54 protein-coding genes and 1 pseudogene (2 of these 55 only partly in view) are annotated in these 56,061 nt (G+C 64.0%); 28 read left to right on the top strand and 27 right to left on the bottom strand.

What is annotated here, in order from left to right; all coding sequences use genetic code 11:
* Positions 1 to 644 carry the 3' portion of an HpcH/HpaI aldolase/citrate lyase family protein gene (locus DT068_RS04410; protein WP_119388567.1) on the top strand. 334 nt of this gene lie to the left of the window's left edge, so only the last 644 of its 978 coding nucleotides appear in the window; the start codon falls outside the window, past its left edge; its stop codon occupies positions 642 to 644.
* A gap of 44 nt (positions 645 to 688) precedes the next feature.
* On the opposite strand, the gene DT068_RS04415 is transcribed toward DT068_RS04410, so the two are convergent.
* The 6 genes from DT068_RS04415 to DT068_RS04440 all read right to left on the bottom strand — a co-directional run bounded on the left by DT068_RS04415 (position 689) and on the right by DT068_RS04440 (position 7,593).
* Entirely contained in the window at positions 689 to 1,582 is an 894-nt protein-coding gene (locus DT068_RS04415; protein WP_119388568.1) for an NAD(P)-dependent oxidoreductase, read from the bottom strand.
* 46 nt (positions 1,583 to 1,628) lie between these two features.
* Positions 1,629 to 2,582, bottom strand: coding sequence for an ABC transporter permease (locus DT068_RS04420; RefSeq protein ID WP_119388569.1), 954 nt, complete (start codon positions 2,580 to 2,582; stop codon positions 1,629 to 1,631).
* Entirely contained in the window at positions 2,579 to 3,520 is a 942-nt protein-coding gene (locus DT068_RS04425) for an ABC transporter permease (protein WP_368904427.1), read from the bottom strand. Before DT068_RS04425 ends, DT068_RS04420 begins: the two co-directional genes overlap by 4 nt.
* Positions 3,521 to 3,701: 181 nt before the next feature.
* Positions 3,702 to 5,165 carry a sugar ABC transporter ATP-binding protein gene (locus DT068_RS04430; protein ID WP_368904428.1) on the bottom strand — a complete coding sequence of 488 codons (1,464 nt, stop codon included), beginning with the start codon at positions 5,163 to 5,165 and terminating at the stop codon, positions 3,702 to 3,704.
* A 395-nt stretch (positions 5,166 to 5,560) separates the two neighbouring features.
* A complete protein-coding gene (locus tag DT068_RS04435) occupies positions 5,561 to 6,571 on the bottom strand; it encodes an ABC transporter substrate-binding protein (protein ID WP_119388571.1) in 1,011 nt (336 codons plus the stop codon).
* A gap of 227 nt (positions 6,572 to 6,798) precedes the next feature.
* A complete protein-coding gene (locus DT068_RS04440) occupies positions 6,799 to 7,593 on the bottom strand; it encodes a FadR/GntR family transcriptional regulator (protein WP_119388572.1) in 795 nt (264 codons plus the stop codon).
* A gap of 92 nt (positions 7,594 to 7,685) precedes the next feature.
* Between DT068_RS04440 and DT068_RS04445 the strand changes: the two genes are divergently transcribed.
* The gene (locus tag DT068_RS04445; RefSeq protein ID WP_162913997.1) at positions 7,686 to 8,606 is read left to right on the top strand and encodes a 2-dehydro-3-deoxygalactonokinase; all 921 of its coding nucleotides are present in this window, start codon (positions 7,686 to 7,688) and stop codon (positions 8,604 to 8,606) included.
* Here DT068_RS04445 and DT068_RS04450 read toward each other — a convergent pair.
* Positions 8,596 to 9,522 carry a sugar kinase gene (locus DT068_RS04450; protein ID WP_119388574.1) on the bottom strand — a complete coding sequence of 309 codons (927 nt, stop codon included), beginning with the start codon at positions 9,520 to 9,522 and terminating at the stop codon, positions 8,596 to 8,598. The genes DT068_RS04445 and DT068_RS04450 overlap by 11 nt on opposite strands.
* A 159-nt stretch (positions 9,523 to 9,681) precedes the next feature.
* Here DT068_RS04450 and DT068_RS04455 point away from each other — a divergent pair, with 159 nt between their 5' ends.
* From DT068_RS04455 to DT068_RS04495, 9 genes are all read left to right on the top strand, one after another.
* A complete protein-coding gene (locus DT068_RS04455; RefSeq protein WP_119388575.1) occupies positions 9,682 to 10,188 on the top strand; it encodes a hypothetical protein in 507 nt (168 codons plus the stop codon).
* A gap of 52 nt (positions 10,189 to 10,240) precedes the next feature.
* Positions 10,241 to 11,518 carry an imelysin family protein gene (locus tag DT068_RS04460; protein ID WP_119388576.1) on the top strand — a complete coding sequence of 426 codons (1,278 nt, stop codon included), beginning with the start codon at positions 10,241 to 10,243 and terminating at the stop codon, positions 11,516 to 11,518.
* Between the two features lie 7 nt (positions 11,519 to 11,525).
* Complete coding sequence (locus tag DT068_RS04465; protein WP_119388577.1) at positions 11,526 to 11,807, top strand: transposase; 282 nt, start codon at positions 11,526 to 11,528, stop codon at positions 11,805 to 11,807.
* Between the two features lie 265 nt (positions 11,808 to 12,072).
* Positions 12,073 to 12,558, top strand: a complete 486-nt coding sequence (gene bfr, locus DT068_RS04470; protein ID WP_119388578.1) for a bacterioferritin — start codon at positions 12,073 to 12,075, stop codon at positions 12,556 to 12,558.
* Between the two features lie 198 nt (positions 12,559 to 12,756).
* Entirely contained in the window at positions 12,757 to 14,211 is a 1,455-nt protein-coding gene (locus DT068_RS04475) for a multicopper oxidase family protein (protein WP_119388579.1), read from the top strand.
* A complete protein-coding gene (locus DT068_RS04480) occupies positions 14,208 to 15,416 on the top strand; it encodes a di-heme oxidoredictase family protein (RefSeq protein ID WP_119388580.1) in 1,209 nt (402 codons plus the stop codon). The genes DT068_RS04475 and DT068_RS04480 overlap by 4 nt, the downstream gene beginning before the upstream one ends.
* Positions 15,417 to 15,421: 5 nt before the next feature.
* On the top strand, positions 15,422 to 16,432 hold the full coding sequence (locus tag DT068_RS04485) for an imelysin family protein (RefSeq protein WP_162913998.1): 1,011 nt from the start codon (positions 15,422 to 15,424) through the stop codon (positions 16,430 to 16,432).
* Positions 16,433 to 17,551 carry a DUF1513 domain-containing protein gene (locus DT068_RS04490; protein WP_119388582.1) on the top strand — a complete coding sequence of 373 codons (1,119 nt, stop codon included), beginning with the start codon at positions 16,433 to 16,435 and terminating at the stop codon, positions 17,549 to 17,551.
* A gap of 102 nt (positions 17,552 to 17,653) precedes the next feature.
* Positions 17,654 to 18,592 carry a LysR family transcriptional regulator gene (locus DT068_RS04495; protein ID WP_119388812.1) on the top strand — a complete coding sequence of 313 codons (939 nt, stop codon included), beginning with the start codon at positions 17,654 to 17,656 and terminating at the stop codon, positions 18,590 to 18,592.
* On the opposite strand, the gene DT068_RS04500 is transcribed toward DT068_RS04495, so the two are convergent.
* The 12 genes from DT068_RS04500 to DT068_RS04555 form a co-directional block, all read right to left on the bottom strand.
* Positions 18,543 to 19,280: an SDR family oxidoreductase gene (locus DT068_RS04500; protein ID WP_119388811.1), complete on the bottom strand. Its 738-nt coding sequence runs from the start codon at positions 19,278 to 19,280 to the stop codon at positions 18,543 to 18,545. The two genes, DT068_RS04495 and DT068_RS04500, sit on opposite strands and share 50 nt — an antisense overlap.
* 358 nt (positions 19,281 to 19,638) lie before the next feature.
* Positions 19,639 to 19,818, bottom strand: a complete 180-nt coding sequence (locus DT068_RS04505; protein WP_119388583.1) for a hypothetical protein — start codon at positions 19,816 to 19,818, stop codon at positions 19,639 to 19,641.
* Positions 19,819 to 19,984: 166 nt separating this feature from the next.
* Complete coding sequence (locus DT068_RS04510) at positions 19,985 to 20,434, bottom strand: RrF2 family transcriptional regulator (RefSeq protein WP_119388584.1); 450 nt, start codon at positions 20,432 to 20,434, stop codon at positions 19,985 to 19,987.
* A 9-nt stretch (positions 20,435 to 20,443) separates the two neighbouring features.
* Positions 20,444 to 21,451: an ABC transporter ATP-binding protein gene (locus tag DT068_RS04515; protein ID WP_119388585.1), complete on the bottom strand. Its 1,008-nt coding sequence runs from the start codon at positions 21,449 to 21,451 to the stop codon at positions 20,444 to 20,446.
* On the bottom strand, positions 21,448 to 22,539 hold the full coding sequence (locus tag DT068_RS04520; RefSeq protein WP_119388813.1) for an ABC transporter ATP-binding protein: 1,092 nt from the start codon (positions 22,537 to 22,539) through the stop codon (positions 21,448 to 21,450). Before DT068_RS04520 ends, DT068_RS04515 begins: the two co-directional genes overlap by 4 nt.
* Before the next feature lie 45 nt (positions 22,540 to 22,584).
* Complete coding sequence (locus tag DT068_RS04525; RefSeq protein ID WP_119388586.1) at positions 22,585 to 23,523, bottom strand: acetamidase/formamidase family protein; 939 nt, start codon at positions 23,521 to 23,523, stop codon at positions 22,585 to 22,587.
* An 89-nt stretch (positions 23,524 to 23,612) separates the two neighbouring features.
* Positions 23,613 to 25,229, bottom strand: coding sequence for an ABC transporter substrate-binding protein (locus DT068_RS04530; protein ID WP_119388587.1), 1,617 nt, complete (start codon positions 25,227 to 25,229; stop codon positions 23,613 to 23,615).
* Between the two features lie 48 nt (positions 25,230 to 25,277).
* Entirely contained in the window at positions 25,278 to 26,198 is a 921-nt protein-coding gene (locus DT068_RS04535) for an ABC transporter permease (RefSeq protein WP_119388588.1), read from the bottom strand.
* On the bottom strand, positions 26,198 to 27,049 hold the full coding sequence (locus DT068_RS04540; protein ID WP_119388589.1) for an ABC transporter permease: 852 nt from the start codon (positions 27,047 to 27,049) through the stop codon (positions 26,198 to 26,200). The genes DT068_RS04535 and DT068_RS04540 overlap by 1 nt, the downstream gene beginning before the upstream one ends.
* A gap of 81 nt (positions 27,050 to 27,130) precedes the next feature.
* Positions 27,131 to 28,762: a glucose-6-phosphate isomerase gene (gene pgi / locus DT068_RS04545; RefSeq protein ID WP_119388590.1), complete on the bottom strand. Its 1,632-nt coding sequence runs from the start codon at positions 28,760 to 28,762 to the stop codon at positions 27,131 to 27,133.
* Between the two features lie 3 nt (positions 28,763 to 28,765).
* Entirely contained in the window at positions 28,766 to 29,704 is a 939-nt protein-coding gene (locus DT068_RS04550) for a carbohydrate kinase family protein (RefSeq protein ID WP_119388591.1), read from the bottom strand.
* Positions 29,701 to 30,918 (bottom strand): ROK family transcriptional regulator, encoded by a 1,218-nt coding sequence (locus tag DT068_RS04555; RefSeq protein ID WP_119388592.1) that lies wholly within the window; start codon positions 30,916 to 30,918, stop codon positions 29,701 to 29,703. The genes DT068_RS04550 and DT068_RS04555 overlap by 4 nt, the downstream gene beginning before the upstream one ends.
* 216 nt (positions 30,919 to 31,134) lie before the next feature.
* Between DT068_RS04555 and DT068_RS04560 the strand changes: the two genes are divergently transcribed.
* The 4 genes from DT068_RS04560 to DT068_RS04575 all read left to right on the top strand — a co-directional run bounded on the left by DT068_RS04560 (position 31,135) and on the right by DT068_RS04575 (position 35,152).
* Positions 31,135 to 32,139, top strand: a complete 1,005-nt coding sequence (locus tag DT068_RS04560; protein ID WP_438816413.1) for a sugar ABC transporter substrate-binding protein — start codon at positions 31,135 to 31,137, stop codon at positions 32,137 to 32,139.
* Positions 32,140 to 32,222: 83 nt separating this feature from the next.
* The gene (locus tag DT068_RS04565) at positions 32,223 to 33,248 is read left to right on the top strand and encodes an ABC transporter permease (RefSeq protein WP_119388594.1); all 1,026 of its coding nucleotides are present in this window, start codon (positions 32,223 to 32,225) and stop codon (positions 33,246 to 33,248) included.
* On the top strand, positions 33,224 to 34,021 hold the full coding sequence (locus tag DT068_RS04570; RefSeq protein WP_162913999.1) for an ATP-binding cassette domain-containing protein: 798 nt from the start codon (positions 33,224 to 33,226) through the stop codon (positions 34,019 to 34,021). Before DT068_RS04565 ends, DT068_RS04570 begins: the two co-directional genes overlap by 25 nt.
* 321 nt (positions 34,022 to 34,342) lie before the next feature.
* A complete protein-coding gene (locus DT068_RS04575) occupies positions 34,343 to 35,152 on the top strand; it encodes an aldo/keto reductase (protein ID WP_119388596.1) in 810 nt (269 codons plus the stop codon).
* A gap of 6 nt (positions 35,153 to 35,158) precedes the next feature.
* Here the strand turns inward: DT068_RS04575 and DT068_RS04580 are convergent, their stop codons facing one another.
* The 4 genes from DT068_RS04580 to DT068_RS04595 all read right to left on the bottom strand — a co-directional run bounded on the left by DT068_RS04580 (position 35,159) and on the right by DT068_RS04595 (position 38,425).
* Complete coding sequence (locus DT068_RS04580; RefSeq protein ID WP_119388597.1) at positions 35,159 to 35,554, bottom strand: (R)-mandelonitrile lyase; 396 nt, start codon at positions 35,552 to 35,554, stop codon at positions 35,159 to 35,161.
* 84 nt (positions 35,555 to 35,638) lie between these two features.
* Positions 35,639 to 36,484, bottom strand: a complete 846-nt coding sequence (locus DT068_RS04585; RefSeq protein WP_119388598.1) for a sugar phosphate isomerase/epimerase family protein — start codon at positions 36,482 to 36,484, stop codon at positions 35,639 to 35,641.
* Positions 36,477 to 37,646 (bottom strand): dihydrodipicolinate synthase family protein, encoded by a 1,170-nt coding sequence (locus DT068_RS04590; RefSeq protein ID WP_119388599.1) that lies wholly within the window; start codon positions 37,644 to 37,646, stop codon positions 36,477 to 36,479. The genes DT068_RS04585 and DT068_RS04590 overlap by 8 nt, the downstream gene beginning before the upstream one ends.
* Before the next feature lie 2 nt (positions 37,647 to 37,648).
* Complete coding sequence (locus DT068_RS04595; RefSeq protein WP_119388600.1) at positions 37,649 to 38,425, bottom strand: 3-ketoacyl-ACP reductase; 777 nt, start codon at positions 38,423 to 38,425, stop codon at positions 37,649 to 37,651.
* 105 nt (positions 38,426 to 38,530) lie between these two features.
* On the opposite strand from DT068_RS04595, the gene DT068_RS04600 reads away from it, so the two are divergent.
* Together DT068_RS04600 and DT068_RS04605 are read left to right on the top strand one after the other, a co-directional pair.
* The gene (locus DT068_RS04600; RefSeq protein ID WP_119388601.1) at positions 38,531 to 40,108 is read left to right on the top strand and encodes an acyl CoA:acetate/3-ketoacid CoA transferase; all 1,578 of its coding nucleotides are present in this window, start codon (positions 38,531 to 38,533) and stop codon (positions 40,106 to 40,108) included.
* Positions 40,101 to 40,889, top strand: a complete 789-nt coding sequence (locus DT068_RS04605; protein WP_119388602.1) for an enoyl-CoA hydratase/isomerase family protein — start codon at positions 40,101 to 40,103, stop codon at positions 40,887 to 40,889. The genes DT068_RS04600 and DT068_RS04605 overlap by 8 nt, the downstream gene beginning before the upstream one ends.
* A gap of 174 nt (positions 40,890 to 41,063) precedes the next feature.
* Here DT068_RS04605 and DT068_RS04610 read toward each other — a convergent pair whose 3' ends face one another.
* On the bottom strand, positions 41,064 to 41,777 hold the full coding sequence (locus DT068_RS04610; RefSeq protein WP_119388603.1) for a DNA helicase: 714 nt from the start codon (positions 41,775 to 41,777) through the stop codon (positions 41,064 to 41,066).
* Between the two features lie 155 nt (positions 41,778 to 41,932).
* The gene (locus DT068_RS04615) at positions 41,933 to 42,982 is read right to left on the bottom strand and encodes a LacI family DNA-binding transcriptional regulator (protein WP_119388604.1); all 1,050 of its coding nucleotides are present in this window, start codon (positions 42,980 to 42,982) and stop codon (positions 41,933 to 41,935) included.
* A 337-nt stretch (positions 42,983 to 43,319) separates the two neighbouring features.
* Between DT068_RS04615 and DT068_RS04620 the strand changes: the two genes are divergently transcribed.
* The 7 genes and pseudogenes from DT068_RS04620 (at position 43,320) to DT068_RS04650 (ending at position 50,571) form a co-directional block, all read left to right on the top strand.
* The gene (locus tag DT068_RS04620; RefSeq protein ID WP_162914000.1) at positions 43,320 to 44,561 is read left to right on the top strand and encodes an ABC transporter substrate-binding protein; all 1,242 of its coding nucleotides are present in this window, start codon (positions 43,320 to 43,322) and stop codon (positions 44,559 to 44,561) included.
* A 250-nt stretch (positions 44,562 to 44,811) separates the two neighbouring features.
* Positions 44,812 to 45,726, top strand: coding sequence for a carbohydrate ABC transporter permease (locus DT068_RS04625; RefSeq protein WP_119388605.1), 915 nt, complete (start codon positions 44,812 to 44,814; stop codon positions 45,724 to 45,726).
* Entirely contained in the window at positions 45,723 to 46,604 is an 882-nt protein-coding gene (locus DT068_RS04630) for a carbohydrate ABC transporter permease (RefSeq protein WP_119388606.1), read from the top strand. The genes DT068_RS04625 and DT068_RS04630 overlap by 4 nt, the downstream gene beginning before the upstream one ends.
* 3 nt (positions 46,605 to 46,607) lie before the next feature.
* Positions 46,608 to 47,723 carry an ABC transporter ATP-binding protein gene (locus DT068_RS04635; RefSeq protein ID WP_119388607.1) on the top strand — a complete coding sequence of 372 codons (1,116 nt, stop codon included), beginning with the start codon at positions 46,608 to 46,610 and terminating at the stop codon, positions 47,721 to 47,723.
* A gap of 3 nt (positions 47,724 to 47,726) precedes the next feature.
* Positions 47,727 to 49,334, top strand: coding sequence for a GMC family oxidoreductase (locus DT068_RS04640; RefSeq protein WP_119388608.1), 1,608 nt, complete (start codon positions 47,727 to 47,729; stop codon positions 49,332 to 49,334).
* A gap of 24 nt (positions 49,335 to 49,358) precedes the next feature.
* Positions 49,359 to 49,685: pseudogene (locus tag DT068_RS04645) on the top strand (phosphomannose isomerase type II C-terminal cupin domain); the annotation flags it as partial.
* Positions 49,660 to 50,571: an ROK family protein gene (locus DT068_RS04650; RefSeq protein ID WP_368904432.1), complete on the top strand. Its 912-nt coding sequence runs from the start codon at positions 49,660 to 49,662 to the stop codon at positions 50,569 to 50,571. The pseudogene DT068_RS04645 and the gene DT068_RS04650, both read left to right, overlap by 26 nt.
* A 168-nt stretch (positions 50,572 to 50,739) precedes the next feature.
* Here the strand turns inward: DT068_RS04650 and DT068_RS04655 are convergent, their stop codons facing one another.
* Positions 50,740 to 51,729, bottom strand: coding sequence for a Gfo/Idh/MocA family protein (locus DT068_RS04655; RefSeq protein WP_119388611.1), 990 nt, complete (start codon positions 51,727 to 51,729; stop codon positions 50,740 to 50,742).
* A 71-nt stretch (positions 51,730 to 51,800) separates the two neighbouring features.
* Complete coding sequence (betI, locus tag DT068_RS04660) at positions 51,801 to 52,385, bottom strand: transcriptional regulator BetI (protein ID WP_119388612.1); 585 nt, start codon at positions 52,383 to 52,385, stop codon at positions 51,801 to 51,803.
* A 199-nt stretch (positions 52,386 to 52,584) separates the two neighbouring features.
* On the opposite strand from betI, the gene choX reads away from it, so the two are divergent.
* The 4 genes from choX to DT068_RS04680 form a co-directional block, all read left to right on the top strand.
* Positions 52,585 to 53,469 (top strand): choline ABC transporter substrate-binding protein, encoded by an 885-nt coding sequence (gene choX, locus DT068_RS04665; RefSeq protein ID WP_119388815.1) that lies wholly within the window; start codon positions 52,585 to 52,587, stop codon positions 53,467 to 53,469.
* Between the two features lie 204 nt (positions 53,470 to 53,673).
* Entirely contained in the window at positions 53,674 to 54,528 is an 855-nt protein-coding gene (gene choW, locus DT068_RS04670; RefSeq protein WP_119388613.1) for a choline ABC transporter permease subunit, read from the top strand.
* Complete coding sequence (choV, locus tag DT068_RS04675) at positions 54,525 to 55,715, top strand: choline ABC transporter ATP-binding protein (protein ID WP_119388614.1); 1,191 nt, start codon at positions 54,525 to 54,527, stop codon at positions 55,713 to 55,715. Before choW ends, choV begins: the two co-directional genes overlap by 4 nt.
* Positions 55,716 to 55,802: 87 nt before the next feature.
* On the top strand, positions 55,803 to 56,061 hold the 5' portion of the coding sequence (locus DT068_RS04680; protein ID WP_368904433.1) for a helix-turn-helix transcriptional regulator. The gene runs 548 nt beyond the window's last position; the window shows 259 of its 807 coding nt (coding positions 1-259); the start codon lies at positions 55,803 to 55,805; its stop codon lies off the right edge, out of view.

Below are 56,061 nucleotides of genomic sequence, written 5' to 3' on the forward strand. Positions count from 1 at the left end.
CCGATGTCTATGCCATCGACATGATGGTGACCCAGATCGAGACGGCGAAGAAGCGCAGGAAGAGGATCGGCTTCGAGCTCATCATCGAGACGGCGCTCGGCATGCAGAATGTCGAGGCGATCGCGGGCGCCAGCCGGCGCAATGAATCATTGCATTTCGGCGTCGCCGACTATGCCGCCTCGACCCGCGCCCGCACCACCAATATCGGCGGCGCCAATCCGGACTATTCGGTCCTGACCGACAAGCTCGAGGACGGCTCGCGCGCCACCCATTGGGGCGATATGTGGCACTATGCGCTCGCCCGCATGGTGGTGGCGGCGCGCGCCAATGGCCTGCGCCCGGTCGACGGGCCGTTCGGTGATTTTTCCGATGCCGATGGCTACAAGGCGGCAGCGGGGCGCGCCGCGGTGCTGGGCTGCGAGGGCAAATGGGCCATCCATCCCTCGCAAGTGGGGCTCGCCAATGAGGCGATGGGCCCGAGTGCGAAGGACGTCGAGCGCGCCAAGCGCATTCTGGTCGCCATGGAGGAAGCAGCCAAAGCCGGCAAGGGCGCCGTTTCGCTCGACGGCCGCCTCATCGACTATGCCTCGATCCGCCAGGCCGAAGTGCTGGTCAAGAAAGCCGAGCAGATCGCAAGGGGATAACACGACACCCATCCGACTATGGGCGTCGTAGCGCCTGCGTTGAACTACAATTTGATCCCATTGAGCGAGCAGGCGAGATTGACCAGGCGCGGCACATATCTCTGGCCGTAGCCCTGGGCCGCGCCCAGCACCAGAGTCTGGTGCACCGCTTCCGCCACCGGCGAGGCGAGCGGCATCGTCTCGGTCATGTTGGTGTAATAGCGCACATCCTTGCGCGCATTGTCGATGGCGAATTTGGCGGCCGAGTCGTCATCGGCGAGCGGCACCTTGATGATGCGCTCGAACATCACCGACCTGGCGCCGCCCGCCATCACGATATCGTTCAGCGCCTTCATGTCGACGCCCGCCTTGAGGCCTGCCGCGATGCCTTCGGCGACCACTGCCGCCGTGCCGATGGCGATGAAATTGTTGATGAGCTTGAGCGTGTGGCCGGCGCCCACCGGTCCCGCATGGATGATCGTGTCGGCGAAGCAGTCGAGGATGGGGCGGATCTCCTTCAGGGTTTTCTCGTCGCCCCCCGTCATCAGCCCGAGCTTGCCTTCCTCCGCTTCCTTGGGGGTGCGCACCATGGGCACATCGACGAAACGGCCGCCTTTGGCATGGACGGCTTCGGCCACCTTCTTCGTCGAGGTAGGCTCCGCCGTCGAGCAGTCGGCGATGATGAGACCGGGCTTCATCCCGTCAAGGAGGCCGTCCTTGCGGTAGATGAGGTCCTCGACCTGGGGCGAGCCGGTGACGCACAGAAACACCACATCGCTCGCTTCCGCGACGGCGCGCGGCGTCTTGCCTTCCTTGGCACCTTTGGCGATCAGGTCATCGATCGGCGCCCGGTTGCGGTGGCCGAGCACGGTGAGCTCATAGCCCTTGGTGACGATATTCTTGCCGATGCCATGGCCCATGAGGCCCGCGCCGATCAATCCGACCTTCTTCATTGCCATGGTCGTCTACTCCTCTGTTACTGCGGTAGGGGAAAAATCCATGTTATCACGAGCGTTGCGCGCGGTCGCCACCGGCAATGGTGATGACAGCTATGATGATGACGCCCGTCATGATGAGGCGGATGCCGGCCGAGGCGCCGAAGACATTGAGCATGGTGTCGAGCAGGTAGATGAAGAGGGCGGCACCCCAGACCCCCGGCACATTGGCGCGCCCGCCCGCCACCGATGTGCCGCCGATGACGACGACGGCGATCGAGGCCAGGAGGAATCCTTCGCCCATATTGAGGGCCGCTCCCCCCGAGAAGCCCGACAGCACGATGCCGCACACACCGGCGAGCAGCGCGCTCAGCACATAGGTGGCGAAGCGCGTCAGATCGACATTGAGCCCGGCGAGCCGTGCGGCGCGCGGATTCTGCCCGATGGCGAGCACGGTGCGGCCATAGCGGGTGCGCTTGAGCACGATGGCGATGGCGAGTGACAGCAGGGCCACGAAGATCGCGGCGACCGGCACGCCCAGCACCTTGGCAGTGGCGAAATCATCGAGCATCGGTGGCGGCTTGATGCGGATGCCGCGGCCATAGGAGATCGCCGTCGACAGGATGAGGAAGCTCGAGGACAGCGTCGCGATGATGGGCGGGATGCGCAACAGCCGGATCAGCCCGTAATTGAACAGGCCGACGAGGAAGCTCACCCCCAATGCCGCCGCGATGCCGATCAGCAGGCGCGCATTGTCGGTGTCCATGATCTTCATCGCGACGACGCCCGAGAGCGTGATGGTCGCCGGGATCGACAGATCGACATTGCCGGGTCCGGTGGTGATCACCATCATCTGGCCGAGGCCGATCACGATGGTGAAGGTGGCGAAGGACAGGGCGGCGGTGAGAATGTCGCCCGCTCCCTGGCCGCGGGTGAAGATGATGGTGGCGAGCCACACCGCGATCATGGCGATGAAGGACCAGATCCAGGGCTGCTGCCTGAGCTTCGACCACATTCCCGTCATCGCCGCGCCTCGCCCGTATTGATGAGCGCGCGCAGCGCAAGGACGATGATCAGGATGGCGCCCTGCGCGCCGATCTGCCAGTCAGGCGAGATGCGCATGAAGATGAGGAAGGAGCCGGCGAGCGCCAGAGTGAGGGCGCCGATCACCGCGCCGAAGGGCGAGACGCGTCCGCCGACGAATTCACCGCCGCCCAGTATCACGCCGGCAATGGCATAGAGCGTGTAGCGGTCGGCGATATGGGCGTCGGCCGAGGTGGTGAGGCCGATGAGGGAGAGGCCCGAAAGGACGCCGAACAGACCGGCCAGCGCATACATCGCCATTTTGGTCCGAAGCTCCGACCAGCCGGCGCGCGCCATGGCGCGCGGATTGCCGCCGGTGCCGCGCATGATGACGCCATAGGAAGAGGTCATGAGCCCGACATGGACGAGGGCCGCGATGGCGAGTGCCGCGACGATCGGAAAGGGCACGACCGGGACCTGCAACGACATGATGGCCTTCAGCCAGTCGGGCGCCTTGCCGCCGGGCGAGGGCAGGATCAGGACGGCGATGCCGAGCCAGACGAAGGAAGCGCCGAGCGTCACCACGATCGAGGGCAGGTTGCGCAGATGAATGAGGGCCGCCATCGCCGCATAGGCGGCAATACATAGAGCGAGCGCCACGATGCCGAGCAGCGGCGTGTCATTGAGATAGGTGGCGCCGATGCAGCCGACCAGGCCGACAAACGGGCCGATCGACAGATCGAGGTCATTGACGGTGATGATGAACATCTGGGCGATGGTCGCCAGCGCGATCGGCACCGCATATTGCAGCATCAGGTTGAGGCCGAAATAGCTCATGGTGCGCGGCTGCGCATAGAAAGTCGCGACGAGCACGATGACGAGCGACAGCAAGGGAAGAAGTGCCCGCAGCGTCTTGCGGTTCAAAGCGAGCGCGGTCATCCGGCTCTCGCAATCGCGATAAGAAAGGAAGGGATGGTTGCGCGATTCCCCATAATTCGTCATCCCGGCGAAAGCCGGGACCCCCTAAATTCTCTCCACGCGATCAGCACCGCCCGCTTGCGCCTGTTCAAGGGGGCCCGGCTTTCGCCGGGATGACGGATGTGGGGGGAGTGCGCCCTCATCACGCACTCTCCGCGAAGGACGCGTGCAGTACCTTGTCCTCGGTGAGCTCATCGGGACCGAGCTCGGCGACGATGGCGCCATTGCGGAAGATATAGGCGCGATCGCAATGGCTGAGCTCGTCGATCTCGGTCGTGTACCAGACGAAGCTGCGCCCGGCCTCGGCTTCCTTGCGGATCATGTCATAGACTTCGAGCTTGGTTGAGACATCGACACCGCGCATCGGATCGTCCATCAGCACGATGTCGGCCTTCGAGCCGAGTGCCCTGGCGAACAGCGCCTTCTGCTGGTTGCCGCCGGAGAGGGTGAGGATATTGTCGTTCATGTCGGGCGTGCGGATCCCGATGCGCTCCTTCCAGTCGCGCGCCATCTCGGCCTCGCGGTCGGCGGCGATCAGCGGCCCGCGCCTGAGGGTCTTGAGCGAGCTCACCGTCGTGTTTTCGCCGATCGACCACAGATTGAAGATGCCGTCCGATTGACGGTCGCCGGCGATGAAGGCGGCCTCGCCCGCAACCTTCGTCGCGCCGCCGGGCTTCCGCGCCCCTTCGAAGATCTGGATCAGCATCCGGGTCTGGCCATGTCCGGCGAGCCCGGCAAGGCCGACGATCTCGCCCTTGTTGACGGTAAGGCTTGCGGTCCGGCCCGCGGTTTCGGGCGTTGCGGCGACGGCGATCTCGGTGGAGATCTTGGCGGCGCGGCTCCTGATCTGGCGGACACTCTTGGTCTCGGCCGCGGCCCCCATCGCCGCCACCAGCGAATTGCGGGTGAAGTCGCGGGCGGCCCGCTCGGCCACCACCTTGCCGTCCTTCATGACGGCGATGCGGTCGCAATGGTCGAGCACATCGCCGAGCAGATGCGAGATGAGGATGGTGCTGACGCCCTTCGCCACTTCGCGGCGCATGAAGGTGAGGAGCTGTTTCGCCGTCACCGCATCGAGCGAGGAGGTCGGCTCATCGAGGATGACGACGCGCAAGGGTTCGTCGGTGACCGTGAAGGCGCGGGCGATTTCCGCCATCTGCCGCTGGCCGATATTGAGATCGCCCGCTTCCGCATCGACATCGATGCCATGATTGGGGAAGATCTCATCGAGCTTGGCGGCGATGAGCTTGCGGGCCCGCGCCTTCCAGCCGAATCCTTTCAGCGCGCGATGGGTGATGCGCGCATTTTCCACCAGCGTGAGATTGGGGCAGAGCGACAATTCCTGGAACACGCAGCGTATGCCATGCGCCGAGGCGGTGGCGGCGCTGAAATGTGCGCTGACATCCTCACCGGCAATGGCCAGGCTTCCGCTGTCGGGCCTGAGCGTTCCGGCCAGCACATGCATGAGCGTCGACTTGCCGGCGCCATTATGGCCCACGAGGCCGAGGCATTCGCCTTCCGCCAGCATGAGATCGACGCCGCCCAGGGCCCGGACGGCGCCGAAACTCTTCGTGATCCGGGTGAGTTCGACGGCGACCTTAGGCACTTAATCGGTCTCCGGACTGAGCTCCAAGCCGGTTCCCCCTCCCCCTCATCAGCGCTAGGTTGAGGCAATCATGCTCCACATGCGCACAATCTCCCTCCGCCGCGCGAAGCGCGGGGAGGGTGGCCGCCCGTAGGGCGGACGGGTGGGGTCTCTCCGTCGACAAGTGTCCAACACCTGGCTTGAACCACTCGCAGATATTTTGCTTGATAGATCTTCCTCGCATAGACACCCCACCCGTCGCGCGTTCCGCGCCACCCTCCCCGCCTCTCGCCTTCGCGAAGCCGAGGCTTCGCTTCGGCGGAGCAAGGTCGGCGGCGGAGGGAGAATCGGCGCACGTCACTTAACCTAGCGCCTATGACCCTCTCCCCAGGAGGGGGAGAGGGGATGTTGCTCGATTACTTTCCGGCGACGACCTTCTCGGCGTCTTCCTTCGAATATTCGACATTGGCGACGCCGCCTTTTTCGGTCGTCTCCAGGCTCTTTTCGAGATCGCCCTGGTTGATCTGCAGGAACGGCACGACGAGATCCTTCGGCACTTCCTTGCCGTCGAGGATCATCTGCGCCACCCAGAAGGCGAGCGTCGAGACGCCGGGCGCGATCGAGACCGACATGGTCTCATAGCCATTGGCGTTCTTCTGCTCCTTCCACCAGGCAAGCTCGTCCTGGCGGTTGCCCATGATGATGAGCGGCGTCGGCCGGCCGGCGGCCTTGAAGGCCTGCGCGGCACCATAGCCGTCACCGCCCTGCGTCACGACGGCCTTCACTTCCGGCAGCGACGGCAGGATGCCGGCAACCGCCTTCTGCGCCACTTCCTGCGCCCAGTCGCCATGCACCGAGCCTACGATCTTGAACTGCGAATGCTTGCCGACACCTTCCTCGATGCCCTTGTGGATTTCGTCATCGACGAACACGCCGGCGAGGCCCCTGATCTCGAGCAGGTTGCCGCCGTCCTTCATCTTCTCGGCGAGATAGTCGACCTGCACCGCGCCCATCTTCTTGAAGTCGACGGCGATGCGCCAGGCGCAGGGCTCGGTCACGATGCCGTCGAAGGAGACGACGGTGATGCCGGCATCGCAGGCCTGCTTGACGACGCCATTGAGCGCATCGGGCGAGGCGGCGTTGATGACGATGGCATCATAGCCCTGCAGGATCAGGTTCTGGATCTGGGCCGCCTGCTCGGTCACCTGGTTCTCGGAGGTGGTGAAGGGATCGGCCGCGGCGACGACGCCGTCGGCCACCGCCTGCTTCGTCACCTTGTCCCAGCTTTTCAGCATCGATTGCCGCCAGCTATTGCCGGCATAGTTGTTGGAGAGCGCGATCTTCTTGTCTTTGGTGTCGGCCGTGGCCGGCATGGCCGCGATCGTCGCGGCGAGCGCCGTGGCAAGCAAAAGAGCGGTCTTCTTCATGTGGACTCCTCCCATAGAGCCTTCGCATTCGGATCCTCGCGATCCGAATGCGATAAAAGGCTCGATTGAATTTTATCTGGAGCGCTTTCTTATCGCCAAAGTCGAGCAACTTTGGCGGAAAGCGCTCTAGGTCTGGATTGGATGGTTGGGCGATCTTCTGGCCAGCCGGCCGGTCGCCTGAGCCGCTAACATGTTACCAAAGGCCCAGCGTCGCGCAACGCCTCCTTTCAGCCTTTGGCTGCAATTTTTGCCCCCTTGCGCTGGCGCGATCTGCTGTCGAGGGCGGCAGCCTTGAGTTTGCCGCCCTGGTCGATGGTCTTCTGCGTGCCGGTGAGCAGCCGGCGGACCGCCATCCGGGCGAGATCGGGTTTCCGCGCGCGGATGGCGGCGAAGATCGCTTCGTGCATCGGCAGCACCTTGAGCCGGTTGCGCAGATGGGCGACGGTCACCGAGAAGAGATTGGCGAGAAGCGATTCGATGACGCGGCCGAAGGGCGGGATGAATCCATTGCCGGAGGCGTTGAGTATGGCCAGATGGAAATTGACGTCGGCGGCGTTCCAGGCCGCCTCATCATCGACCCCTTCCGCCATCGCCTGATAGGCGGCTTCGATCTCGGCGAGGTGCTGCGGCGTGCGGCTGATCGCGGCAAGGGCCGCGGCTTCCGGCTCGATCATGAAGCGGATCTGCTGCACGTCATGGGCGAAGCTGTGGAAATCGACCGTCGCGCAATACCAGCCGATGACATCGCGATCGAGCAGATTCCAGGACGAGCGCGGCTCGACGCGCGAGCCGATCTTGGGGCGCGACTGGATGAGCCCCTTGGCCGACAGCATCTTCACGGCTTCGCGCACCGCGGTGCGGCTCACCTTGTAGATCTGGCCGCATTCGGCCTCGTTGGGCAGGAGCGCTCCCGGCTTGTAGTCGCCCCGGACGATGCGCTGGCCGAGGTCATGCGCCACTTTGTTATAGAGACTTTTGCGAAGCGCGCCTTTATCCGGCTGCTTCCGTTTCGTCCCCGCCATGGTCCCCGTCCTTTCCTGGAAAATCCCCTGCCAGCATAAAGCAGTTCAATCATCAGACAAATGACATTATGCTCAGGCCTGAGGCTTTCGACATGACCGAACCCATAGCGATGATTGCCGTCGATTGGGGCACGACGAACCGTCGCGCCTGGGCGCTCGGCCCTGGCGGAGAGATACGGGATGAACGCGGTGACGGCGAGGGCCTTCTTGCCGTGAAACAAGGTGCTTTTGCCGCGTCTTTCGCCCAATTCGCTGCTCCGTGGCTCACGGCGGGGCGCACATTGCCGGTGCTCATGTGCGGCATGGTGGGCAGCAAGCTGGGCTGGGCCGAGGCGCCCTATATTGCAGCCCCCGCCGATCTCGCCGCGCTGGCGCGCCATCTCCATGACGTGCCTTTCGACGGGCCGGCGCAGGTCAGGATCGTGCCCGGCGTGTCCTGCCTGCATGACGGCGTGCCCGATGTGATGCGCGGCGAAGAATGCCAGGTGCTCGCCGTCCTCGCCCAGCGCAACTTGCGCGAGGCCACCTTGCTGCTCCCCGGCACCCATTCGAAATGGGTGCGGGTAGAGGAGGGCCGGCTATCTTCTTTCCGCACCTACATGACGGGCGAGCTCTACAATGCGCTGACCTCGGCCGGCACGCTGGCGCAGCTCATGGAAAAGAGCGATGGCGACAGCCAGGCATTTGCGGCGGGCGTCGAGCGCGCGCGCAAGGACGGCTCCGGAGCGCTGTCGCATCTCCTGTTCGGCGTGCGCACGGAGGGCCTGTTCGACAAGCTGCCGCGCACCAGTCTTGCCTCTTATCTTTCAGGACTGCTGATCGGCGTCGAGATGAAGGATGCGCTGGCCTGGACGGCGGCAAGGCAGGTGATCGCCGTCGGATCTCCGCGGCTGCTCGACAATTACCGCGCCGCTGCCGGATTGTTCGGATTGGCCTTCGAAGCGCATGACAACAGCGCGCTTTTGCCGCCGGCCCTCCATATGATAGCCCGCGACGCGAGGCTCATGGCATAAGATCACTCATCGCCTCGCGCGCGATGACGGCGCCGGGATATTGGATGACGCGGCTTGCCAAAGCGTGGGCCTTCATGATGCTTTCATTCAACGAGCGCCCGGAAAGCCGCGCGGCGAGGTAGCCGGCGTTGAAACTGTCGCCCGCCCCGGTGGTGTCGCGCGGTTGCGCCACCCGCTCGAGCGCGATCGTGCCCTCGCGCGTATGGACGGGACCGCCGCCGGTCTTCACCACGATTTCGTCAGCGCCCATTGCGGCGAGCGCTGCGACCCATGCATCGCCCGTCATCGACCGAGCGAATATCTGATCGAGATCGTCGGATGAGGGCAGCACATGGCTCGCTGCGGCGATCGCCTGCTCGGTCCAGCGCGCCGCATCAGCGCGGTCCGTCCACAGGCGCGGGCGATAATTGGTGTCGAAGGCGGCCATGCGGCCCTTGTCCTTGAGGCTGCGCATGAGCGCGATGAGGCGCGCGCGGCCTTGCTCGCCCAGGACCGCCAGCGTGATCCCGCTGGTATAGATCGCATCGGTGCCGGCGAGCTTCATCGCAAGCTCGGGGCTTTCGAACAGCTGGCGCACCGGCGCTTCGCCGCGCCAATAGCTGAAGGAGCGCTCGCCGTGCTCGTCCGTGTCGATCATGTAGAGACCGGGCCGCCGGTCCTTGATCCGGGCAATCAGGCTGCAATCGATGCCCTCGGCTGCAAAGCCCTGGATCATCCACGCGCTCAAGGGGTCGTCGCCGAGCCTCGTCACATACTGGATGCGCGCCGTTTCGGGCTTGAGGAGGCGGGCGAGATAGACGGCGGTGTTGAGCGTGTCGCCGCCAAAGCGGCGGTCATAGGCGAGCGCGCCGGCCGGCGAGCGGGCCAGCTCGATCATCGGCTCACCGATCGAAGCGACGGTAAGGGGTCTGCGCATCGTGCGTTCTTAGAACACTTCTAATTTATTGAACAAGCTGGATTTTTTGCCGCAAGCGCGGAAAGGCGATTGACAGGGACGGTCCCGATCGAATAACTGACTAAATCACTCGGATTTTTTGGTTCATAGTGGTCTCAAATGAGCGCGCAAGCCTGTCCCATGAGCTGTCCGTTCAAGCTCCTCGACCGCAAGCCGGAACGGCTGGTGGTGACGGGGCTGCGCTGCTGCGTGGCGGGTTACAATTTCGGCGACATTGATTGCTGGGAAACCGCCTGGCGCAGCTATTCGATGGAGCTCGGCACGGACGATGCGCGCCGCCTGATGGGCGAGCTGCAATACTGGGTGCGCATGCTGCGGGCGGAAACGGCGCGTCCCCTCAATGTCTTCCCGCATGGCTGCGGCCATGTCTGCCGCGATGAATGCATGGCGCTGTCGCTCATCGCCGCGCTCCAGGACAATGATCTGTCGACCGCGATACTCGCCGCGCGCCATCTTGCCGGCGCGATCGAAGGCGAAGCGCCGATTTCGCTGGCCACATCGGGCCAGGGCTATGCCGATGCGCTGATGTCGGCCGGCCAGAGGCTTATGAGCGTTCCCGCATCCGTCGTTCTCTCCATCGCCGCGTTTGGCAGCGGGCCCTGTCCGGCTGAGGAGACACTCCATTGAGCCAACCATGCATCGAACATCCAATCGGGCACTCAGAAGGGGACTTATCATCATGAAACGGCATCTTTTGGCGCTCACCGCCGGAACGGCCCTGACGCTGGCCTCGGTCATTTCCATCGCGCGCGGCGAGGATGTGACGGCCGCCGCCGTCCTCAAGCATTACGGCGATGTGGCGGAGGCCATGTATAGCGACGCCCATGCCGCTTCGCTCGATCTCGGCCGAGCGATCGACGCCTTGATTGCCAATCCGTCCGATGAGACTCTCGCCGCCGCGCGCAAGGCCTGGAAGGAATCGCGCCCCTGGTACCAGCAGAGCGAGGGCTATCGCTTCGGCAATGCCGTCGTCGATGACTGGGAGGGCCGCGTGAATGCCTGGCCGCTCGACGAAGGCCTGATCGACTATACCGACAAGGCCTCCTATGGCGAGACCTCGCCGGAAAACCCGCTCTATACCGCCAATGTGATCGCCAACAAGTCGATCCGCATCGGCAACGACACGGTGGATGCGACGAAGATCGATGCCGAGCTCCTGAAGAAGCTGCAGGAAGCGGGCGGCAATGAAGCCAATGTGGCGATCGGCTATCACGCCATCGAATTCCTGCTCTGGGGCCAGGATCTGAACGGCACCGGGCCCGGCGCCGGCAACCGCCCGGCCACCGATTTCGACACCAGGAACTGCAGCAACGGCAATTGCGACCGCCGCGTCGCCTATCTCAAGGCGGCCAGCGATCTGCTGCAGGCCGATCTCGCCGAAATGGCGGGCAACTGGAAGGCCGAAGGTGCGGCGCGCAAGGAGCTTGCGGCCAAGGGCGAGGAGGGCGGTCTTGCCACCATCCTGACCGGCCTCGGCAGCCTGTCCTATGGCGAGCTTGCCGGCGAGCGCATGAAGCTCGGCGTCATCCTGCATGATCCCGAGGAGGAGCATGACTGCTTCTCCGACAACACGCACAACTCGCACTACTATGACGAGGCGGGCATGCTCTCGATCTATAGCGGCAAGCTGAAGCGCCGCGACGGATCGACGCTCGAAGGCCCGGGCATTGCGGCGCTGGCCGGGATCAAGGCGCCCGCCGAGGCCCAGAAGCTCGATGCGCTCTTCGCCGATGCCGAGAAGAAGTTGGGTGCGATCCGCGACCGGGCGGAAAGCGGCAAGGAAGCCTATGACCAGATGATCGCCCAGGGCAATGAAGAGGGCAATGCGCTGGTCCAGGCGGGCATCGACGCGCTCGTCGCCCAGACCAGGGGCATCGAGGCGGTCGTCACGGCCCTCAATCTCAAGATCACCGTCGAAGGCTCGGACAGCCTCGACAATCCCTCAGCCGTTCAGTGAGGCCCCCATGCTCAGATACAAGCGACATGTCCAATCCTTCACCGAGGCCGAGATCGCCGAGAAGCTCAAGGTGGCTGAGGCGATGCGGGGCGAAGGCAAGCGGGTCTATGAAATCGCCCGTGTTCTGGGCGTCACCGACACCACATATTATAATTGGCTGAAACGGGCGGAGAAGCCCACCCGCTCGGGTGATGCGGAATTGCGCCGCCTGCGCCGCGAGAATGCCCAGCTCAAGCGGGCGGTGAAATCGCTCGCCGGCCTTGCGGGCTCGCCATCGGGAGTTGCCTAGAGTTCCGTCATGATCGTCTGCCAGTGCAATGTCATCACCTCGCGCCACATCAAGGAGGCCGTCGGCCGCCTGATGGAGCTCGACGAGTTTCGCGTGGTGACGCCGGGCGAGGTTTTCCGCTGCTGCGGAGAGCGCCCGCAATGCGGCGGCTGCATGCCGCATCTGGTTAAGCATATGGAGGCGGCCGTCCTCGAAATCCGCGGGTCTTCTTGCCAAGGGGACCAATCTGCACCATTCTCCGCCTCTGAGGTTGAGGAGAAGGCGGATGAAGGGTCACAAGAAGGTCATCGAATATCTGAACAAGGGCTTGCGCAGCGAGCTGACCGCGGTGAGCCAGTATTGGGTGCATTTCCGGCTGCTGGAGGATTGGGGCTTCTCGAAGCTCGCCAAGAAGGAGCGCGAAGAATCGATCGAGGAGATGCATCACGCGGACAAGTTCATCGCCCGCATCGTGTTCCTCGAGGGTCATCCCAATCTTCAGACGCTCGATCCCCTGATGATCGGGCAGAACATCAAGGAAGTCCTGGAATGCGACCTGAAGGCCGAATACGGCGCCCGTGATCTCTATCGCGAAGCCTACAAGGCCTGCCAGGAGCTTGGGGATTTCGTTTCCATGGAGCTCTTCAAGGAGCTTCTGACGGATGAAGAAGGCCATATCGATTTCATCGAGAGCGAGCTCAGCCTGCTCGAGAAGATCGGGCTGGAGAATTACGGCCAGCTGCAAGCCGATTCGAGCGACAAGAAGGAATAGGCCGAACGTTACCCGCCAATCCTCCCTCCGCCGCCGAAGGCGGGGAGGGTGGCGCGCGGAACGCGCGACGGGTGGGGTGTTCCCGCGAGGGGTGTTTCGCAGACCAATCGTTAAACACTTCCGGGTGGAGAGACCCCACCCGTCCGCCCTGCGGGCGTCCACCCTCCCCGCGCTTCGCGCGGTGGAGGGAGGTGCTTCATGCTGACGCGCCGGGCCGCCCTCACCACCCTTGCCGGGGGCCTTGCCGCTCCCGCTTTGCTGTCGCTGTCGCGCGCCGATGCCATCAGGCCGCTGGCGCCAGCGCCGGCTTTCTCCGGCACGCCCGCCATCCATGAGCTGACGCTCGAAGCCAAGCCTCGCAGGGTAAAACTTCTGGGGCCGCAAGGCCCCGAGAGCACGCTATGGACTTATGCCGATGAGCCCTGCCCCACGATCCGCCTGCGCCGCGGCGATCGCCTGCGCGCCACGCTCAGGAACAGCCTGGCCGAGCACACCTCCATCCATTGGCACGGGGTGCGCGTGCCCAACGAAATGGACGGCGTGCAGTTCGTGACCCAGAAGCCGGTCGAGCCCGGTGAAAGCTTCCTCTATGACTTCACGGTTCCGGATACCGGCACTTTTTTCTTCCATCCGCATTGCAACGAATCGGGTCAGGTCGGCCATGGCCTCGTCGGCGTGCTGATCGTCGAGGGCGACGAGAGCCGGCCTTTCGATGACGAGCTGGTGCTGGTGGCCAGGGACTGGCGTCTCGACAGGGACGGATCCTTCCTGCCCTTCGGGACCGACAGCGGTGCGGCGCGCGCCGGCACGTTCGGCACAATTCGCACCGTCAATGGCGTGACGAATTTTGCGCGCAAGGTTCCGGCCTCCGCAGATTTGCGCCTGCGCCTCCTCAATCTCGATGCGACCCGCCACTTGGATGTCGGTGTCGAGGGCGCAGTAGCGTTGGTCATCGCCATCGACGGCAATCCGGTCGAGCCCTTTCGCCTCGATTCCTGGCGCATCGGCGCCGCATCGCGCCTCGACCTCGTGCTGCGCACGCCGAAAGCCGGCGGCAAGGTGTTGGTCCGCGATTATTTCCCCGCCGAGATCCATGACCTGGCCGTGCTGGAGGCCGAGGGGCAGGATCGCCGCGCCACTGATTTCGATCCCGCGCCGCTTTATGCGTCAAGCCTGCCCGAAGCGGATCTGGCCAGGGCCGAGACCCAGGCTTACGTCTTCGGCGCCGCCTCCGACGCGATCGCCAGCTTCATCGACACGCTCGATCCTGATGATCCGCTGTCGAAAGTCATTCTGGATGATTTGTGCACCGCCAGTCGTACATTCTGGGCGATCAACAAACGGTCCTGGCCCAATGACGGACACCGGAACCTGCCGCCGCCGCTGGCCCGGCTCAAGGCGGGGGAGAGCTATCGCTTCGTCCTGCAGAATGCGACGCCCCATCCGCACCCGATCCATCTGCATGGCCATACATTCAAGGTGCTGTCTTCATCCAAGCGCCAGATTCCCGTCCATCATGCCGACACAGTTCTGGTTCTCCCTAAGGAACGTATCGAGATCGCCTTTGTTGCAACGCCGGGGCGCTGGATGTTCCATTGTCACATACTGGAGCATCTGGAGACCGGCATGATGGGATATTTCGCCAATTCATGACGGCGCTGCGTCATCTTCTTCTGCTGGTGTCCTGCCTCGCAGCTCCCGCCACCGCCGTCGCGGACGAGCTCGATTCGGCCGTCGGCAAGGCGCTGTTCGACCGCAAATGGGTGCAGGCGCCGGCCTCGACCAATTCCGCCGACGGCCTCGGGCCTCTGTTCAACGCGCAGGCCTGCGCCTCCTGCCACAAGAACGGAAATGGCGCGCGCTTCTCCGACATCAATGGCGTGCTGGGCGTCGCGGGCTTCGTCGTCAGGCTCGGCGACATGGCGGGCAATCCCGACCCCGTGCTCGGCCGCCAGCTGCAGGAACATGCCATTCCGGGCCTGATGCCCGAGGCGCGGATCGAGCCTTATCTTGAGCCCGGCCCTGATGGCCTCTCGCGCATGCTGGCGAAGATCACGTTCAATGAAAGCGCGTCGTCGCCGGGAATAAAGCAGGAGTTCCGGGTCGCCCCCTCGCTCATCGGCCGCGGACTCATTGCACGCGTAGCGCCTCAGGAGATTCTCAGGAACGCCGATCCCGACGACCGCGACGGTGATGGCATATCGGGCCGTGCCCGCATCATCGCGACGCCGGAAGGCTCACGGCTCGGCCGCTTCGGCCTCAAGGCGACCGCGTCGAGCCTTGCCGAGCAGACCGCCGATGCGGCCATGCTGGATATGGGCCTGTCGTCGCCTTTGCGGCCCTTCCCTTACGGCGATTGCACCGAGGCCGAGACGCAGTGCCGTGGCAACGGCACCGGCCGCAGCCCCGATTTTGACGGGGAGGAAATCTCCCGCCAGATGGTTGACATGGTGGCGGCCTATGTCGCCGCCCTGCAACCGCAGGCGGTTCCGGCCAATCCTGAGGGCGAGCGCCTGCTCGCAGCGACCGGCTGTGCCCAATGCCATGTGCCGGGCCTCAAGGCCGAGACCGGTGAGACACTACGCGTCTTCTCCGATCTCCTGCTGCATGATATGGGCGATGGGCTGGCGGGCAGCTTCCCCGACAGTTTTGCCGCTGCCGCCGAGTGGCGCACGGCGCCGCTGATCGATCTTGCGGCGCGGAGCGGCAAGCGGCGCTTCCTGCATGACGGGCGCGCCGCGACGCTGGACGAGGCCATACGCTGGCATGGCGGCGAGGCGGCGAAGGCCAGGGACCGCTACATGAATCTGCCTGCCGCCGACCGGGCCAGGCTGATCGAGTATCTGGGGTCGTTGTGATGCGCATGCGTTTTCTCCTTCCGGCCTTCGTCATGCTCGTCATGGCGGTGCCGGCGCGTGCCGGCACCGAGACGCTGAGCCAGCTCGTCGAGCGATTCATCGTTCCGCATTACCAGGCGCTGGCCCTCACCGCCGACGCGCAGGAGAAGGCCTGGTCGGAATTCTGCGCCAAGCCCGATCCCTTGGGCTTCAAGGGCCTGCAGCGCGCCTATCTCGCCACCGCCGATTCATGGTCGCAGATCGAGTTCCTGCGCTATGGCCCGATCGGCGAGGAGTTTCGCGCCGAGCGCCTGTCCTATTGGCCCGAGCGCAAGAATGCGACGGCCAAGGGGCTGGCGCAGCTCCTCGCCAAGGACGGTGTCGCCGATCTGGCGCCCGAGCTGTTCTTCAAATACAGCGTCGCCGCTCAAGGACTGCCGGCGCTCGAGCGCTTGTTGTTCGACGAGAATGCGCAAGACCAGATGCTGTCGGGCGCGCGGCGTGAAAGGCGCTGTGCCGTCGGCCAGGCGATCGCCTGGAACATCGTGACCATCGCTCATGACGTGCGGCTCGGCTGGACCAATGACGTCGCCGAAAGCATCGCCAGCCCCGATGCCGCCCAGGAAGCGACGTCGCGCATCGCCACCGACTTCCTCGCCATCTTCGCTTACATGCGCGATTCGAAATTGCGCGCGGTGCTCGGCAAGACTCCGGCGGAAGCGCGTCCGCAGCTCGCCGAAGGCTGGCGCAGCAAGCGCTCGAAGCGCGCCCTGGAGCTCAATCTCGAAACCGCGCTCGACGTGGCCAAGATCATCATGAAGGACAAGGAAGGCAACACGCCCCTGACCATCTCTACCGCGCTCAGTTTTGCCGAGGCCTTGCCCGAGGATTTCGGCGCGGCGGTGGTCGACATCAAGCAGCGCCAGCAATTCTATCTCGTGCTCGATGCGCTGGCGGCGGCGCGCGACAAGGCGCATGACGAGATCCCGGCCGTGCTCGGCGTGACGGTGGGGTTCAACAGCCAGGATGGCGACTAGATGCGGCTGAGCCGCCGCGCGATCGTGCAAGGTCTGGCCACGGCGCTTGCCGCAGGCCTGATGCCTCATCGCGCTTCCGCCGGACGGGCGGCACCGCTTTACGTGTCCTGCCGCATGGATGCCGAAGGCAAGGCATCGGCCGCCATGTTCTCCCTCGATGGCGAGGAGCTGTTCTCGACCATCCTGCCGTCGCGCGGCCATGATGCGACGGTGAGGCCCGCGACGGCCGAGATCGTCGTTTTCGCCCGCCGCCCCGGCAACTGGTTCGCCGTGATCGATGCGGCGAAGGGCAGGCTCCTGCGCACGGTCATCTCGGACAAGGCCCGGCATTTCTACGGCCATGGCGTCTTCACGCCCGATGGCCGGCTGCTCTACGCGACCGAGAACGATACCCAAACGGGCGACGGCATTCTCGGCATCTATGATGCAAGCAATGCCTATGCCCGCATCGGTGAGATCTCCTCGCGCGGCATCGGCCCGCATGACATCGCCTTCCTGCCCGACGGCAAGACGCTGGTCATCGCCAATGGCGGCCTGCGCACGCTGCCGGGGAGCGGCCGCGAAGTGCTCAATCCCGACGACATCAAGCCCAATATCGCTTTGGTCGACGCTGACCATGACCGCACCCTCGCGGCGCTCGAGCTCGATAGGCCCCATCAGGCGCTGTCCATCCGCCACATGGCGGTCGCCCAGGACCGCACGGTGGTCTTTGGCTGCCAGTATCAGGGCAATCCCAATGACCTGCCGCCGCTGGTCGGGACCGTGAGTCCCGACGGCAAGATCCAGCTTCTCGACATGCCGGAAGAGGAGCTGCTCGGCATGGCGAATTATGTCGGCTCGATCTCGCTCGACCGAAACGAGGATGTCATCGCCGCGACGAGCCCGCAGGGCGGCAGTGTGGCGCTGTGGAACCGCAGGACCGGCGCGTTTCTGACGCGCGAGCGGATGAGCGATGTGTGCGGTGTCGCGGCTTTGCCGGCCGCCCATGATTTCCTGCTGACCTCCGGCAATGACGGCGTGCGCAGCCTGCACGAAGGTGCCGAGACGCTGCCGCGCCTCTCAGGCGTGCGTTTGCGAAGCTGGATCTGGGATAATCATCTGCTGGAGGTGGAGCTGTAGTCGGCCGGCGGGGCGCCGATGACACGCTGGATAGCCGCCTCCCTGGAGGATAGGGTGGTGCATAGTCGTCGAAGATAGCGTTTGAGTATGATATCCATGAATATGCGCCCGAGCTTGCTCAAGACCTTCCTTGTAGTCGCGAATAGTCGAAACATCACCCGTGCAGCCTCGCAGCTCCATCTCGCGCAATCGAGCGTAAGCGATCAAGTTCAGGTGCTTGAGACCGAACTGGGCACGAATCTTTTTGCCCGCTCCAGGACGGGCCTGGAGCTGACTCCCGCAGGCGAAGTGTTGAAGCCATATGCGGAGGAGATCCTGGCTCTGCTGGATGAGGCCCGTGCTGCCGTGGGGACGGCGGTTGGACAAGCCGCCGGATCCCTTGCGATCGGCACGCTGGAGACGATCGCTGCGGCCAGGATGCCGCCATGGCTGGCGGCTTTCCGGGGCAGTCATCCAAACATCACCGTGCGGATGAAGATCGCCGGCTCGGGAACCCTCTTGCAGATGCTGGAAAGCGGCGACATCGACATCGCCTTCTGCTTCGACAAGGGCGAGCTCGACGAGCGTTTCTTCAAACGCCCGATATCGACAGAGCCGCTGGTTCTCCTGGCTCCGCCCGACGAGCGGCCGGCGTCGAGCGGAGACGGCTTGCGTGCGCTGGCTGGGAGAAGTTTCGTGGCGACCGAGGTCGGCTGTGTCTATCGATATCTGTTTGACAAGGCTTTTGCCGAAGCAGGCATCGCCGCGCCGCATCTTGCCGCCGAGGTGGACAGCGTCCGCACGATCCTTCGCCTCGTCGCAGCCGGCGCGGGCCTCGCTCTGGTGCCGCGTCTGGCCGTCGTCGAGGCGCTCGACGCTGGCGGTCTCGTCGAATATCCGTGGCCCGGTCCGGTGCAGACAGCATCGCTTGTTGCGATCTGGCGACGTCGCCGCGTGCAGCCTGCGGTGCTGAGGCAATTTCTTGCCATGGTCGACGCCGCTTTCACGCCGCTCAGACCAGGCGATGCCCGCCCTCGACATGCAGTATCGTTCCCGTCGTGAATGTGTTGCCCAACAGGAAACCGATCGCATCTGCGATGTCGTCCGGCTGCCCGACGCGACCGACCGGTAGCCGCTTTGCCATCGCGCTCAGCGTGGCATCCTTGGTGCCGCCAGCAACGAAAGTCCAGATGGGCGTGTCGACCCAGCCGGGCGAGACGGCATTGACGCGGATCGGGGCGAGCTCGACCGCGAGCGCCCGCACCAGCCCTTCCAGCGCGGCGTTGACGGCGGCGACCGCCGAGCCCCGAGCGGCCGGCCGATGGGCCGCTATGCCGGAGACGAAGGCGATGGAGCCTGCCTTTGAAAGTCTCGGCGCGCCGTGTTTTGCAAGCAGCAGGGGACCATAGAGCTTGCTTTCCACGACCCTTTGCACGGCTTTCAGATCGAGCGAAGGCAGCAGCTCATAGGCACCCGTTATATCGGCGGCGGTACTGACGATATGGTCGAGCCGGCCAATCTCGGCGAACAGCCCGGCAACCTGATCCTCCTGAGAGATATCAGCGGTGATCGCCTTCAGTTGGGTCGGCCTCTTCAACTCCTCGCAAGCGCGAGCGAGCTTTTCGTCGTTGCGCCCGGCAATGACGACTTGGGCATGGGCGTCAAGGCATCGCTTGGCCAGCGCCAGGCCCATGCCGGAGCCGCCGCCGGCAATGAGAATCGTTGAGTTCGCGAGTTGCGTGTTCGCCATGTCCTTCGTTCCTTCGGTCGAATTGCTTCGATCGAGATTCCCAGCTTGCCGCGAAGAAAGGAAACGGAAGAAGCCGATGGCGCCATCGGAAGCTCCGATGGGTACCCGGGAACCGCCATCGGACTTCGACATCGGCACTGGCCATCGGACCGAGCATGGGTTTGACGGTAGTGGCGGCGAGATCGACGACGGGATGCGCCATCCTCGTATTGCCGAGGAATTCGAGACAAAGGGATCGGTGGGTTCTCGTGGGTTTCGCTCGGTTTGCCGATCTGCTCGACGCGGTCGGGGATGATGACGAGGATCGATGTCGTGCCGGTCTGCTCGTTGAGGCGCCTCGGGCACGCGCCTTGCGGTGTCAGTGACGACAGCTCCGCATCGAGAACAGCGCGTCACGCTCGGCTACGGGATCGTCCATCAGCCGGTCGAACTGCAGCTCATAGCTGCTGGCCTTGCCGAATTCTTCCGGCTTGGCCTTGCCCTCGCCGCCAGCGACCGGAGGGCGCCAGAAGGAAAGGATCGATTTGAGGGATGCCATCGGATTTCTCCTCAGCGACTGTAAACATGATAATCTCTACGTATATTATAGAGTTAGTCAAGCAATGGATTGTTAATGAATTTTCATAAGTAAAATCATATAGTTATAGAGGAGACCCGCTCAGAAGCAGCAGGGAGTGTTCTTTAAAAAGAACAAACCGGGCGGTTCATGCCATTTGCGTCAATGCATCCAGATCGACCGCGCGCCCGGCGGCGGCATCGGCGATGGTGGTGCGTTCCAGCACCTGGCGGGTCGGTTCGATGACGCGCGCGAAGACCTTGCGGATCTCGCAGGTGTGCTCGTCCTTGCAGTCATCGCAGCGCGCATAGGCGATGATGCTGAGGCAGGGCAGAGGCGCAATCGGCCCATCGATGGTGCGCAGCACCTGGGCGAAAGTGATCTCGGAAGCGGGCTTGAGCAGCGCATAGCCGCCGCGATTGCCGCGCCGGCTCTGCACCATGCCCTGGTTCTTGAGCCTGAGCAGGATCTGCTCCAGGAACTTCTTCGGAATCTTCTCACCCGTGGCGATGTCGGAGGTCTGGGCGGCGCTTCCTGGCTTGATGCGGGCGAGCGCGATGAGCGCGCGCAGCGCATATTTGGCTTGGCGGGAGATCATGCAACAGTCCTAGATCATTTTCTCCGGAAGGGGAATTCCGGCTTCTCCATATAAGTGGCATTCGACCCGGCTGCTGCCAGAACCCTCGACCAGGGGCGGTGGCGCGCCGTGGCAGATATCGAGCACTTTCGGGCAGCGCGGATGGAATCGGCAGCCCGCCGGCACCGCTTCCGGCGACGGCGGATCGCCCTTGAGCACGATGCGGCTTCGGCCTTTGGCCCCCGGCGCGGCCGAAACCAGGGCTTCCGTGTAGGGATGACGCGGCTGGCGCAGCACCTGCGTGGCGCGGCCTTCCTCGACGATGCGCCCCAGATACATCACCGCCACCCGGTCGCTCACATGCTCGACGACCGAGAGATCATGCGAGATGAATATATAGGAGAGATTGAGCCGCGATTTGAGATCGACGAGCAAATTGAGGATCTGCGACTGGATCGAGACATCGAGCGCCGACACCGGCTCATCGAGGATGAGGAGCCTGGGCTCGAGCGCGATGGCGCGCGCAATGCCGATGCGCTGGCGCTGGCCGCCGGAGAATTCATGCGGGTAGCGGTCGAGCGCCGAGCGGTCGAGTCCCACCATCAGGAGCAGGTCCTCCACCTTGCGCCGCCGCTCGGCGGGTGCGCCCAGCCCATGAATGTCGAGCGGCTCGGCGATGATCCCGGCAATGGTCATGCGCGGATCGAGCGAGGCGAAAGGATCCTGGAAAACGATCTGCATGTCGCGCCGCCGCCGGCGCAGCGCCTTGGGCCTGAGCGCCAGCAGGTCGTCACCCTCGAGCCTGATGCGGCCTGCCGTCGGCTCGATGAGCCTGAGGAGGAGGCGCGCCAGGGTGGACTTGCCGCAGCCCGATTCACCGACAATGCCGAGCGTCTCGCCGCGCTGCAGCGTCAGGCTGACGCCATCGACGGCGCGGGCGATGCCCTTGCCGTCGCGCGCTGCATAGTGCTTCACCAGATCATCGGCGACGAGCAGCGGGCCGGTGGGCGTCGTAAATAAAGTGGGCGAGCTGATCATGGCACCGGATTCCAGCAGGCGACGCGATGCTCATCGCCTGGCGCGGGATGCGAAAAAGCGGATACCGGCTTTTCGCGCAAATTCCGCGCTAAATTATTGGAATCGATCGTGCTCGCAAGGTTGGGTCGATCCGACCCGACCTTGTCGTGATCCATGAGCGGCGGCACGTCGCGCCGGCAGCGCTCCAGCGCCCGCGCGCAGCGGTCGGCGAAGCTGCAGCCTTGGCCGCGCTTGCCCGGCGGCGGCACCGTGCCCGGGATGGTGGTGAGCGTCGCTCCACGCCGGGCATTGCGCGGCGATGCCGCGAGCAGCCCCGCCGTATAGGGATGGCGCGGCCTGGCAAAGAGCGTGGCCGCCGGCGCCGCCTCGGCGATGCGCCCGGCATACATGACGACGACATGGTCGCACATCTCCTCGACCACGCCCAGATCATGGGTGATCAGCAGGATGGCGATACCGCTGTCGCGCTGCAGCGCCTTCATCAATTCGAGGATCTGCGCCTGGATGGTGACGTCGAGCGCGGTCGTCGGCTCATCGGCAATGAGGAGCCTCGGGTTGCAGATCAGCGCCATGGCGATCATCACGCGCTGACGCAAGCCTCCCGACAATTCATGCGGATATTGCGCAAAGCGCTTCTCCGGCCGCCCGATGCCCACCTGCGTCAGCATCTCCAGCACCTTCGGCCGTGCCTGGCCGGCGCCGAGACCGCGATGGAGCAGCAGCGCCTCGCCGATCTGCGCGCCGATGGTCATGGTCGGGTTGAGGCTGGTCATCGGCTCCTGGAAGATCATGGCCAGCTCATTGCCCCTGATCTTGCGCATCCGGGCTTCGCCGGCCTGGGCGAGATCGGTCCCTTCAAAGACAATGCGCCCGGCCTCGATGCGCGCCGGCGGCGAGGGCAGCAGCCGCATGAGCGTCTGCGCCGTGACGCTCTTGCCGCAGCCCGATTCCCCGACGAGCCCCAGGGTCTCGCCGCTGGCGACCGCGAAGGAGATATCCTCCACCACCCGGATCGGGCCCTCCTCCGTCGCAAAGCCTATGCTCAGGCCCTCGACGGAAAGGAGCTGCTGCTTTTTATCTTGTCGCATTTTCTTGACGCGAACCGGCATCCACTTCGCTTGAAAATGCTCCCGTCATTCAAACACGACGCGCGGGAAATAGAGCGAGACGACCCAGTTCGGCATGTCGACGATCTCGCTGATGCGCAGATCGGCCGAGACCGAGCACAGCATATAGGCCTCGACGGCACTCATCTTGTGCTGCCTGGTGAGGAGATCGATCATGCCCATCACCGCCTGGCGCGCGGCCTCGAACAGGTCGGGACCGATGCCGGTCGTCACCTCATAGCCCTTGGCGTCGAGATGGCGCGTCACCGGACCCGGCGTGGTGAAGCGCGGGAAGGCGAGATTGGCATTCTTGATCAGCTCGAACTTGGCCGCGACCGAGCACGGGCTTTCGATCGCCGTGCCGCAGACTTCGCCGTCGCCCTGCGTCGCATGGGTGTCGCCGACGCTGAACAGGCCGCCCTTCACCTCGACCGGCAGATAGAGCTCGGTGCCGGCGCTGAGATCGCGGATGTCCATATTCCCGCCCATGCGCCGCGGCGGCACGATCGAATGCGTGCCGGGCTCGGCCGGGGCGAGGCCGATCGTGCCGCAGAAGGGTTTCAGCGGCACGCGCCCGCCGGGGCCATACATCGCGGGCTTGAGCGTCGCGGCATCATATTTCCAGATATGCAGCGCCGGGTCCTTGAACTGGTCGGCGAGCAGGCCGAAGCCCGGAATATTGGCGGTCCAGCCCCAGCCCGAGGGCGCGAAGGAGAGCAGCGTCACCTTGATCGCGTCACCGGGCTCCGCACCGTCGATATGGACAGGCCCCGCCACCGGATTGACCTTGCCGAAATCGAGATGGCCCAGATCGGCAAGCGTCGATTTCGCGGTGATCTGGCCGCCCGAGGAATCCTGCGGATGGAATTCGATCGTCTCGCCCGGCGCGATCCTGACGACCGGCTGGTTGGCGTTCGACCAGCCGAAATGGCTCTGATGCTGATGGATGGTGTGATTGTGCTTCATGCGTAGTGTGTCCTGACGCTTTTCCGCTCTCGCGGCTCATGGCCGCGAGAGCCACCTTCCCCGCAAGGGGAAGGGAACAGAATGCTGCGTTACTGCGCGTCCTTGGCGAAGATGTAGTCGTAGTTCACCGGAATATGGATCGGATCGGTGAACAATGACGGATCGCCGCCGAGCCGTGCCGAATGATAGGTGAAGCGCTTCTCGTTGAAGACCGGGGCCCAGGGGGCATCCTTGGTCACTTCGTCGAACACGCTCTTCCATTCGCCGATGCGCTTCTCGCTCTGGTCGGCCTTCACCATCGCATCGGCGTTCTCGGCGCGCGCATCGAGCTCCTTGTTGCAGTATTTGGCCCAGTTCCACCCGCCTTCGACAGCGCCGGCGCAGCCCAGGATGCCGTAATAGAAATTGGCGGGATCGGGGAAGTCGGCGATCCATGCCATGCCGCCCGACCAGATCATCGGCGCCTTGCCCGCGCCGCCGGCGGCGATGACTTCGGCTTGCGCCAGCGAGCGGATCTCCGCCTTGATGCCGACCGCCGCCAGATCCTGCTGGATCGCCTGGGCGATGCGCGGATTGGGATCGACATTCATGGCATAGAGCTCGGTGGTGATCTCGGGTTGCCCGGCTTCGGCAAGGAGTTTTCTGGCGCCGTCGGGATCGTAAGGATAGCCCTTGTTGTCCGTGTTGTAGCCGGGCATCGCCGGCGGCAGCGGCTGGTTGGCCGGCACGCCGCGGTTGTTGATGAGGCGGGTGATGCGCTCCTTGTTGATCGCCATATTGACGGCCTGGCGGATCTTCAGATTGTCGAAGGGCGGCATGGTGACATTCATGGTCACATAGCCGGTATGGAGCTGGTCGCCTTCGGCGATGAGATCCTTATTGGCGGGATCGGCCATGATCTCGGTGAACTGGGCGGGCGGAATGCCGTCGCCGACGATATCGATCTCGCCGTTCTTCAGCCTGAGTATGGCGACCGTCGGATCCTGGCCGAATTCGAAAGTGAGCTTGTCGAGATAGGGCACGCCCGAACGGTAATAGTCCTTGTGGCGCTCGAGCACGATGCGCTGGCCCGGCACCCATTCGACGAATTTGAAGCCGCCGGTGCCGACCGGCTTCTTGCCCCAGTCGGCGCCCGCTTTCTCGACTTCCTCCTTGGGCACCACATAGGCGAAGTTGATCGCCATCAGATGCAGGAAGGTGGCGTCGGGCCGGGTCAGGGTGAAGGAGATGGTCTTGTCGTCGATGATGCGGATGCCGGAAAGCTCGTTCGCCTTGCCGCCGGCCAGCGCGTCATAGCCTTCGATGGCGCTGAAATAGCCGCCGCCCGGGCTCTGCGTCGCCGGATTGACGGCGCGCTCGACCGAATATTTCACATCCGCCGGCGTCATCGCCCGGCCATTGTGGAATTTGATGCCGTCCCTCAGCTTGAAGGTATAGGTCAGGCCGTCATCGGAGACCGTGTAGCTCTCGGCCAGGTCGGGCTCGAGTTCGGTCGTGCCGGGCTTGTAGTCCATCAGCCCGTCGAAGATCGACTTGATGACCGACCAGTTCTGCCAGTCATAGCCCACTTGCGGGTCGAGCGTGGTGAGGTCGTTGTTGAAGGTGACGACGGCGGCGCCCCCTTGCTTGGGGCTTTGCGCCAGGACGTGCGGGGCGGCGGCGAGGAGGGCGAAGGCGGCGGCGGTCGAAATCAGGAAGGCTCGCATGTCGGTATCTCCCGGTTATTTTATTTATGAACTAATTCAGCCCGCATATCAGCGCAAGCGGATGCGCGGGTCAATGAGGGGGGCGACGAGGTCGGCCAGGAGGTTGCCGGCCACGATGAATAGGGCGGCGACCGTCGTCACCCCCATGATGACCGGTATGTCGAGCGACTGGATGGCCTGCCACATCAACTGGCCGATGCCCGGCCAGCCGAACACATTCTCCACCACCACCACACCCGACATGAAGATTCCGACATCGAGGCCGATCATGGCGACGACCGGCAATATCGCGTTGCGCAGCGCGTGGACGAGCATCACGCGCCTCTCGCTCATGCCCTTGGCGCGGGCGGTGCGGATATAGTCCTGGCGCAGGATCTCGATCATCGATGAGCGCATCATGCGCGAATACCAGCCGCCGCCGGCAAGGCCCAAAGTGACGGCGGGCAGGATGAGATGGCTCAAGCTGCCATAGCCGCTCAAGGGAAACCAGCCGAGCAGATAGGCGAAGAAATAGAGAAGGCTGAGGCCCAGCACGAATTGCGGCGTCGACACGGTGAGGAAGGACAGCGTCATCGCCACCTTGTCGCCGGTCTCACCGCGCCGCGACGCGGCATAGAGCCCGGCCGGTATACCGATCAGGAGCTCTGCGATGATGGCGCCGAGCATCAGGAGCAGCGTGGCCGGAAGCCGCGAGGCGATGAGCGGGCCCACTTCGCTCTTCCTGGCATAGGAAGTTCCGAAATCACCGCGCGCCAGTCTTTGCGCATAGGAGACATATTGCTCGACGAGCGGCTTGTCGAGGCCGAGCTGGATGCGGATCTGCTCGCGCATCTCCGGCGTCGAGTTGCGCCCGGCGATCATGGCGACGGGATCGGCCGGGATGAGGAAGGTGAGGCAGAAGGTGACGATGGTCACCCCCACCAGGATGAGGGCCGAGGCCGAGAGCCGCCTGGCGAGATAGAGCACCATCAGCGCCGTCCTCTCTGGGTGGGATCGAGCGCGTCGCGCAACCCGTCGCCCGCGAGATTGAAGGCGAGCGCCACGATGAGGATCGCCGCGCCCGGTACGAAGACGAGCCACGGCGCGTTGAGGAAATAGGACTGGCTCTCGAAGATCATCATGCCCCAGGCAGGCGTCGGCGGCTGCACGCCGCGGCCGAGGAATGACAGCATGGCCTCGAGCAGCACGGTCGTGGCGATGCCGAGCGTCGCATAGACGATGATGGTGGGCACCAGATGCGGGATGAGATGGCGGAACAATATGCGCGGGCCCGAAGCGCCGAGCGCCCGGGCCGCTTCGATATATTCGCGCTCGGCGAGCGATGTCGTCTCGGTATAGATGACGCGCGCGATCTGCACCCAGTTGACCAGCGCGATGACGACGATGACGATCATCAGCCCGGGCTTCAATATGGCCGCGAGCGCAATGGCGAGCAGCAGTGGCGGGAAGGCCATCATCAGATCGGTGAAGCGCATGATGGCGGCGCCAAGAAACCCGCGCGCATAGCCGGCGACGACGCCGACGAGCGTGCCGATGAGAACCGCGATGCCGTTGGCGACGAGGCCGATCAGAAGCGAGGTGCGGGCGCCATAGAGGAGCCGCGAGAGCTGATCGCGGCCATTGGTGTCGGTGCCGAACCAGAAGCGCTCATTGGGCGGCAAGGGCGAGCCTTCGAGAGTGAGGCCGTCGAAAAATTGCTCGCTCGGATCATAAGGGGCGATGACCGGCGCCAGCAGGGCGGCCAGCACCACGATCGCGATGACGGCAAGGCCGAACAGCGCGACCTTGTCTTTGCTGAATCTCTTCCAGAAGGAGAACATGCCGGCGGTGAGTGAGGGCCAAGAGGGTGAGAGCTGTCAAGAGGCACTCTCTCCCCTCTTCGAGGGGCGAGGGTGAAGCGCCTACCTCAAATTCCGCAAATGGGCGACCAGCCCTTGGGTCGAGGCGTCGCGCAGGCCCGCATCCTCCTTGCCCTCGACGATCGGCAGGAGGCCGGTCGCCAGCTCCTTGCCGAGCTCGACGCCCCACTGGTCGAAGGCATTGATGTTCCAGATCGCCGCCTCGACGAAGACACGGTGCTCATAGAGCGCGATGATCCGGCCGAGCGTATGGGGATCGAGCTTCTTGTAGGCGATGGTGATCGACGGACGGTTGCCGGTGAAGACGCGATGCGGCGCCAGCCTCGTCGCCTCCGCCTCGTCCTTGCCCTGGGCGAGGAGCTGCGCCTTGGCCTCGGCAAGCGTGCGCCCGCGCATCAGGGCTTCCGACTGCGCCAGGACATTGGCCATCAACAGATCGTGATGCAGGGCCATCGCCGGCTCATGCGATTGCGCCGCGATCAGGAATTCGACCGGTATCGTGCTGGTGCCCTGATGGATGAGCTGGAAGAAGGCATGCTGGCCGTTGGTGCCAGGCTCGCCCCACACCACCGGGCCGGTATTGGTCTCGGCCGGCCTTCCGTCATGCTCGACACCCTTGCCGTTCGATTCCATGTCGAGCTGCTGCAGATAGGCGGGCAGCCGCGACAGGCGCTGGTCATAGGGAATGACGGCGCGCGTCGCATAGCTGCAGATATTGCGATGCCAGACGCCGATGAGTCCGAGCGTGATCGGCAGGTTCTCCGCCAGGGGGGCCGAGCGGAAATGCTCGTCCATGGCATGGGCGCCGGCGAGGAACTGGGCGAAATTGTCGGGCCCGATGGCGATCATCAGCGGCAGGCCGATGGCCGACCATACCGAATAGCGCCCGCCCACCCAGTCCCAGAAGCCGAAGGTGCGCTCCTCGCCGATGCCGAAGGCCTTCACCTTGTCGAGCGCGGTCGAGATGGCGGCGAAATGCTTGGGCACCGCCATCTCGCCCAGATGCTTGACGATCCAGTCGCGCGCCGAATGCGCATTGGTCATCGTCTCGATGGTAGTGAAGGTCTTGGACGCGATGAGGAACAGGGTCTTCGCCGGGTCGAGGCCTGTCAGCGTATCGGCGAGATGCGCGCCATCGACATTGGAGACGAAATGCAGGCGCGGCCCGTCGCGATAGGGCGCCAGCGCCAGCGCCGTCATGGCGGGACCGAGATCGGAGCCGCCGATGCCGATATTCACCACATCCGAGATGCGCTTGCCGCCCGCCGTGGCGATGGCGCCGGAGCGCACGCCGGTCGAGAAATCGCGCATCGCGGTGAGGACGCGGTTGACGTCCGGCATCACATCTTTGCCCTCGACCGGGATCGGCCGGCTCGAGCGGTTGCGCAGCGCCACATGCAGGACGGCGCGCTTCTCGGTGGTGTTGATGAGCTCGCCCGCGAACATGCGGTCGCGCTTGCTCTCCACCTCGCTCGCTCGCGCGAGGTCATGCAGCAGCTTCATGGTCTCGGCATTGACCGCGCATTTCGACCAGTCGAGCAGCATGTCGCCGAGCGAGAGCGAGAAGCGCTTGAAACGCAGCGGATCATCGGCGAAGACCTGGCGCATGTCGCTCGGCGCCTTCTTCGCGTGGTGCTGGGTCAGGGCATCGAGAGCGCGCTTCGCAACGGTCATGCTTCATCCTTCGAGTTCATGCGACCATGGCGGATCGGCGCCCGGTCGCGATACGGTGACGGCGGCGGCCTTCACGGCGAACTTCAATGCCGCGATCACGCTCTCCCGGTCAAGTGCCGCAATGGCAGGCTTGCTGAGGCGTTTGGCGCGCGTGAGCCAGGTGAGAAGGCCCGCGGTGAAGGTGTCGCCGGCGCCGATCGTGTCGGCGACCTTCACGTGAGCACCAGGAACTTCACAGTCGAATGTCCTGGTGAAAGCCAGCGCGCCGTCCTTGCCGCGCGTCACGACAACGAGCTTGGCGCCTCGCGAAAGCCAGTCTTGTGCGAAAGATTCGGGGCTCGTGCCCGGTGCCATCCAGGCGAGATCCTCATCGCTCATCTTGATGATGTCGGACATGGAAACGATGCGTTCGACCCTTTGCCGGTGCCGCTCGCGGTCCTTGATCAGATTGGCGCGGATATTGGGATCGAAATGGATGACACGCTTGTGACATTCGCGCCGGCACAGTTCCTCATAGGCCGAGCCGCAGGGCTCGATCGCCAGGACGAAGGATCCGAGATGCAGCGCCACGATCTGATCGGGCAGGGAAGGCAGGTCGGCGGGCGCGAGCATGCGGCAGGCCGAGCCTTCATCGATGAAGGAATAGCGCGCATGGCCCTCCTCGAGCTTGACGAAGGCGCAGATCGTGTAGCGGTCCGTCACCGGCGACAGCGAGATGTCGACATGGCTCGCGGCCAGCGCCTTGCGCAATTCGTCGCCGAAGAAGTCGGTGGAGAGTCCGCCGAGGAAAGCGGAGGCGACGTCGAGGCGTCCGAGCGCCACTGCCGTGTTGAACAGCGAGCCGCCGACTTTGGGCTCGAAGGCGGGCGCGCCCTCCCGGGTGAGACGGGGAATGAAATCGGTCAGCGCCTCGCCGCAACAGAGAATGGTGCCGGGCTTCATGTCGTCTCCTTGAACAGCACGTCACGGTCGGCGGCGAAATTGGCGAGCAATGGCAGGCTGGCCGCGCCCATGGCCCGCGCGTCGCTGCCGATCGTGCCGCTGATGATCTCGAAAGGCGCCAATCCCCTGGTGTCGACCGAGCCCATCCTGGCACGAACCGTGCCTACGAGTCTCTCCCGCACCGCGGCGGGAAAGGCGCCGTCGATGATGACGGCGGGAAAGTCGATCACCGAGGCTGCGGCCGTGATCGCATAGCTCAGGCTTTGCGCGCTGCGTGCGATCCAGTCTTCAAGCGGGCGGCCGATATCGCCCCAATCGTCGGGCGATTGCCACAGGACGGAAGGATCGCGGCCGGCCTCGCTCAGCGAGCGCTCAAGCACATAGAGCGAGGCCGAGCGGATCAGCTGCTGCGTGCGGCCCGAGCCGTCGGGCACCGGCAGTGTGCCGACGGCGCCGGCATAACCGCTGCGCCCGGGAAACAGGCTGCCATTCAGGACGACGCCGCCGCCGATGAAGTAGCTCACGAAGAAATAGATGTAGTCGCGGTGCTGGGCGCCTGAGCCGAAGACAAGCTCGCCAGCGCATGCGGCGGTCGCGTCGTTGCAGAAATAGACCGGCCAGGGACACAGCGCTTCGATCTCCTTCTGCACGTCGACGCCGCGCCAGGCATCGAGGATGGCGCGGTCGGCACCCGTCTCTTCCTCCCAGTTCCACAATTCGAAGGGCACGGCGATGCCGAGGCCGGCAATCCGGTTGCGGCCCGTCGCGTCGAGCCCATTGCTCAGGCCGTCGAGGCCGCGCTTGACGAAGGAGGAGATCGTCCCTGGTGTCGGAAAGGCATAGGGCTGGTGGATCTTGGCGCGGATGTGCCCGGCGAGATCGAGCAGGATAAGATCGCCGCTGCGCCGGCCGATCTTGAGGCCGATGAAAAAGGCGCCCTCGGGATTGAGGGAGAAGGGGACCAGCGGCTGGCCGACCTTGCCGCGCTTCGGCGCTTCCTTGGTGAGGAGGCCATCGGCTTCGAGACGGCGCATGATCACCGAGGCGGTCTGCGCCGAAAGGCCGGTCAGGCGCGCAATCTCGGCTTTGGGCAGGCTGCCATGCCGGCGAATGAGCGAGAGCAGCAGCCTTGCGTGATAGGCGCGCAGCGCCGGCTGATGCGTGCCGCGCGCCAGATCGGCACGCCCGGCCGCGGTTGCTCCGCTTACATCCATTGTCACCTGAGCCCTCTCCCGAGAGCGCTTGTACGATGCCATGAGACTGAATTCCAGTCTGATAAATAAATCAGCATGATTTATTTATTGACTTAGGCCGGATTTCTGTGTCAACAGAAACCTGCCGGCTGGTCATTGACCAGCCCCATTGGAACGAAGCGGCTCGATAAGAGCCTGAAATTTGGGAGGTTTTTCGTGAAATCGACACTTAGATCCATGCTGCTTGGCGCAGGCCTTCTGGGGATCGCCTCGGCGGCCCCGGCCCTTGGCGGCGAGGTCGGCGCCTGCCTGATCACCAAGACGGACACCAACCCCTTCTTCGTCAAGATGAAGGAGGGTGCGACGGCCAAGGCGGCCGAGCTCGGCGTCACGCTCAAGGCCTATGCCGGCAAGATCGACGGCGACAATGAAAGCCAGGTGGCGGCGATGGAATCCTGCATCGCCGATGGCGCCAAGGGCATCCTGCTGGTTCCCTCCGATTCCAAGGCCATTGTCGATGCGGTCAAGAAGGCCCGCGACGCCGGCATCCTGGTGATCGCGCTCGACACGCCGCTCGATCCGATCGATGCCGCCGATTCGACCTTCGCCACCGACAATTTCAAGGCCGGCGAGCTGATCGGCGCCTGGGCCAAGGCCCAGCTCGGCGATGCATCTAAGGATGCCAAGATCGCCTATCTCGACCTCAATCCGAGCCAGCCGACCGTCGATGTCCTGCGCGACCAGGGCTTCATGACCGGCTTCGGCATCGATGTGAAGGATGCCAACAAGATCGGCGACGAGGATGACGCGCGCAATGTCTGCCACGACGTGACCAACGGCAATGAGGAAGGCGGACGTGCGGCGATGGAGAACTGCCTGACCAGGGAACCTGCCATCAACGTGGTCTACACGATCAACGAACCGGCCGCGGCCGGCGCCTTCGAGGCGCTCAAGGCGGCGGGCCGCGAGAAGGACGTGCTCGTCGTCTCGGTCGATGGTGGCTGCCCGGGTGTCAAGAACGTCGCCGCCGGCATCATCGGCGCCACCTCGCAGCAATATCCCTTGCTGATGGCCGCCATGGGCATCGAGGCGATCAAGAAATTCGCCGATACCGGCGAGAAGCCAAAGCTCACCGAAGGCAAGAACTTCTTCGACACCGGTGCCGCGCTGGTGACCGACAAGCCTGCCGCGGGCGTCGAGTCGATCGACACCAAGGCCGGCACGGAAAAGTGCTGGGGCTGATCGCCCCGGAAAAAGACCTGACGAGAATGTTCTGACAAGTGGGGAGCGGCCTTAGGGCTGCTCTCCCGCAATGGGAGGCCGCCATGACGGCAGCGCAGGAATTCGAAAAGGTTCTCGACAAGAGCGACGCGACGGTCGCCAGCTTTGACCAGCATCGCACGCCGCTCGAACGGGCCCAGCATTTCCTGCACGGCAATCCCGCCGCGGTTCCCCTCATCGTGCTGGTTCTGTCGGTTTCGGTCTTCGGCGCCATTCTCGGCGCCAAGTTCTTCTTCGCGTTGCCGCTCATCCTGCAGCAGGTGGCGATCTCCGCCATCATCGGCGCCGCCCAGACGCTGGTCATCCTCACCGCCGGCATCGACCTCTCGGTCGGCGCCATCATGGTCCTGTCCTCCGTCGTCATGGGCCAGTTCACCTTCCGCTATGGCCTTCCGGCGCCCGTCTCCATCCTGTGCGGCTTCGGCTGCGGCGCGCTGTGCGGCTGGCTCAATGGCGCGCTCATCGCCCGCATGAAGCTGCCGCCCTTCATCGTGACGCTCGGCACCTGGCAGATCATCCTCGCCGGCAACTTCCTCTATTCGGCCAATGAGACGATCCGCAGCCAGGACATCGCCGAACAGGCGCCGCTGCTTCAGCTGTTCCACGGCAATGCCATCATCGCCGCCATGTTCCTGCTCGTCTTCCTGCTCTGGCATGTGCTGAATCACACGGCCTGGGGGCGCCATGTCTATGCCATCGGCGATGATCCCGATGCGGCCGAGCTGTCGGGCGTGCGCGTGAAACGCGTGCTGGTTCAGGTCTATGTGCTGTCCGGGGTGATCTGCGCGCTGGCCGGCTGGGTTTTGATCGGCCGCCTCGGCTCGGTCTCGCCGACCTCGGGCCAGCTCGCCAATATCGAATCGATCACCGCCGTGGTGATCGGCGGCATCTCGCTCTTCGGCGGCCGCGGCTCGATCCTCGGCATGATCTTCGGCGCCCTCATTGTCGGCGTGTTCCAGCTCGGCCTGCGCATGATCGGCACCGATCCGCAATGGACCTATCTGCTGATCGGCGTGCTCATCATCGCCGCCGTCGCCATCGATCAATGGATCAGAAAGGTAGCCGCCTGATGCAACCCATTCTCACCGCCCGCGGGCTGGTCAAGCGCTATGGCCGCGTCACCGCGCTCGATCATGCCGATTTCGACCTTTATCCCGGCGAGATCCTCGCCGTGATCGGCGACAACGGCGCCGGCAAATCCTCGCTCATCAAGGCCATATGCGGCGCCATCACGCCCGATGAGGGCGAGATCACGCTCGAAGGCAGGGTCTTGAAATTCCGCACGCCCATGGAGGCGCGCATCGCCGGCATCGAAACCGTCTATCAGAACCTGGCGCTGTCGCCGGCGCTCTCGATCACCGACAACATGTTCCTCGGCCGCGAGATCCGCAAAGCCGGGCCGCTCGGCCGCTGGTTGCGCATGCTCGACCGCCCGGCCATGGCCAAGGTGGCACGCGACAAGTTGAGCGAGCTCGGGCTGATGACCATCCAGAATATCGGCCAGGCTGTCGAAACGCTGTCCGGCGGCCAGCGCCAGGGTGTGGCGGTGGCGCGCGCCGCCGCTTTCGGCTCCAAGGTGGTGATCATGGACGAGCCGACCGCCGCACTTGGCGTCAAGGAATCGCGCCGCGTGCTCGAGCTCATACTCGACGTCAAGCGCCGCGGTCTGCCGATCGTGCTGATTTCACACAATATGCCGCATGTGTTCGAGGTAGCGGATCGCGTTCACATCCACCGGCTCGGCCGGCGGCTTGCCGTCATCGATCCGAAGAAGTTTTCCATGTCCGACGCTGTTGCGATGATGACGGGCGCGATGAAGCCGCCGGAGGCAACTGCCCACTGAGTGTCGTCATCGGCGTCGAAGCCGGACCCTTCGCTCTGACCGAGGCCCGGAGGGGCGGCTGGCCAGGTCACGCTGGCCGAGGAAGCCCCCCGAAAGCGTCTGCCTGAAACCCGCCGGCGGCCTTGAAATCACCCCGGACCGGCGCCTCGTTTCCCTATGCCGGGAAGCGCCGGACCTTCCGCCGCCTCCATGCCGCGCTGCGCAATGTGTTCAACACATAGCCCGCCTGCCGTCCAACCCGCAAAATACGCTGGCTCAACGGAAATCGGTTGATTAAGCTTGAGTCCAATCCAGCGGGGGGTTGCGAATGGGAATGACGCCATGAAGACGGCCAATGGCATACCTCTTCTGGGATATGGCACTTACCCTTTGACGGGTGCGGAATGCCGCGATGGCGTCGCCATGGCGCTCGATCTCGGGCTTCGCCATATCGACACGGCCCAGCTCTATGACAATGAGAAGGACGTAGGCCAGGCGATCGCCAAATCCGGCGTGAAGCGGGGGGATATCTATCTCGTCACCAAGGTGGCGCGCGATAATCTCGGCCGCCGGCATTTCAGCCACTCCCTCGAGGACAGCCTCGCGAAGCTCGATGTCGATTATGTCGATCTCCTGCTCATCCACTGGCCGCCGGAAGACGAGGATTTCGATTCCGCCATCGATTCGCTGTGCGCCGCGCAGAGCTCCGGTCTCGCCCGCGCCATCGGCGTCAGCAATTTCACCATTCCGCTGATGAGACGGGCGGCCAAGCGCGCCTCCCTGCCGCTCATCAACAACCAGGTCGAATTCCATCCCCTGCTCGACCAGTCGCGCGTGCGCGAGGAAGCGGAGAAGCTCGGCATCGTGCTTTCGGCCTATAGTCCGCTGGGGCGGGGCGCGGTGCTGAAAGATCCCGCCGTGGTCGAGGTGTCGAAGCGCCTCGGCCGCCCGCCTTCCGAGATTGCCCTGCGCTGGATCGTCCAGCAGGGTGTCGTGGCCTTGCCGATGACGACCAAGACGGAAAACGCCAAGAGCAATATGCGCATCTTCGATTTCGAGCTGTCGCCGGCCGACATGGCGAAGCTCACCCAGGCCTCGAAGCAGAATCGCCGCCTGATCTCGCCCACCGGCTGGGCGCCCAAATGGGACTAGCCTTGGTCAACGCCGATATTGCTCGTCGCTGACTCTCTCCAGCCAGTCGACGGTCTTGTTGTCCTGCGCCTCCTGAATGGCGATATGCGTCATGGCGGTCGTTGGCGTCGCCCCATGCCAGTGCTTCTCGCCGGGCGGAAACCAGACGACATCGCCCGGCGTGATCTCCTCGACCGGACCGCCCCAGACCTGCGCCCAGCCGCGGCCCGATGTGACGATCAGCGTCTGGCCGAGCGGATGGGTGTGCCAGTTGGTGCGGGCTCCCGGTTCGAAGGTCACATGGGCGCCGCGCACGCGCGCCGGGCCGGGCGCCTCGATGAGCGGATCGACCCTGACCGTGCCGGTGAAATAATCCGCCGGGCCCTTGCCGGATGGCCGTGATCCGCTTCTCTTGATGTCCATGGTTCCTGTCCTTGCGTCGGGTTGCGATGGTTTCGCGATCATAGCGTCTTCCGGCGCCATGCTTAAGTGAGCCCGGGCACGGTGTCAGCAACAGCCCGCCAGGCGCTCGCGGCAGACCCTGAGTGTTTCATCGATCGGCCTCGTCCACCAGTCGGCGGCGGAGAAGATCTCCACTTCGACCAGCCCCTGATAGCCCGCGCCCTCGATCATGGCGCGGATCGCCGGGATGTCGATCACGCCATCGCCCATCATGCCGCGGTCGTTGAGCGCGTCCCTGGTCTTGAGAAGCCAGTCGCAGACATGAAAGCCCGTGATGCGGCCCCTGGCGCGCTGGATGGCGCGCGCCAGATAGGGATCCCACCAAATGTGATAGACATCGAGGCACACGCCCAGCGCATCACTTTTGCCGCCATCGAGCCGATCGCACAGATCGAGCGTCTCATCGATCGTGGAGAGGCAGGAGCGGTCCGCCGCATAGACCGGATGCAGGGGCTCGAGCGCGATCTTCACGCCATGCTCGATTCCATGGTCGAGCAATTCGGCCGTCGCCTCCGCGACTTGCGCGCGCGCGGCGATGATGTCCCTCGATCCCGCCGCGAGACCGCCCACCACCATGACGAAGCTTTTGGCCCCCAGCGTCGCCGCATCTTCGATCGCACGCTTGTTGGCCTCGATATTGCTCCGCAGCTCCGCTGTTGTCGCGGCCGGGATGAAGGTGCTGCGGCAATAGCCGGTCACTTCAAGCTTGGCATCGCGGATCCGGCGCGCGATGGCCGCGACATCATGGCCTTCGATCTCGCGCCGCCAGGGCGCGATGCCGCCGAAGCCATGCCGCGCGATGGCGTCGATGACCTGCGCTATGGGCGTGGTGAAGCCAAGCGTCGCCGTATTGATGGCGCAGAGCTCCGGGTGGCCTTTGAGATCACGCATTCTCGATGCCGTTGAGGGCGAGGAGCTGCCGCATGCGACGGACCGCGAGATCGGGATCACGGATGAGGCCCGCCTGGTCGGCCAGCCGCAGTATTTCAGTGAAATAAGCGATGGGCCGCATCGACTGGGCGCCGCCCGCCATGATGAAATGATCCTGGAAGCCGTTGAGCCAGGCCAGGAAGACGACGCCCGTTTTGTAGTATTGCGTCGGCGCCCGGAAGATCAGCCGCGACAGCGGCACGGTCGGCGCCAGGATTTTTTCGAAGGCGGCGCGATCGCCGGCGGCGAGCTTCTCGAGCGCCAATGAAGCGGCAGGCGCGATCGGGTCGAATATGCCGAGCAGCGCATGCGAAAAGCCCTGCGCGTCGCCAGCGATCAGCTCGGGATAGTTGAAATCATCGCCCGTATACATCCTGACCGCCTTGGGCAGGCGGCGGCGCATGACGATCTCCTTCTGGTCGTCGAGCAGCGAGATCTTGATGCCATCGACTTTCTTCTCATTGGCGGCGATGACATTGAGCGCCGTTTCGAGCGCCGGCGGGAAATCGGCAGCACCCCAATAACCTTTCAGCGCCGGATCGAACATGTCGCCCAGCCAATGCAGGATGACCGGATGGTCGGCTTCCTTGAGCACCCTCGAATAGACGGTCTCGTAGTCGCCCGGCGATCTGGCGATGCGGGCGAGCGCCCGGCTTGCCATCAGGATGATGCGCCCGCCGAGCTTCTGGATGGCATGGAGCTGAGTGAGATAGGCGGCGACGACATCATCAAGCGAGCGGGCGGCTTCAGGCGCCAGCTGCTCCGTGCCGCAGCCCGAATAGATCATCGCATCCTTGCGGCCCCTGGCGCTGCCGAGCGACTGGCGGATGAGCTCATGAGCGCCCGGCCAGTCAAGACCCATGCCGCGCTGTGCGGTGTCCATGGCCTCGGCAATGCCGAAGCCGAGATCGAGCAGGTGATGGCGGAAGGCCAGCGTCCTGTCCCAGTCGAGGATCGGCGAGGCGGAAGGATCGCCGTTCTTCAACGGGTCGACGACGATATGGGCGGCGGCGAAAGCGACGCGGTTGAAAGTTTTGGCGCCCTTGTTCACGGCGATGGGCGAGCCGCTGAGCCGGTAGGAGGCGAGTTTTCCCGAGGCGTCGGGAAGCTTGATCTCGGTCATCGTCAATATCTCACGGTAAGGAGGCCGGCATCGGCGGCGATCGCCTGGCCGGACGTATAGGGCAATCCGCCGGTTGCCAGCGTCACGGCGATCCGGGCGACTTCTTCCGGCGTGCCGAAGCGCCTGATGGTGGTGAGCCCGCCTTCGATGAGCTTGTCATAGCGGGCTTTCGACGGCGCCGTCATGTCGGTCTCGATGAAGCCGGGCTGGATCTCATAGACGCCGATCCCGTCATTGGAGAGGCGTGCGGCGAAGAGCTTGGACACCATCGAGGCGGCCGCCTTCGACACGCAATATTCGCCGCGGTTGATCGAGACGCCAATGGCATTGGCCGAGGTGATCGTCACGATGGAATGATGCAGGTCGGCGCTGCGTTGCCGCGCCAGAAGCCTTCTGGCGAAGGCCTGAGTGAGGAAGAACAACCCGCGCGTATTGACCGACTGGCAGCGATCATAGCTTTCAGCTGTGACCTCGAGGAGATCGCCGCGGTTCATGACCGAGACCCCGGCATTGTTGATGAGGGTCGTCAACGGCCCGACCGCCTTTTCGGCGGCGTCGAGAACTCGTTCATGCTGGTCTGTCGCCGACACATCGCCCGCAATGGCCGCAGCCTTGACGCCCAAGGCCCTGGCTTCGGCGACCGCCGCATCGAGTTCGGACGAGATGTCGAGGTCATTGATCGCCACATCGAAGCCGGCTTGCGCCAGGCCGAGCGCGATGGCCTTGCCGATGCCGCGCCGGGCGCCGGTGATGAGTGCGCAGGGACGGGAACTGCTCATCGGTCGTGGCCTGCCTGGAGGGCGGGCTGGCGATTGACCGCCGGCCCGGAATGAAATAACTAAATGGTTACTTGTCGGAATTCTCGCGAAAGATCAAGCCCCCTCATGGCCCGCATCGTCACCGCCGCCGAAGCTGCCCGCCAGATACCGGATGGCGCCGTCATCACGGTCAATTCGAGCTCAGGCCTGTGCTGTCCCGACCATATGCTGAAGGCGATTGGCGAACGTTTCGCCCAGGAGGGTCACCCGAAAGCCGTGACCATGCTGCACCCGATCGCTGCCGGCGACATGTATGGCGTGAAGGGCATCGATCATCTGGCGAAGCCCGGCCTGATCAAGCGCATCATCGCCGGCTCCTATCCTTCCGGCCCCTCATCCTCCGAGCCGCCGCTCATCTGGCAGATGATCGGCAGGAACGAGGTCGAAGCCTATAACATCCCCTCCGGCATCCTCTTCGACATGCATAGAGAAGCCGCCGCCAAGCGCCCGGGCGTCTTGACCAAAGTCGGGCTCGACACCTTTGTCGATCCTGATCGCGAAGGCTGCGCCATGAACGAGGCAGCCAGTGCGCCGGTCGTCAAGAAGGTGACATTCGAGGGCGAGGAGTGGCTTTATTTCCCGGCCATCGTGCCCAGGGTCGCCATCATCCGGGCGACGACGGCCGATGAGCGCGGCAATCTCTCCTGCGAGCAGGAAGGCGCTTTCCTCGGCATCACCGATCTCGCCATGGCGGCGCACAACAATGGCGGCATCGTCATCGCCCAGGTGAAGCGTATCGTCCAGGCGGGCTCGCTCAACTCGCACAGCGTGCGCGTGCCGGGCATTCTCGTCGACTATGTCGTCGAGGCGCCGGAGCAATGGCAGACGACGCAGACGATCTATGATCCGGCCATTTCGGGCGAGGTGAACCGGCCGATGTCGAGCTTCGGGCCCATGGAATTCGGCCTGGGAAAAGTCATCGCCCGGCGCGTCGCGCAGGAGCTGAAGCAGGGCTGGGCCGTCAATCTGGGCTTCGGCGTTTCGGCCAATGTGCCGCGCATCCTGCTTGAGGAAGGCCGCCATGGCGAGGCCACCTGGGTGATCGAGCAGGGCCCGATCGGCGGCGTGCCCTTGCTCGAATTCCAGTTCGGCTGCGCCTCCAATGCCGAGGCCGTGATGCCCTCGCCGCAGCAATTCACCTACTTCCAGGCGGCGGGCTTCGACTGCTCGCTGCTGTCCTTCCTGCAGATCGACCGATCGGGCTCGGTCAATGTCTCGAAGCTGGGGGTCAGGCCGCATGTGACCGCGGGCGCCGGCGGCTTTGTCGACATCACCGCGCGCGCCCGCAAGATCGTGTTCTCCGGCTTCTACAATGCCGGCGCCAGGATGGAGGTGAAGGACGGCAAGCTTGCGATCGAGAAGGAAGGCAAGGTGAAGAAGCTGGTGCCGGAAGTGGAGCAGGTGTCCTTCTCCGGCCGCCGCGCCGTGGCGCAGGGCCAGGACATCACCTATGTCACCGAGCGCTGCGTGCTGAAGCTCGGCAGGGACGGTCTCGTCGTCACCGAGATCGCGCCCGGCATCGACCTCGATCAGCATATCCTCGCGCAGGCCGATATTCCGCTGAAAGTCTCACCCGGCCTCAAGACGATGGATGCTTGCCTGTTCAGACCTGAGCCCATGGGCCTGGAGCTTGCCCATGCCTGACACCGGCGATCCGCGCATCCGGCTTGAGCACAGGGACCATGTCGCCATCCTCACCATCGCGCGCCCCGAAAAGCTTAACGCGCTCGATATGAGCATGATGTCGGCGCTCGAACGCGCCGCCCAGCTGATCGAGGCCGAGCGCGACATCCGCATCGTCCTCCTGACCGGCGAGGGCGAGAAGTCCTTTTGCGCTGGCGGCGATATCGAGGGTTGGGCCGGGTTCTCACCGCTCGACTTCGGCCGCGCCTGGGTCCGTCACGGCCATCGCGCCTTCGATGCCTGGGCGCGCTTGCGCCAACCGGTGATCGCGGTGCTGAACGGCCATGCGCTGGGCGGCGGCCTCGAACTCGCGGCTGTCGCCGATCTCAGGATTGCCGAGGAACATGTCATGATCGGCGCGCCCGAGACCGGGCTTGGCATCATTCCTGGCTGGTCGGGCACGCAGCGCGTCGCGCGTCGGTTCGGCGCGCAACTGACCCGCCGCATGGCACTGTTCGGCGAGGTCTTCGCGGCGCAGGAGGCGCTGGCTCTGGGCCTCGTCGATGCGCTGGCGGCGCGCGGGGCGGGCCTCGCCAAGGCACAGGACTATGTCGAGCGCATACTCGCCCGCGGACCGGTGGCGCTCGAGCTCACCAAGGCGCTCATCAACGCGGCCGAGGGCGAAGAGACCGAGCGGCCGCTCGAAGCGATCGCCGGCGCGCTCGCGGCGACGACCGAGGATCTGAAGGAAGGCGTCGCGGCCTTCCGCGCCAAGCGCAAGCCCAAGTTCAGGAATGAGTAGCTCGTCCTCAGAAGAATGGGTCGGCGAGCGTAGCTTTTAGGATTCTCGCGTTCTCCCTCACATCGTCATCCCGGCGAAAGCCGGGACCCATTAAATTGGTGAAGCATGAACAGTACCGCCCGGTTGATTCTATTCAGGGGGTCCCGGCTTTCGCCGGGATGACAGAATGGTGGGTTAGCCTGCAGCCCGAAACTGGACCTCGCCATTGTTGAGGAAGCAGGTCTTGTTGAACAGGCTCAAATCGAGCGGGTTCGGCAGCCGGACATCGGCGAGATCGGGACAGGGCTTCCTCGCCGGATCATAGGCCCGGTCGATCTGCGAGATGAAGACGATGATCAGGCCGCGATCGCGCGCGAATGCTTTCAGCGCGGGAATCTGGATCATGAGTTCCGGCTTGTCGCGCTTCTGATCGAGGAGCTGCAGATAGTCCACGACCGCGAGCGTGCCGCGCGGCGCGCTGCCGAGCTTCTCCATGATGTAGCCGGCGCTGATGGCGTCGGAACTGTCGAACTCGAACAGTGAGCCGAACTGGGTTCGATCGGCTCCGATGGCCTGGAAGCTGCTCGAGACATGCCTTTCGGCATAGTCGAGCGAGAAGAAAACGCTTCTGTGCCCGGCCTTCATCGCTTCGACGGCAAGCTCGAGGCTGAGCAAGGTCTTGCCATGGCCGGGCCGGGCGCCGACCAGCACCAGGTCGCCGGGCCGCAGTTGCGCGAACAATTTGCCGGCCGGTCGTATCGCCGACATCCGGGTCGCCAGCAGGCTCCAGGCACTGAAGCCCTCTTCGCCGGCGACATGATCGAGTGCCGTATGCAGCGGGATCTTCTTTTGGCGCGCCAGAAGCCTGGCCTTGCGCTTCAAGCTGTAGATGGGTGCAGACAACTTCATATGACCTCCTATTGCGAGCAGATATCGCAACCCCTCCTTATGCGTGATGCCCGAACAGCAGGATCGATGATCAATGCGCCCGGCATGAATGATGCTTTCCGATGGAGGGGGGAGGCGTGGGCCGCGCCAGAATCAGATCATAGCCCAACCCGCCATCAGGAGCGAGTGGCGCTTTCGCTGAAGCTCGTCAGATCGAGTCGCTGCAACTCGCTGACCGGAGCGTCGCCCTCGATGCGTTTCAGCAGGAATTTCGCGCAATCGTGGCCGACACGGATATGGTCCTCGTGGAACTGCAGTGTCGGCAGCTGCACGAGGTCGAGCATGTTCGAGGTCTTCTTGTTGACGATGTCGACATCCTTGCCGATGACGAAGCCCGCCTCCTGAAAGCCCAGGATCATGCCGAGCGCCTGCATCTCCGACCCGCAGATGATGCCATCCGGCGCATCGCTCCCGGTCGCGAGCGCGTTGGCATAGGTTCTGAGGGTGAAGGCGGGCGAGTAGAGATCGACGCCTTCGGCGATGCGCGGCGCGAGCCCCGCTTCGAACAGGGCGCGCCGGTAGCCGCCGAGCTGGTGGCCGCTATAGGTGAACTGCGCCGGTGGCAGCACGATGACGATGCGCTTGCGCCCGCGCTTGATCAGCGCCTGCGTGGCGCGATAGGCGAAATCGAAATTGTCGGTGTCGATATAGGGATGCGGCGTGGCAAGCTCGGTGCGCCCGAAGGTGATGAAGGGGAAGTCGCGCTCGAGCAGCATCTTCACGCGCAGATCCTGCGGCTCCGAATGGGTGAGGATGACGCCGTCCGCCGCCGCCGTGTCGACGATATAGCGCACCGGATCGATCGGATCCTGGTCGATATATTGCGGCAGCACCTGCAGATGATATTGCGTGCCGCTGAGCGCCTGGCTGATGCCCATGATCAGGCGCCTGGCATAGTCGCTCATGTCGTCGGCCTGGTTGAGCACGAAGGAGATGACGAAGGTGCGCCCGGTCTTGAGGCGCACGCCGGCGCGATGCGGCCGGTAGCCGATCTCATCGGCGATGGCGCGCACCCGGGCCTTGGTTTCGATCGCAAGCTCAGGCCCGTCCTTGAGCGCCCGCGAGACAGTGGTGACGCCGAGGCCGGTCAGGTCGGCGATCGTCCTGAGCGTCGGCTGCGGGCGCGGGGCGCGGCTCGCCGGCGGGCGTGTGCGGAGGCGGTCCATGAACCTGTAACGTTTCAGAATCCCAAGGTCGCGACGATATGTGGACCCTGGCAGACATGTCAACAGTCCAACAAATGCAATTGTATTACATAAGGGTGATGCAACGTCCTGTTGACAAGTAAAATCTGTAACGTTACAGGTCTGGTCCGAAAAGGGTCCCGGAACAAGAACAATAACGATCCGGCCGAGAGAGGGAGACGTTCATTTTGCCGAGTTCGTCGCTGCGCGCAAAGCTTGCGGGGATATCGATCCCCGATCACGGCACATCGACCATCGAGAGATAAGCCGGCGCTTCGTGAGCGCGGGAATTTTCAATCGCAACCCAAGGGAGGATTTCATGTTGCGTAGATTGTTGCTGACCAGTGTTTTTGCTTCGGGCTTTGCGCTCGCAGCCCATGCGGCCGACCAGGTGGAAGTCCTCCACTGGTGGACCTCGGGCGGCGAGGCGGCCGCGCTTGACGTGCTGAAGAAGGACCTCGAGGCCAAAGGCGTCGCCTGGCAGGACATGCCGGTGGCCGGTGGCGGCGGCGAGCAGGCGATGACCGCCCTGCGCGCCCGCGTCGCCCAGCAGAATCCGCCGACCGCCGTGCAGGCTTTGGGCTTCGACATCACCGACTGGGCCAAGCAGGGCGTGGTGGGTGATCTGGGGCCGATCGCCGACAAGGAAGGCTGGGACAAGGTCATCCCGGCGGCGCTGCAGGGCTTCGCCAAATATGACGGCAAGTGGATTGCCGCTCCCGTGAACGTCCACTCCACCAACTGGGTGTGGATCAACAAGAAGGCGCTCGATGCCGCCGGCGGCAAGGCGCCGGAAAGCTGGGACGAGCTCGTGGCTCTCCTCGACAAGTTCAAGGCTGCGGGATTGACCGCCGTCGCCCATGGCGGCCAGCCCTGGCAGGACGCGACGATCTTCGATGCCGTCGTCCTCTCCCTCGGCAATGACTTCTACAAGAAGGCGATGATCGATCTCGATCCCGACACACTCGCTTCGCCCAAGATGAAGGAAGCCTTCGATCGCATGGCGAAGTTGCGCTCCTATGTCGATGACAACTTCTCCGGCCGCGACTGGAACCTCGCTTCCGCCATGGTCATCGAAGGCAAGGCCGGCCTGCAATTCATGGGCGACTGGGCCAAGGGTGAGTTCCTCAAAGCCGGCCAGAAGCCGGGCCAGGACTTCGTCTGCATCCGCTTCCCCGGCACGCAGGGCGCCGTCACCTTCAACTCCGACATGTTCATGATGTTCAAGGTCGGCGAGGACAAGCAGAAGGCGCAGCTCGAAATGGCTTCGGCTATCGAGAATCCGACCTTCCAGTCTTCCTTCAACGTGGTCAAGGGCTCGGTCCCGGCGCGCACCGACGTGCCGGACTCTGCATTCGACGATTGCGGCAAGAAGGGCATGAAGGATCTGGCGGAAGCTGCGGCCTCGGGCTCCCTCATGGGCTCCATGGCGCACGGCCATGCCGCACCGGCTGCGATCAAGAACGCGCTCTATGACGTCGTGACCCGCCACTTCAATGGCGAGCTCGACTCGGAAGCCGCTGCGCAGGAGCTCGCAGCCGCGATCGCCGCGGCGAAGTGAACGATCGCATGTGATCGCAGGCCCCGGAGCAATGCCGGGGCCTTTTCTCGCGCTGGAGTCCGTCCACAAAAGCGGGCAGACTTCATCACCCAAGGCCGGCGGGCGCTCCGCCCAGTTCGTCATCCCGGCGAAAGCCGGGATCCATTGAAGTGGTGCAAGCCGGGAAGTGCCGCTCGTTCGGAAAGAATTCAGGGGGTCCCGGCTTTCGCCGGGATGACGGAAAATGGATAGGGCTGAGGAAAGTTGAGAGATGGCTGAAGCCACAGTTCAAACCGCCGGGGCGCCGTCAGCGCGGAACTATCTGCAGGAGCTCCTGCCGCGCATCGTGCTGGCGCCGAGCTTCGCCGCCATCCTGCTGTTCGTCTATGGCTTCATCCTGTTCACCGGCTATCTCTCCTTCACCGATTCGAAGATGCTTCCCTCCTATGGCTGGGTCGGCCTCGAGAATTATTCCAAGCTCTGGGCCCTGCCGCATTGGTGGCGCGCCATTTCCAACCTCGCCATCTTCGGCTCGCTCTATATCATCGTCTGTTCGGTGCTGGGCCTGGGATTGGCCATCCTGCTCGACCAGAAGATCCGTGCCGAGGGCGTGCTGCGCCCGATCTATCTCTATCCCATGGCGCTGTCCTTCATCGTCACCGGCACCGCCTGGAAATGGTTCCTCGATCCCGGCATCGGCCTCGAGCACACGATGCACCAGTGGGGCTGGGAGAGCTTCTCCTTCACCTGGATCAAGGACCGCAACATGGCGATCTACACGCTGGTGATCGCCGCGGTCTGGCAGTCGTCCGGCTTCGTGATGGCCATGTTCCTCGCAGGCCTGCGCGGCGTCGACAATGAGATCATCAAGGCGGCCCAGATCGACGGCGCCTCCAATGTCACCATCTATCGCCGCATCATCATCCCGCTGATGCGCCCGGTCTTCCTCTCGGCCTTCGTCGTGCTCGCCCATCTCGCCATCAAGGCCTATGACCTCGTGATCGCGCTCACCGGCGGCGGACCCGGCCAGGCGACGGAGCTGCCCGCCACCTTCATGTATTCCTACACCTTCACCCGCAATTCCATGGGCATAGGCGCTGCCTCCGCCACCATCATGCTGATCATGATCGCCTCGATCATCGTGCCCTATCTCTATTCCGAGCTGCGCACGGGACGCCGGTCATGAGCGCGCCCTCGCCCGAGATCGCCGTGAAGACCACCTCGTGGACGCGCATCCTGATCTATGCCGTGCTCATCCTCTTTGCCTTCTACTATCTGCTGCCGCTCTATGTGATGCTGGTGAATTCGGTGAAGCCGCTGGATGAGATCCGCGAGGGCGACATGCTCGCCTTGCCGCGGCAATTCACCATCGAGCCGTGGCTGAGCGCCTGGTCGACGGCCCAGATCGGCGTCCAGCCGACGGGCCTCAGGCCCTATTTCATCAACTCGATCATGATGGTCGTGCCGGCGGTGGCGCTGTCGACATTGCTCGGCGCGCTCAACGGCTATGTGCTGACCAAATGGCGCTTTCCCGGCGACAACCTGGTCTTCACGCTGATGCTGCTCTCCTGCTTCATCCCGTTCCAGATCGTGCTCATCCCGATGGCGACGGTTCTCGGCATCATCGGCATCGGCGGCACCATCTGGGCGCTCATCCTGGTTCATGCCGTCTATGGCATCGGCTTCACCACCTTGTTCTTCCGCAACTATTATGAGGCCTTCCCGACCGAACTGGTGCGCGCCGCGATGATCGACGGCGCCAGCTTCTTCCAGATCTTCCGCCGCATATTGCTGCCGAGCTCGGGACCGATCATCGTCGTCACCGTCATCTGGCAGTTCACCAATATCTGGAACGACTTCCTGTTCGGCGTGTCCTATTCGGATGCCAATTCGCTGCCCATGACGGTAGCGCTCAACAATCTGGTGAGCTCATCGACGGGTGTGAAGGAATATAACGTGCATTTCGCCGGTGCCATTCTCGCCGCCCTGCCGACGCTGATCGTCTATATCGTGTCGGGCAGGTATTTCGTGCGCGGCCTGATGGCGGGCGCAGTCAAGGGGTGAACCATGCCGTTTCTTGAAATCAGGAATCTCGAAAAGCGCTTCGGCAATGTCGAGGTGCTGAAGGGCATCAACCTCGCCATCGACGAAGGCGGCTTCCTCGTCCTGGTCGGACCATCGGGCTGCGGCAAGTCGACCTTGCTCAACACCATTGCCGGGCTCGAGGCGATCACCGGCGGTGAGATCCACATCAATGGCCGCAAGGTCAATGACCTGCATCCTTCCGAGCGCGACATCGCCATGGTGTTCCAGTCCTATGCGCTCTATCCCAATATGACGGTGGCGCAGAACATCGCCTTCGGCATGGAGATCAGGGGCGTGCCGAAGGAGCAGCGCGACAAGGCGGTGTCCGAGGTCTCCGAGACCCTGCAGATCAGGCATCTGCTCGACCGCAAGCCGAGCCAGCTGTCGGGCGGCCAGCGCCAGCGCGTCGCCATGGGCCGCGCTCTGGTGCGCCGGCCGCAGGTCTTCCTGTTCGACGAGCCTCTGTCCAATCTCGACGCCAAGCTGCGCGTCGACATGCGCACCGAGATCAAGCGCCTGCACCAGTCGATGAAGACCACTATCGTCTATGTGACGCATGACCAGATCGAGGCGATGACGCTGGCCACCCGCATCGCCGTGCTGAAGGACGGCATCCTGCAGCAATTCGGCACGCCGGCCGAGATCTACAACCATCCGGCCAATATGTTCGTCGCCGATTTCATGGGCTCGCCGGCGATGAATCTCATTCCGGCGAATGTCGAAAAGTCGGGTTCGAGCCTGCGCCTCTCCATGCCGCAGCGCTCGGGCAATCCGCTCACCCTGGCGCTGCCCGATGGCGCCCAGAGGATCGCCAAGCATGCCGGCGGCAATGTGATCTTCGGCATCAGGCCGGAAGCCCTGACCGATCCTGACGGCGCCGACCGCACATCGTCGGGCGTCGTCACCTCCGAATGCCAGATCGAGGTGGTGGAGCCGGCGGGCTCCGACACCTTCGCCATCACCCATCTGGGCGGCAAGCAGGTGGTGGCACGGCTCAGGGCCGACGCGAAAGTGTCGGCCGGCAAGATGGCGAAGCTCGCCTTCAATCTCGACAAGGCGGTATTCTTCGATCCGGGCACCCAGCAGCGTATCGCGTAGGAAATGCGGACCAGCTTTGACTACATCATCGCGGGCGGCGGCTCGGCCGGCTGCGTGCTGGCGGCGCGGCTTTCGGAAGACCGCGATGTGAGCGTCCTTCTGGTCGAGGCGGGTGGCAGCGACCGTCATCCGCTGTTCCATATTCCGGCGGGCTTTGCCCGCATGACCAAGGGCATCGCCAGCTGGGGCTGGTCCACCGTGCCGCAGAAGCACATGCAGGACCGTGTCTTCTGGTACACCCAGGCCAAGGTGATCGGCGGCGGCTCGTCCATCAATGCGCAGATCTATATCCGCGGCAATCACCGGGACTATGACTTGTGGGCGCAGGCCGGCTGCGCCGGCTGGAGCTATCGCGACGTGCTGCCCTATTTCAGGCGTGCCGAGGGCAACAGCAGGCTCAGCGATGAGTATCACGGCACTGACGGCCCCTTGGGCGTGAGCGACCCCTGGGCCACCTTGCCGATCGCCGAGGCCTTCCTCGAAGCGGCCGGTGAAGCGGGCCTCGCGCGCAATCCCGATTTCAATGGCGCCCGCCAGGACGGCATGGGCTTCTATCAGGTGACGCAGAAGCACGGCCGGCGCTCATCGGCGGCGACGGCCTATCTGAAGCCGGCGCGCGGCCGGCGCAATCTGACGATCATGCGCGACGCCCAGGTGTTGCGCATTCTCGTCGAAAGAGGCCGGGCCGTGGGCATCGAGCTTGCCGCTGCGTCGAACCGGCGGGAAATCCTGCGCGCCAAGCGCGAGGTGATCCTGTCCTGCGGCGCCATCGGCTCGCCGCGGCTTCTGATGCTGTCGGGGATCGGGCCTGCCGATCATCTCAAGCCGCTTGGCATCGCGCCGGTATTCGACGCGCCCTCCGTCGGATCGAATCTCCAGGACCATCTCGATCTCTGCACCGTCAGCGAATGCACGGGCGATCACACTTACGACAAATATGGCAAGCCGCACTGGGCAGCGCTCGCCGGCGTCCTGTACGTCCTGTTCCGCGGTGGCCCGGCGGCATCGAGCCTTTTCGTGACCGGCGGTTTCGCCAAGGTCGACGAGAATGCCGACATGCCCGACATGCAGTTCCATCTGGGCTTCGGCTCCGGCATCGAGGCGGGTATCGCCAGGCTCAAGCATGCCGGCGTCACCTTGAACAGCGCCTATATGAAGCCGCGCTCGCGCGGCACCGTGCGCCTCGCTTCCGCCGATCCGCAGGCGGCGCCCCTGATCGATCCCAATTACTGGTCCGATCCGCATGACCGCGAGATGTCGCTGCGCGGGCTGGAGCTGGCGCGCGACATCATGGCGAAGCCGGCGCTCAAGCCTTTCGTGCTGGCAGAGCGCGTGCCGGGCCTTGAGGTTGCGAGCCGGGAGGCGCTGGCGGACTATGCCTGTGCCGCGGCCAAGACCGATCACCATCCCGCCGGCACCTGCCGCATGGGCATCGATGCCGAAGCGGTGGTCAATCCCGATCTCACTTTCAGGGGCATAAGGGGCTTGCGCATCGCCGATGCTTCGATCATGCCCAATGTGATAACTGGCAACACCAATGCGGCGGTGATCATGATCGCCGAGAAGGCGGCGGACATGATCCGCGGCCGCCCACCCCTTTCGATGGATTAGGAGGCAAGGATGTATAGCGAGACACGCCCCTGGGGCTCGTTCCATGTGCTCGACGAGGGCAAGGGCTTCAAGGTGAAGCGCATCGTGGTGACGCCGGGCGGCAGGCTTTCGCTGCAGAGTCACAAGCACCGGGGCGAGCACTGGACCGTGGTCAACGGCACCGCGACGGTGACCGTCAATGACACGGTATCGACCCTCACCCGTTCGCAGTCGGTCGACATTCCGCAAGGCGCCAGGCACCGGCTGGAAAACCACCATGACGGCCTGGTCGAGATCATCGAGGTGCAGTTCGGCGATTATCTCGGCGAAGACGATATCGTGCGCTATGATGACGCGTATAACCGCAGCTGACCGCATCGGCATCGATCTCGGCGGCACCAAGATCGATGCCGCCGTGCTCGCCGGCGATGGCGCAGTGCGGTTCGAGAAACGCGTGCCGACGCCCCGCAGCTATGACGCCATCCTGGCCGCGATCGCCATATTGGTGCGCGAGGCGCGCCTGCAGGCGGCGCAGGATGCGACGATCGGCATCGGAGCCCCCGGTTCGGCATCGCCCGGCACCGGCCTGTGGCGCAACGCCAATATCCTCGCCTGCAACGGCAGGCCGATGCAGGCCGATATCGAGCGCCTCATCGGCCATCCCGTGCGCATGGAGAATGACGCCAATTGCTTCGCCCTGTCGGAGGCCTTCGATGGCGCGGGCTCCGGCCACGCGGTTGTCGCCTGCTTCACCATCGGCACGGCTTTGGGCGGTGGCCTCGTCATCGACGGGAAGGTCAGGCGCGGGCCCAACAATGAAGCGGCGGAATTCGGCCACACGCCGATGCCCTGGCCCAATGAAAGCGAATGGCCGCTCATTCCCTGCTTCTGCGGCAAGAAAGGCTGCGTCGAGCAATATGTGTCGGGCACCGGCCTCGCGCGCGATTATGCGAAAGCGACGGGACAGGAGCTCAAAGGTCCGGACATCGTCGCTTTGGCGCGCCAGGGCGATATGCAGGCCAAGGCGGCGCTCGATCGCCTTGCCGACCGCTTCGCCAGGCTCACCGCGGCGATCGTCAATGTGATCGACCCCGATATCTTCGTGATCGGCGGCGGCCTGTCCGGCCTGCCTGAGCTCGTTGAGGAGCTGGGCCCGCGCGCCAGCCGCCATACCTTCTCGAGCGTCGCCACCGTCAAGGTCGCGCGCGCCGCGCACGGCGAGAAGAGTGGGGTCAGGGGAGCGGCGAGGCTGTGGTAAAATTCCCCTCCCCCTTGCGGGGAGGGGTTAGGGGTGGGGGTCTGGGCAGTGCAGCCGGATTTTCATTTGGGCGTTTCTCAAGGCAGATAGAGAATCGTCAACACCACCCAGACCCCCACCCCGGCCCTGCGGGCCGACCCTCCCCGCAAGGGGGAGGGTAAAATTCCCTCACACCTTCTCCCACTTCCGGCTCTTCTCCGAGCGGAAGAAGGCATCGATGATCTTCATGTTCTGGATCGCGTCCTTCACGCCGTAATGCGCCTTGTCCGTCTTGCGGATGACGCGGCCGAAGGCTTCCGCCTGCAGCTGGTACTGGTCGCTCACCGGCAATTCATAGGTCTTGCCCTCATTCATGGTCATGCCCTGGACGAAATAGCGGTTCGGCTTGTCGGGCGGCGCGTTGAACGGGATCTCGATCTCGATGCGCCCCTTGGTGCCGGCGATCTGCACGCGCTGGAAGGGGGCCGTCTGCGTCGAGATGGCGAAGGAGAGCTGGCGGCCCTTGCCGAAATCGGCAAGCCCGCTCGCGGTGCGGTCGGTCTTGAATTTGGGGTCGCGGTCGAACACCGCGGTCACCGCCTTCGGCTCGGCATCGAAGATATAGCGCGCCACGGTGATCGGATAGCAGCCGATGTCGAGCAGGCCGCCGCCGCCGATCTTGGCCATGTTGCGGACATTCTTCGGGTCGTCGAGATAATAGGTGAACAGCACCTGGATGAGGCGCACCGTGCCGATCTCTCCCTTCGCCACCCTTTCGCGCACCGCCTGCCATTGCAGCGCATGGCGCACCATGAAGGCTTCCGCCACATAGATGCCCTTCTTCACGTCCTTGAGCTTTTTCGCTTCCTTGGCGGTGATGGCGATCGGCTTCTCGCACAGGACATGCTTGCCGGCCTTGGCGGCGGCGAGGGTGAGGGGCACATGCAGGTGATTGGGGAGGGGATTGTAGACCGCCTCGATCTCGGGATCCGCCAGCATCGCCTCATAGGAGCCGTAGCTGCGCGCAATGCCGAGCTTCTTCGCCGCCTGGTCGGCCGTCTTCCGGTCGCGCGACGAGATCGCCACGACCTCGAGCTCCTTGCTCTTCAGCATGCCGGGAATGACCTTGCCTACGCCGATATTGGCGGTCGAGATGATGCCCCATTTGACCGGTTTCATTTGTTAGCTCCCTCTAAGCATGATCCCGAAAAGTTGCAGACTTTTCGGATAAGGTCATGCAAAAAATAAACTCAAGACTTCCCTGCGATCATCGCATCGGCATAGGCGCGCGTCATCGCCCGTGGCGTTTCGGCGTCATCGGGGCGACCGGTCAGCGCATAGCGCAGCCACAGGCCGTCGATCAAGGCGCCGATGCCGAGAGCTGCTTCCTGCGCGCGCTCGCGCCCGATGAGCGGGACAAGCTCGTGCAGAAGATTGCTGTGCAGCCTGCGGTGATAGATGAAGAGGATGCGCTGCAGCTTTTGTGAATCGCGCGCATTGCCATAGAGCGCCAGCCAGGCCGAGAACACTTCCTCGCCGAACTGCGCATCGCCGTAAGAGGCGTGGATGATCGCATAGAGGCGCTCGAGCGGGCTCCTGGCCACGCGCATGCGCTCCACCGCCTCGCGCCGCAGGATGTCGAGCATGGCCCGCATGGTGGCGGCGAGCAGGTCGTTCTTGTCGGCGAAATAATGATGCACGATGCCGGTCGACACGCCGGCCTTGCGCGCGATGCGGGCCACCGTCGCGCTCGAAAACCCGTGCTCATGAATGGAAGCGATCGCCGCATCAATGAGCTGCTGGCGGCGGATCGGCTTCATTCCCCTCTTGGGCATTGACCCCTCTTTATATTGGACCGTCCGGCTCCCCGAATGAGCCTAGTTTTACATTGGACGTCCGTCCAATAAAAAACTTGACGATCCCCCTCCAAATGAGAGTAGTCTTTCCGCAAAAGATATCCATAGGGAGGATCGAATGAGCATGAAATTGAAGGCCTTGCTGGGCGTCCTGGCGCTGGGCGCCTCGCTGACCGCCATGGCCGGAGCCGCAGCGGCCGGCGATGCCGAAAGTTGCAAGAAGGTACGCTTCTCGGACGTGGGCTGGACCGACATCCAGGCGACGACCGGCGTTGCCAATGTGCTGCTGCAGGCGCTGGGCTATGAGCCCGAGGTGCAGGTGCTTTCGGTCCCGGTCACCTACCAGTCGCTCAAGAACAAGGACATCGACGTGTTTCTCGGCAACTGGATGCCGAGCATGGCGGCCGATGTGAAGCCCTTCACCGATGACGGATCGGTCGAGACCATCTCGCAGAATCTCGAAGGTGCGGGCTACGGCCTCGTGGTGCCGGCCTATGTCGCCGATGCCGGCGTCAAGAGTCTCAAGGACATCGGCCCGAACAAGGACAAGTTCTCCTCCAAGATCTATGGCATCGAGCCCGGCAATGACGGCAACCGCATCGTGCTCGGCATGATCGACAACAAGGACAATGGCCTTGGCGGCTTCGAGCTGGTCGAATCCTCCGAAGCCGGCATGCTGTCCCAGGCCGAGAAATCCATGAAGAACAATGAGTGGATCGTCTTCCTCGGCTGGACGCCGCATCCCATCATGGGCGAGATGAAGATCACCTATCTCGACGGCATGGGTGATTCCGGTTTCGGCGCCGCCACCGTGCACACCAATGTGCGCAAAGGCTATACGACGGAATGCCCGAATGTCGGCAAGTTCATCTCGAACCTGAAATTCAGCCTGTCTGCGGAAAACCAGATGATGGACGCGATCCTGAAGGGCGCCGAGGCCAATGCCGCGGCGACCGACTGGCTCAAGGCCAATCCCGATGCGGTGAAGCCGTGGCTCGAAGGCGTGACCACTTTCGACGGCGGCGACGCCGCGGCAGCCGTCAAGGAGAAGCTCGGCGGCTGAGCCATTGCACAGTTGAAAGACCAAGGCGGCTCGTGACATGAGCAAATCCCGCCAAAGTTGAAGACTTTGGCGATAAGGATTTGCTCCCTCCCTTAATTGACGATCACGTTCATGACTTTTGACGGGACCCGTCAAAAGTCATCGTGATCTTTTGCCGCCTTTTTGTTAGGGTCAAAGAAAAAATACATCAGGGGAGGGGCTGAGATGGATCCGGTTACGCAACTCATCACCGCCTGGAAGATTCCGATCGGCGCCTGGGGCAAGGCGTTCTTCAGCTTCCTGACGACGAATTTCGAGTGGTTCTTCGATGGCATCGCACGCGGCTTCACCGTCGTGCTCGAGGGCCTGATCGGCCTCGTGCTGATGGTGCCGCCCATCATCGTCGTCGTGCTTGTCGCCCTTCTCGCCTGGTATCTGCAGCGCTCGGTAAAGCTCGCCATTGCGACGGCGGTGGGTCTTCTCTTCATCATCAATCTCGGCTTCTGGAAGGAGACGATCGAGACGCTGGCACTGGTCATCGCGGCCGCCGGCGTGTCCATGGCGATCGGCGTGCCGGTCGGCATCGCCGCGGCCCACCGTCCCTGGCTGTTCCGCATCTTGAGGCCCATCCTCGACCTGATGCAGACCATGCCGACCTTCGTCTATCTGATCCCGGTGCTGGTCCTGTTCGGCCTGGGCCTGGCTCCGGGGCTCATCGCCACCGTGATCTTCGCCATTCCCGCCCCCGTGCGCCTAACCCATCTCGGCATCACCTCGGTGCCGAAGCAGCTGATCGAGGCGGGCGAGGCCTTCGGCGCCACCAGGCGGCAATTGCTGTGGAAGGTAGAATTGCCGGCGGCGCTGCCCACCATCATGGCGGGCCTCACCCAATGCATCATGCTGTCGCTGTCCATGGTGGTCATCGCGGCACTGGTCGGCGCCAATGGCCTCGGCAAGCCGGTGGTGCGGGCGCTCAACTCGGTCAACATCCCGCTCGGTCTCGAGGCCGGCATCGCCATCGTGGTGCTCGCCATCATTCTCGACCGCGTCTGCCGCGTCGGCGAAAGGAAAGCGTCATGACCGCCGTCGAATTCAAGAATGTCGACATCGTCTTCGGCGAGCGCGCGGCCGAGGGCATCAGAATGCTCGACCAGGGCGCCTCGCGCGCGGAAATTCTCGAGAAGACAGGCGCGGTCCTTGGCTGCGCCGGCGCCAATCTCGCCATCAAGGAAGGCGAGATCAGCGTGCTCATGGGCCTTTCGGGCTCGGGCAAGTCCACCTTGCTGCGCGCCGTCAACGGCCTCAACAAGGTCTCGCGCGGCGAGGTCCTGGTCAATGAGGACGGCAAGCTCATCGATGTGGTGACATGCCCGCCCGAGACCTTGCGCCGGCTGCGCCAGCACCGCGTCGCCATGGTGTTCCAGCAATTTGCGCTTCTGCCCTGGCGCACCGTGGCGGAGAATGTCGGTCTCGGCCTCGAGCTCGCCGGCATGCCCGACGCCGAGCGGGAAGAGCGTGTCGGCAGGCAGCTCAAGCTTGTCGGCCTCGATCAATGGTCGAAGAAATACGGCCACGAATTGTCGGGCGGCATGCAGCAGCGTGTCGGGCTTGCCCGCGCCTTCGCCACCGAGGCGCCGATCCTGCTGATGGACGAGCCCTTCTCGGCGCTCGATCCGCTGATCCGCACGAAGCTGCAGGACGAATTGCTGTCGCTGCAGAAGACGCTGAAGAAGACGATCATCTTCGTCAGCCACGATCTCGAGGAGGCGCTGAAGCTCGGCAACCGCATCTCGATCCTCGAAGGCGGCCGCATCGTGCAGACGGGGCGTCCTGAGGACATCGTGCTGCGGCCCGCCAACGACTATGTGCGCGAGTTCATCGCCAATGTGAATCCCTTGAGTGTGCTCACCGCCTATAATGTCATGCGTGACGCGCGCGATCTCGAGGATGCGGGCGAGGGCTGGGTGTGGCTCGACCGAAGACGCACCACCCGCTTCAAGATCGGCCCCGACCGCAAGGTGGTGGCGGCCGAACGCGACAAGCAGCAGGCGACCTGGGTCGCCTGTTCGCAGGCCGAAAAGCCGGTAGAGCCGGGGACGAGGCCCGTTTATTGGGCGAGCCCCGGCACGCCGTTGCGCACCGTGATGCTCGCCATGCACCGCGCCGAGACGGCGCCGGTGGCGCTGTTCGACGAAGGCGAGCGCTTCGTCGGCGCGATCGGCGTGCGCGATGTGCTGCAGGCGGTTTTGCGCCGGCAGCCGGATTGAGCGCATCGGCCCGAAAAGTGTGAGCGGTTTTCGGAGAAGCCGATGCGCAAAGAAAAAGAGCGACCATTCAGGATGCTCCGCTGCCATATGGCAGGGGTCTCGGCAGTTGCGGCCGAGACCCGCCATGTGTTTCCACGCCATACGCATGATCAGTTCGGTATCGGCGTCATTCACCAGGGCGCCCAGAAATCCTTGAGCGGCCGCGGCATGGTGGAAGCGGGGCCGGGCGATGCGATCACCGTCAATCCGGGCGAGGTGCATGACGGAGCGCCGATCGGCGATCTCGGGCGCTCATGGCGCATCCTTTATTTCGACCCCGAGGTGATCAGCGCCGCGATCGATGACA

The sequence above is a fragment of the Taklimakanibacter lacteus genome (genome assembly GCA_003576695.1).
Lineage (GTDB): Bacteria > Pseudomonadota > Alphaproteobacteria > Rhizobiales > Aestuariivirgaceae > Taklimakanibacter > Taklimakanibacter lacteus.

Coding starts and splice junctions, on each gene's coding strand:
- DT068_RS04415 (WP_119388568.1), bottom strand. CDS start 1,582: ATGGCAATGAAGAAGGTCGGATTGATCGGCGCGGGCCTCATGGGCCAT.
- DT068_RS04420 (WP_119388569.1), bottom strand. CDS start 2,582: ATGACGGGAATGTGGTCGAAGCTCAGGCAGCAGCCCTGGATCTGGTCC.
- DT068_RS04425 (WP_368904427.1), bottom strand. CDS start 3,520: ATGACCGCGCTCGCTTTGAACCGCAAGACGCTGCGGGCACTTCTTCCC.
- DT068_RS04435 (WP_119388571.1), bottom strand. CDS start 6,571: ATGAAGAAGACCGCTCTTTTGCTTGCCACGGCGCTCGCCGCGACGATC.
- DT068_RS04440 (WP_119388572.1), bottom strand. CDS start 7,593: ATGGCGGGGACGAAACGGAAGCAGCCGGATAAAGGCGCGCTTCGCAAA.
- DT068_RS04445 (WP_162913997.1), top strand. CDS start 7,686: ATGACCGAACCCATAGCGATGATTGCCGTCGATTGGGGCACGACGAAC.
- DT068_RS04450 (WP_119388574.1), bottom strand. CDS start 9,522: ATGCGCAGACCCCTTACCGTCGCTTCGATCGGTGAGCCGATGATCGAG.
- DT068_RS04455 (WP_119388575.1), top strand. CDS start 9,682: ATGAGCTGTCCGTTCAAGCTCCTCGACCGCAAGCCGGAACGGCTGGTG.
- DT068_RS04460 (WP_119388576.1), top strand. CDS start 10,241: ATGAAACGGCATCTTTTGGCGCTCACCGCCGGAACGGCCCTGACGCTG.
- DT068_RS04465 (WP_119388577.1), top strand. CDS start 11,526: ATGCTCAGATACAAGCGACATGTCCAATCCTTCACCGAGGCCGAGATC.
- bfr (WP_119388578.1), top strand. CDS start 12,073: ATGAAGGGTCACAAGAAGGTCATCGAATATCTGAACAAGGGCTTGCGC.
- DT068_RS04475 (WP_119388579.1), top strand. CDS start 12,757: ATGCTGACGCGCCGGGCCGCCCTCACCACCCTTGCCGGGGGCCTTGCC.
- DT068_RS04480 (WP_119388580.1), top strand. CDS start 14,208: ATGACGGCGCTGCGTCATCTTCTTCTGCTGGTGTCCTGCCTCGCAGCT.
- DT068_RS04485 (WP_162913998.1), top strand. CDS start 15,422: ATGCGTTTTCTCCTTCCGGCCTTCGTCATGCTCGTCATGGCGGTGCCG.
- DT068_RS04490 (WP_119388582.1), top strand. CDS start 16,433: ATGCGGCTGAGCCGCCGCGCGATCGTGCAAGGTCTGGCCACGGCGCTT.
- DT068_RS04495 (WP_119388812.1), top strand. CDS start 17,654: ATGCGCCCGAGCTTGCTCAAGACCTTCCTTGTAGTCGCGAATAGTCGA.
- DT068_RS04500 (WP_119388811.1), bottom strand. CDS start 19,280: ATGGCGAACACGCAACTCGCGAACTCAACGATTCTCATTGCCGGCGGC.
- DT068_RS04505 (WP_119388583.1), bottom strand. CDS start 19,818: ATGGCATCCCTCAAATCGATCCTTTCCTTCTGGCGCCCTCCGGTCGCT.
- DT068_RS04510 (WP_119388584.1), bottom strand. CDS start 20,434: ATGATCTCCCGCCAAGCCAAATATGCGCTGCGCGCGCTCATCGCGCTC.
- DT068_RS04515 (WP_119388585.1), bottom strand. CDS start 21,451: ATGATCAGCTCGCCCACTTTATTTACGACGCCCACCGGCCCGCTGCTC.
- DT068_RS04520 (WP_119388813.1), bottom strand. CDS start 22,539: ATGCGACAAGATAAAAAGCAGCAGCTCCTTTCCGTCGAGGGCCTGAGC.
- DT068_RS04525 (WP_119388586.1), bottom strand. CDS start 23,523: ATGAAGCACAATCACACCATCCATCAGCATCAGAGCCATTTCGGCTGG.
- DT068_RS04530 (WP_119388587.1), bottom strand. CDS start 25,229: ATGCGAGCCTTCCTGATTTCGACCGCCGCCGCCTTCGCCCTCCTCGCC.
- DT068_RS04535 (WP_119388588.1), bottom strand. CDS start 26,198: ATGGTGCTCTATCTCGCCAGGCGGCTCTCGGCCTCGGCCCTCATCCTG.
- DT068_RS04540 (WP_119388589.1), bottom strand. CDS start 27,049: ATGTTCTCCTTCTGGAAGAGATTCAGCAAAGACAAGGTCGCGCTGTTC.
- pgi (WP_119388590.1), bottom strand. CDS start 28,762: ATGACCGTTGCGAAGCGCGCTCTCGATGCCCTGACCCAGCACCACGCG.
- DT068_RS04550 (WP_119388591.1), bottom strand. CDS start 29,704: ATGAAGCCCGGCACCATTCTCTGTTGCGGCGAGGCGCTGACCGATTTC.
- DT068_RS04555 (WP_119388592.1), bottom strand. CDS start 30,918: ATGGATGTAAGCGGAGCAACCGCGGCCGGGCGTGCCGATCTGGCGCGC.
- DT068_RS04560 (WP_438816413.1), top strand. CDS start 31,135: ATGCTGCTTGGCGCAGGCCTTCTGGGGATCGCCTCGGCGGCCCCGGCC.
- DT068_RS04565 (WP_119388594.1), top strand. CDS start 32,223: ATGACGGCAGCGCAGGAATTCGAAAAGGTTCTCGACAAGAGCGACGCG.
- DT068_RS04570 (WP_162913999.1), top strand. CDS start 33,224: ATGGATCAGAAAGGTAGCCGCCTGATGCAACCCATTCTCACCGCCCGC.
- DT068_RS04575 (WP_119388596.1), top strand. CDS start 34,343: ATGAAGACGGCCAATGGCATACCTCTTCTGGGATATGGCACTTACCCT.
- DT068_RS04580 (WP_119388597.1), bottom strand. CDS start 35,554: ATGGACATCAAGAGAAGCGGATCACGGCCATCCGGCAAGGGCCCGGCG.
- DT068_RS04585 (WP_119388598.1), bottom strand. CDS start 36,484: ATGCGTGATCTCAAAGGCCACCCGGAGCTCTGCGCCATCAATACGGCG.
- DT068_RS04590 (WP_119388599.1), bottom strand. CDS start 37,646: ATGACCGAGATCAAGCTTCCCGACGCCTCGGGAAAACTCGCCTCCTAC.
- DT068_RS04595 (WP_119388600.1), bottom strand. CDS start 38,425: ATGAGCAGTTCCCGTCCCTGCGCACTCATCACCGGCGCCCGGCGCGGC.
- DT068_RS04600 (WP_119388601.1), top strand. CDS start 38,531: ATGGCCCGCATCGTCACCGCCGCCGAAGCTGCCCGCCAGATACCGGAT.
- DT068_RS04605 (WP_119388602.1), top strand. CDS start 40,101: ATGCCTGACACCGGCGATCCGCGCATCCGGCTTGAGCACAGGGACCAT.
- DT068_RS04610 (WP_119388603.1), bottom strand. CDS start 41,777: ATGAAGTTGTCTGCACCCATCTACAGCTTGAAGCGCAAGGCCAGGCTT.
- DT068_RS04615 (WP_119388604.1), bottom strand. CDS start 42,982: ATGGACCGCCTCCGCACACGCCCGCCGGCGAGCCGCGCCCCGCGCCCG.
- DT068_RS04620 (WP_162914000.1), top strand. CDS start 43,320: ATGTTGCGTAGATTGTTGCTGACCAGTGTTTTTGCTTCGGGCTTTGCG.
- DT068_RS04625 (WP_119388605.1), top strand. CDS start 44,812: ATGGCTGAAGCCACAGTTCAAACCGCCGGGGCGCCGTCAGCGCGGAAC.
- DT068_RS04630 (WP_119388606.1), top strand. CDS start 45,723: ATGAGCGCGCCCTCGCCCGAGATCGCCGTGAAGACCACCTCGTGGACG.
- DT068_RS04635 (WP_119388607.1), top strand. CDS start 46,608: ATGCCGTTTCTTGAAATCAGGAATCTCGAAAAGCGCTTCGGCAATGTC.
- DT068_RS04640 (WP_119388608.1), top strand. CDS start 47,727: ATGCGGACCAGCTTTGACTACATCATCGCGGGCGGCGGCTCGGCCGGC.
- DT068_RS04650 (WP_368904432.1), top strand. CDS start 49,660: ATGATGACGCGTATAACCGCAGCTGACCGCATCGGCATCGATCTCGGC.
- DT068_RS04655 (WP_119388611.1), bottom strand. CDS start 51,729: ATGAAACCGGTCAAATGGGGCATCATCTCGACCGCCAATATCGGCGTA.
- betI (WP_119388612.1), bottom strand. CDS start 52,385: ATGCCCAAGAGGGGAATGAAGCCGATCCGCCGCCAGCAGCTCATTGAT.
- choX (WP_119388815.1), top strand. CDS start 52,585: ATGGCCGGAGCCGCAGCGGCCGGCGATGCCGAAAGTTGCAAGAAGGTA.
- choW (WP_119388613.1), top strand. CDS start 53,674: ATGGATCCGGTTACGCAACTCATCACCGCCTGGAAGATTCCGATCGGC.
- choV (WP_119388614.1), top strand. CDS start 54,525: ATGACCGCCGTCGAATTCAAGAATGTCGACATCGTCTTCGGCGAGCGC.